The sequence below is a fragment of the Streptomyces sp. NPDC048461 genome, assembly GCF_055587105.1.
Genome location: NZ_JBVJGW010000001.1, coordinates 280,113 through 337,783, shown reverse-complemented (window position 1 = coordinate 337,783; position 57,671 = coordinate 280,113). Strand labels below are relative to the sequence as shown.

Annotated in this window: 45 protein-coding genes, 1 tRNA gene and 1 pseudogene (2 of these 47 cut by a window edge); 14 read left to right on the top strand and 33 right to left on the bottom strand. The window is 70.8% G+C overall.

Annotated features, from left to right (window positions below; genetic code table 11):
• From scy to ACZ6S8_RS01480, 6 genes are all read left to right on the top strand, one after another.
• Window positions 1-1,713 carry the 3' end of a polarized growth protein Scy gene (gene scy / locus ACZ6S8_RS01505; RefSeq protein WP_469451389.1) on the top strand. 2,757 nt of this gene lie to the left of the window's left edge, so 1,713 of the gene's 4,470 nt are visible here — the last part of the coding sequence; its start codon lies off the left edge, out of view; it ends in the stop codon at window positions 1,711-1,713.
• Window positions 1,714-1,908: 195 nt separating this feature from the next.
• Entirely contained in the window at window positions 1,909-2,847 is a 939-nt protein-coding gene (locus ACZ6S8_RS01500) for a cellulose-binding protein (protein WP_469451387.1), read from the top strand.
• Window positions 2,848-2,960: 113 nt separating this feature from the next.
• On the top strand, window positions 2,961-3,989 hold the full coding sequence (locus ACZ6S8_RS01495; RefSeq protein WP_469451385.1) for an ABC transporter ATP-binding protein: 1,029 nt from the start codon (window positions 2,961-2,963) through the stop codon (window positions 3,987-3,989).
• Window positions 3,990-3,991: 2 nt separating this feature from the next.
• A complete protein-coding gene (locus ACZ6S8_RS01490; RefSeq protein WP_469451878.1) occupies window positions 3,992-4,771 on the top strand; it encodes an ABC transporter permease in 780 nt (259 codons plus the stop codon).
• Window positions 4,772-4,923: 152 nt separating this feature from the next.
• A complete protein-coding gene (locus ACZ6S8_RS01485) occupies window positions 4,924-6,039 on the top strand; it encodes an ABC transporter ATP-binding protein (protein WP_469451383.1) in 1,116 nt (371 codons plus the stop codon).
• The gene (locus ACZ6S8_RS01480) at window positions 6,036-6,902 is read left to right on the top strand and encodes an ABC transporter permease (protein ID WP_469451381.1); all 867 of its coding nucleotides are present in this window, start codon (window positions 6,036-6,038) and stop codon (window positions 6,900-6,902) included. Before ACZ6S8_RS01485 ends, ACZ6S8_RS01480 begins: the two co-directional genes overlap by 4 nt.
• A 70-nt stretch (window positions 6,903-6,972) precedes the next feature.
• Here the strand turns inward: ACZ6S8_RS01480 and ACZ6S8_RS01475 are convergent, their stop codons facing one another.
• Entirely contained in the window at window positions 6,973-7,299 is a 327-nt protein-coding gene (locus tag ACZ6S8_RS01475) for an ATP/GTP-binding protein (protein ID WP_366101075.1), read from the bottom strand.
• A gap of 230 nt (window positions 7,300-7,529) precedes the next feature.
• Here ACZ6S8_RS01475 and ACZ6S8_RS01470 point away from each other — a divergent pair, with 230 nt between their 5' ends.
• Complete coding sequence (locus ACZ6S8_RS01470; protein WP_469451379.1) at window positions 7,530-8,561, top strand: LLM class flavin-dependent oxidoreductase; 1,032 nt, start codon at window positions 7,530-7,532, stop codon at window positions 8,559-8,561.
• Between the two features lie 30 nt (window positions 8,562-8,591).
• Here ACZ6S8_RS01470 and ACZ6S8_RS01465 read toward each other — a convergent pair whose 3' ends face one another.
• Window positions 8,592-8,984: an SCO5389 family protein gene (locus ACZ6S8_RS01465; RefSeq protein ID WP_243336246.1), complete on the bottom strand. Its 393-nt coding sequence runs from the start codon at window positions 8,982-8,984 to the stop codon at window positions 8,592-8,594.
• A 220-nt stretch (window positions 8,985-9,204) separates the two neighbouring features.
• On the opposite strand from ACZ6S8_RS01465, the gene nucS reads away from it, so the two are divergent.
• Window positions 9,205-9,876, top strand: a complete 672-nt coding sequence (gene nucS, locus ACZ6S8_RS01460) for an endonuclease NucS (RefSeq protein ID WP_469451378.1) — start codon at window positions 9,205-9,207, stop codon at window positions 9,874-9,876.
• A 93-nt stretch (window positions 9,877-9,969) separates the two neighbouring features.
• Here nucS and ACZ6S8_RS01455 read toward each other — a convergent pair whose 3' ends face one another.
• The 3 genes from ACZ6S8_RS01455 to ACZ6S8_RS01445 form a co-directional block, all read right to left on the bottom strand.
• Window positions 9,970-12,690 (bottom strand): ATP-binding protein, encoded by a 2,721-nt coding sequence (locus tag ACZ6S8_RS01455; RefSeq protein ID WP_469451376.1) that lies wholly within the window; start codon window positions 12,688-12,690, stop codon window positions 9,970-9,972.
• A gap of 184 nt (window positions 12,691-12,874) precedes the next feature.
• A complete protein-coding gene (locus ACZ6S8_RS01450) occupies window positions 12,875-13,198 on the bottom strand; it encodes an STAS domain-containing protein (protein ID WP_267717808.1) in 324 nt (107 codons plus the stop codon).
• A gap of 174 nt (window positions 13,199-13,372) precedes the next feature.
• Window positions 13,373-14,221, bottom strand: coding sequence for a 3-hydroxyacyl-CoA dehydrogenase family protein (locus ACZ6S8_RS01445; protein ID WP_383917328.1), 849 nt, complete (start codon window positions 14,219-14,221; stop codon window positions 13,373-13,375).
• Between the two features lie 247 nt (window positions 14,222-14,468).
• Between ACZ6S8_RS01445 and ACZ6S8_RS01440 the strand changes: the two genes are divergently transcribed.
• The gene (locus tag ACZ6S8_RS01440; protein ID WP_469451374.1) at window positions 14,469-15,041 is read left to right on the top strand and encodes a cob(I)yrinic acid a,c-diamide adenosyltransferase; all 573 of its coding nucleotides are present in this window, start codon (window positions 14,469-14,471) and stop codon (window positions 15,039-15,041) included.
• 24 nt (window positions 15,042-15,065) lie between these two features.
• Here ACZ6S8_RS01440 and ACZ6S8_RS01435 read toward each other — a convergent pair whose 3' ends face one another.
• Window positions 15,066-15,638, bottom strand: a complete 573-nt coding sequence (locus ACZ6S8_RS01435; RefSeq protein ID WP_469451373.1) for a hypothetical protein — start codon at window positions 15,636-15,638, stop codon at window positions 15,066-15,068.
• A gap of 165 nt (window positions 15,639-15,803) precedes the next feature.
• Here ACZ6S8_RS01435 and ACZ6S8_RS01430 point away from each other — a divergent pair, with 165 nt between their 5' ends.
• The 3 genes from ACZ6S8_RS01430 to ACZ6S8_RS01420 all read left to right on the top strand — a co-directional run bounded on the left by ACZ6S8_RS01430 (window position 15,804) and on the right by ACZ6S8_RS01420 (window position 19,656).
• Window positions 15,804-16,988 carry a sensor histidine kinase gene (locus ACZ6S8_RS01430; RefSeq protein ID WP_469451371.1) on the top strand — a complete coding sequence of 395 codons (1,185 nt, stop codon included), beginning with the start codon at window positions 15,804-15,806 and terminating at the stop codon, window positions 16,986-16,988.
• Window positions 16,985-17,638: a response regulator gene (locus ACZ6S8_RS01425; protein ID WP_469451370.1), complete on the top strand. Its 654-nt coding sequence runs from the start codon at window positions 16,985-16,987 to the stop codon at window positions 17,636-17,638. Before ACZ6S8_RS01430 ends, ACZ6S8_RS01425 begins: the two co-directional genes overlap by 4 nt.
• A 113-nt stretch (window positions 17,639-17,751) precedes the next feature.
• A complete protein-coding gene (locus ACZ6S8_RS01420; RefSeq protein ID WP_469451368.1) occupies window positions 17,752-19,656 on the top strand; it encodes a glycosyl hydrolase family 18 protein in 1,905 nt (634 codons plus the stop codon).
• A 162-nt stretch (window positions 19,657-19,818) separates the two neighbouring features.
• On the opposite strand, the gene ACZ6S8_RS01415 is transcribed toward ACZ6S8_RS01420, so the two are convergent.
• From ACZ6S8_RS01415 to ACZ6S8_RS01295, 25 genes are all read right to left on the bottom strand, one after another.
• Window positions 19,819-20,265, bottom strand: coding sequence for a DUF2550 domain-containing protein (locus ACZ6S8_RS01415; protein ID WP_469451367.1), 447 nt, complete (start codon window positions 20,263-20,265; stop codon window positions 19,819-19,821).
• 164 nt (window positions 20,266-20,429) lie between these two features.
• A complete protein-coding gene (locus ACZ6S8_RS01410; protein ID WP_351271292.1) occupies window positions 20,430-20,801 on the bottom strand; it encodes a F0F1 ATP synthase subunit epsilon in 372 nt (123 codons plus the stop codon).
• A gap of 163 nt (window positions 20,802-20,964) precedes the next feature.
• Window positions 20,965-22,407, bottom strand: coding sequence for a F0F1 ATP synthase subunit beta (gene atpD / locus ACZ6S8_RS01405; RefSeq protein WP_386522387.1), 1,443 nt, complete (start codon window positions 22,405-22,407; stop codon window positions 20,965-20,967).
• The gene (locus ACZ6S8_RS01400) at window positions 22,407-23,324 is read right to left on the bottom strand and encodes a F0F1 ATP synthase subunit gamma (RefSeq protein ID WP_469451366.1); all 918 of its coding nucleotides are present in this window, start codon (window positions 23,322-23,324) and stop codon (window positions 22,407-22,409) included. The genes atpD and ACZ6S8_RS01400 overlap by 1 nt, the downstream gene beginning before the upstream one ends.
• Window positions 23,325-23,344: 20 nt before the next feature.
• A complete protein-coding gene (gene atpA / locus ACZ6S8_RS01395) occupies window positions 23,345-24,940 on the bottom strand; it encodes a F0F1 ATP synthase subunit alpha (protein ID WP_267717820.1) in 1,596 nt (531 codons plus the stop codon).
• 129 nt (window positions 24,941-25,069) lie between these two features.
• On the bottom strand, window positions 25,070-25,885 hold the full coding sequence (locus ACZ6S8_RS01390) for a F0F1 ATP synthase subunit delta (RefSeq protein ID WP_469451364.1): 816 nt from the start codon (window positions 25,883-25,885) through the stop codon (window positions 25,070-25,072).
• Window positions 25,882-26,424 (bottom strand): F0F1 ATP synthase subunit B, encoded by a 543-nt coding sequence (locus ACZ6S8_RS01385; protein WP_469451875.1) that lies wholly within the window; start codon window positions 26,422-26,424, stop codon window positions 25,882-25,884. The genes ACZ6S8_RS01390 and ACZ6S8_RS01385 overlap by 4 nt, the downstream gene beginning before the upstream one ends.
• Before the next feature lie 51 nt (window positions 26,425-26,475).
• Window positions 26,476-26,706, bottom strand: coding sequence for an ATP synthase F0 subunit C (gene atpE / locus ACZ6S8_RS01380; RefSeq protein WP_355740449.1), 231 nt, complete (start codon window positions 26,704-26,706; stop codon window positions 26,476-26,478).
• Window positions 26,707-26,780: 74 nt separating this feature from the next.
• The gene (atpB, locus tag ACZ6S8_RS01375) at window positions 26,781-27,617 is read right to left on the bottom strand and encodes a F0F1 ATP synthase subunit A (RefSeq protein WP_469451873.1); all 837 of its coding nucleotides are present in this window, start codon (window positions 27,615-27,617) and stop codon (window positions 26,781-26,783) included.
• 210 nt (window positions 27,618-27,827) lie between these two features.
• Complete coding sequence (locus tag ACZ6S8_RS01370; protein WP_469451363.1) at window positions 27,828-28,265, bottom strand: hypothetical protein; 438 nt, start codon at window positions 28,263-28,265, stop codon at window positions 27,828-27,830.
• Window positions 28,266-28,540: 275 nt separating this feature from the next.
• Complete coding sequence (locus tag ACZ6S8_RS01365; protein ID WP_469451361.1) at window positions 28,541-29,875, bottom strand: MraY family glycosyltransferase; 1,335 nt, start codon at window positions 29,873-29,875, stop codon at window positions 28,541-28,543.
• Between the two features lie 116 nt (window positions 29,876-29,991).
• Window positions 29,992-31,224 (bottom strand): serine hydroxymethyltransferase, encoded by a 1,233-nt coding sequence (locus ACZ6S8_RS01360; protein WP_469451360.1) that lies wholly within the window; start codon window positions 31,222-31,224, stop codon window positions 29,992-29,994.
• Window positions 31,225-31,372: 148 nt separating this feature from the next.
• Window positions 31,373-32,056: an arsenate reductase/protein-tyrosine-phosphatase family protein gene (locus ACZ6S8_RS01355; protein ID WP_469451358.1), complete on the bottom strand. Its 684-nt coding sequence runs from the start codon at window positions 32,054-32,056 to the stop codon at window positions 31,373-31,375.
• Window positions 32,053-32,700 carry an L-threonylcarbamoyladenylate synthase gene (locus ACZ6S8_RS01350; RefSeq protein ID WP_351271317.1) on the bottom strand — a complete coding sequence of 216 codons (648 nt, stop codon included), beginning with the start codon at window positions 32,698-32,700 and terminating at the stop codon, window positions 32,053-32,055. The genes ACZ6S8_RS01355 and ACZ6S8_RS01350 overlap by 4 nt, the downstream gene beginning before the upstream one ends.
• Window positions 32,701-32,761: 61 nt before the next feature.
• The gene (gene prmC / locus ACZ6S8_RS01345; protein WP_469451357.1) at window positions 32,762-33,607 is read right to left on the bottom strand and encodes a peptide chain release factor N(5)-glutamine methyltransferase; all 846 of its coding nucleotides are present in this window, start codon (window positions 33,605-33,607) and stop codon (window positions 32,762-32,764) included.
• A gap of 53 nt (window positions 33,608-33,660) precedes the next feature.
• Entirely contained in the window at window positions 33,661-34,740 is a 1,080-nt protein-coding gene (gene prfA, locus ACZ6S8_RS01340; RefSeq protein WP_351271322.1) for a peptide chain release factor 1, read from the bottom strand.
• 132 nt (window positions 34,741-34,872) lie between these two features.
• On the bottom strand, window positions 34,873-35,094 hold the full coding sequence (gene rpmE, locus ACZ6S8_RS01335) for a 50S ribosomal protein L31 (protein WP_351271325.1): 222 nt from the start codon (window positions 35,092-35,094) through the stop codon (window positions 34,873-34,875).
• A 236-nt stretch (window positions 35,095-35,330) separates the two neighbouring features.
• Window positions 35,331-36,431: an LCP family protein gene (locus ACZ6S8_RS01330; protein ID WP_469451355.1), complete on the bottom strand. Its 1,101-nt coding sequence runs from the start codon at window positions 36,429-36,431 to the stop codon at window positions 35,331-35,333.
• A gap of 340 nt (window positions 36,432-36,771) precedes the next feature.
• The gene (gene rho, locus ACZ6S8_RS01325; protein ID WP_469451354.1) at window positions 36,772-38,898 is read right to left on the bottom strand and encodes a transcription termination factor Rho; all 2,127 of its coding nucleotides are present in this window, start codon (window positions 38,896-38,898) and stop codon (window positions 36,772-36,774) included.
• Between the two features lie 517 nt (window positions 38,899-39,415).
• A complete protein-coding gene (gene thrB / locus ACZ6S8_RS01320) occupies window positions 39,416-40,342 on the bottom strand; it encodes a homoserine kinase (RefSeq protein ID WP_383917380.1) in 927 nt (308 codons plus the stop codon).
• Between the two features lie 286 nt (window positions 40,343-40,628).
• Complete coding sequence (thrC, locus tag ACZ6S8_RS01315; RefSeq protein ID WP_469451353.1) at window positions 40,629-41,699, bottom strand: threonine synthase; 1,071 nt, start codon at window positions 41,697-41,699, stop codon at window positions 40,629-40,631.
• 6 nt (window positions 41,700-41,705) lie between these two features.
• Window positions 41,706-43,007 carry a homoserine dehydrogenase gene (locus ACZ6S8_RS01310; RefSeq protein ID WP_469451872.1) on the bottom strand — a complete coding sequence of 434 codons (1,302 nt, stop codon included), beginning with the start codon at window positions 43,005-43,007 and terminating at the stop codon, window positions 41,706-41,708.
• A 127-nt stretch (window positions 43,008-43,134) separates the two neighbouring features.
• Window positions 43,135-44,526, bottom strand: a complete 1,392-nt coding sequence (lysA, locus tag ACZ6S8_RS01305; RefSeq protein WP_469451351.1) for a diaminopimelate decarboxylase — start codon at window positions 44,524-44,526, stop codon at window positions 43,135-43,137.
• Window positions 44,527-44,545: 19 nt separating this feature from the next.
• Complete coding sequence (gene nrtL / locus ACZ6S8_RS01300; protein WP_469451350.1) at window positions 44,546-45,526, bottom strand: ArgS-related anticodon-binding protein NrtL; 981 nt, start codon at window positions 45,524-45,526, stop codon at window positions 44,546-44,548.
• A gap of 94 nt (window positions 45,527-45,620) precedes the next feature.
• Window positions 45,621-46,094, bottom strand: coding sequence for a response regulator (locus tag ACZ6S8_RS01295; RefSeq protein WP_469451349.1), 474 nt, complete (start codon window positions 46,092-46,094; stop codon window positions 45,621-45,623).
• Window positions 46,095-46,200: 106 nt separating this feature from the next.
• Here ACZ6S8_RS01295 and ACZ6S8_RS01290 point away from each other — a divergent pair.
• Window positions 46,201-46,272: transfer RNA gene (locus tag ACZ6S8_RS01290), tRNA-Arg, on the top strand.
• Window positions 46,273-47,124: 852 nt separating this feature from the next.
• Here the strand turns inward: ACZ6S8_RS01290 and ACZ6S8_RS01285 are convergent.
• Together ACZ6S8_RS01285 and ACZ6S8_RS01280 are read right to left on the bottom strand one after the other, a co-directional pair.
• Window positions 47,125-47,703: pseudogene (locus ACZ6S8_RS01285) on the bottom strand (tyrosine-type recombinase/integrase); the annotation flags it as partial.
• 1,330 nt (window positions 47,704-49,033) lie between these two features.
• Window positions 49,034-56,914 carry a ricin-type beta-trefoil lectin domain protein gene (locus ACZ6S8_RS01280; RefSeq protein ID WP_469451347.1) on the bottom strand — a complete coding sequence of 2,627 codons (7,881 nt, stop codon included), beginning with the start codon at window positions 56,912-56,914 and terminating at the stop codon, window positions 49,034-49,036.
• A 553-nt stretch (window positions 56,915-57,467) separates the two neighbouring features.
• Between ACZ6S8_RS01280 and ACZ6S8_RS01275 the strand changes: the two genes are divergently transcribed.
• A protein-coding gene (locus ACZ6S8_RS01275) for a DNRLRE domain-containing protein (protein WP_469451346.1) crosses the window boundary here: on the top strand, window positions 57,468-57,671 show its 5' end (the start). It continues 2,925 nt past the right edge of the window; 204 of the gene's 3,129 nt are visible here — the first part of the coding sequence; its start codon is at window positions 57,468-57,470; the stop codon falls past the right edge of the window.

Genomic DNA, 57,671 nt, shown 5'->3' with positions numbered 1-57,671 from the left:
ACCGAGGGCGCCCTGATCACCGCCGAGGCAGCGGCCGCGGCGGCGCTCGTCACCGAGGAGACCCGCGCGGCGAACGCCGCGACGGTCGGCGAGGCGACCGCGGAGGCCGAGCGGGTCACCGCCGCGGCCACGGCCGCGGCGGAGGCGCTGCGCACCGAGGCCGCCACGACCGTGGACGAGGCCCGCGCCGAGGCGAACCGGCTGCGCGGCGAGGCGGCCGAGCAGGCGGACCGGCTCATCGGCGAGGCGGCGTCGGAGGCGGAGAAGCTCACGGCGCAGGCGGCCGAGACCCTGGCCGGCGCCGAGCGCGACGCGACCCGGATCCTGGTGGAGTCCCGTACCGAGGGCGACCGGCTCGTGGAGGAGACCCGCGCGGCCAACGAACTCACCGTCGGCGAGGCCGCGGCGGAGGCCGAGCGGCTGCGGGCCGAGGCGGCCCGCGTCCTGGACGACGCCCGGGCGGACGGCGGCCGGATCATCGGCGAGGCCACCGCGGAGGCGGACCGCGTCACGGTCGCGGCCAGCGAGACCCTGGCGAGCGCCGAGCGGGAGTCCGAGCAGACCCGGGACGAGGCGCGCGCCGAGGCGAACCGGCTGCGCGGCGACGCCGCGGAGCAGGCGGACCGGCTCGTCGCGGAGGCCACGGCGGAGGCGGAGAAGCTCACCGAGCGGACCCGCAAGGACAACGAGCGCACGGTCGGCGAGGCCGCGAACGAGGCCGAGCGGCTGCGCACGGAGGCGGCGCAGGCGCTGTCGTCGGCGCAGGAGCACGCGACGCGCACCCGCTCGGAGGCCGAGCGGGTCAAGGCGGAGGCGGCGAACGAGGCCGAGCGCATCCGGTCGCAGGCCCGTACGGACTCCGAGCGCGTGCTGGACGAGGCCCGCGAGGAGGCCAACAAGCGCCGCAGCGAGGCCGCGGAGCAGGTCGACCGGCTGGTCACCGAGGCCCTCGCGGAGGCCGAGAAGCTCACGGCCGACGCGCAGAAGCAGGCGCTCGCCGCCACCACGGGGGCCGAGGAGCAGGCCGACGCGATGGTCGACGCCGCCCGCAAGGAGGCGGCGCGCATCACCTCGGAGTCGACCGTCGAGGGCAACTCCCTGGTGGAGAAGGCCCGTACGGACGCGGACGAACTGCTGGTCGGGGCGCGTACGGACGCGTCGGCCATAAGGGAGCGGGCGGAGGAGCTGCGCGGCCGGGTCGAGGCGGAGGTCGAGGAGCTGCACGAGCGGGCCCGCCGGGAGTCGGCCGAGCAGATGAAGTCGGCCGGCGAGCGCGTGGACAAGCTGGTGCGGGCGGCGACCGAGCAGAGCGTCGAGGCCGAGGCGAAGGCCAAGGAGCTGGTGTCGGACGCGAGCAGCGAGGCGAGCAAGGTCCGCATCGCCGCGGTGCGCAAGGCCGAGGCGCTCCTGAAGGAGGCCGAGCAGAAGAAGGCCGAGGTGTCCCGCGAGGCCGACAAGACGCTCGCGCAGGCGAAGGCGGAGGCCGAACGGCTCGTCGACGAGGGCCGCCGCGAGCTGGAGGTCCTGGTGCGCCGGCGCGAGGACATTCAGGCGGAGATCTCCCGTGTCCAGGACGTTCTTGAGGCGTTGGAATCATTCGAGGCGCCTTCGGGCGGCGGGAAGCCCGCGATCGGCAGCCAGGGTGCGGGGGGCGTGAAGGCCGGAGCGGCAGCGGGGTCGACTCGTTCGGGTGGCAAGACGTCAGAGAGCTAGCCAAGGCGCTGTGATGTGTGCTCCTGATGGAGGTTCAGGCGAACGAGGGACAAGCATTCTGTCGCCTTGCCACTCAAAAGGGGTGTCATTGTCCGGATCAAACGCGGATTGACTCGATGACACGCCGTCCGGGCGCCTAGGATTCCCCTTAACACCTCACGTAGCACCTCATCGGTCTCATTCGACAGGAACCCCATGAGCGACACTTCCTCCCCCTTCGGCTTCGAGCTCGTGCGGCGTGGTTACGACCGCGGTCAGGTGGACGACCGCATTACCAAGCTGGTCTCCGACCGCGACAGCGCCCTTGGACGTATCAACTCTCTGGAAAAGCGGATCGAGGAACTACACCTCGAGACGCAGAACGCCCAGGCCCAGGTGAACGACGCCGAGCCGTCGTACGCCGGCCTCGGCGCCCGGGTCGAGAAGATCCTGCGGCTGGCCGAGGAGGAGGCGAAGGACCTGCGCGAGGAGGCCCGTCGCGCGGCCGAGCAGCACCGCGAGCTGGCCGAGTCGGCCGCTCAGCAGGTGCGCAACGACGCCGAGTCGTTCGCCGCCGACCGCAAGTCGACGGCCGAGGACGAGGGTGTCCGGATCGTCGAGAAGGCGAAGGGCGATGCCTCCGCCCTGCGCACCGAGGCGCAGAAGGACGCGGCCTCCAAGCGCGAGGAGGCCGACGCCCTCTTCGAGGAGACCCGCGCCAAGGCCGCCCAGGCCGCCGCGGACTTCGAGACCAACCTGGCCAAGCGCCGCGAGCAGTCGGAGCGCGACCTGGCCGGCCGTCAGGCCAAGGCCGAGAAGCGCCTCGCGGAGATCGAGCACCGCGCGGAGCAGCTGCGCCTGGAGGCCGAGAAGCTCCGTACGGACGCCGAGCGCCGCGCCCGCCAGACGGTGGAGACCGCGCAGCGCCAGGCCGAGGACATCGTCGCCGACGCCAACGCCAAGGCCGACCGCATCCGCAGCGAGTCCGAGCGCGAGCTGGCGGCGCTCACCAACCGCCGCGACTCGATCAACGCGCAGCTGACCAACGTCCGCGAGATGCTGGCGACGCTGACCGGTGCGGCCGTCGCGGCTGCCAACCCGATCGTCGACGACGAGCCGGTCTCGCGCGGGGTTCCGGCGCAGCAGAGCCGCTAGAACGCCGCCGTCCACGCGCCGACAGCACGCACGATGCGGCATTGTGACGCTTGAGGGCCGTATGTCCCCTGTGAGAGGTGGCGTACGGCCCTTCGGCGTTCTAGCGTGGCGGCATGATCGAGCTTGAGGGCCTTACGAAACGATTCGGCGCGAAAACCGCCGTGGACCACCTCAGCTTCCAGGTCAGACCGGGGGTGGTGACCGGCTTCCTCGGCCCCAACGGGGCGGGGAAGTCCACGACCATGCGCATGATGCTCGACCTCGACAACCCGACCAGCGGAACGGTCCGGATCGACGGCAAGCACTACCGGGAACTGCCGGAACCGCTGAAGTACATCGGAGCGCTGCTGGACGCCAAGTCCATGAACGGCGGCCGTACCGCGTACAACAACCTGCTGTGCCTGGCACAGTCGAACCGGATCCCGGAGCGGCGGGTCGCCGAGGTCCTGGACATGGTCGGCCTGACGGCCGTGGCCAAGAAGAAGTCGAAAGGATTTTCGCTGGGCATGGGGCAGCGGCTGGGAATCGCCTCCGCCCTGCTCGGTGATCCGGAAATCCTGATGTTCGACGAACCCGTCAATGGTCTGGACCCCGAGGGAATTCTCTGGATCCGCAATCTGATGAAGGGTCTGGCCTCGGAGGGAAGGACGATCTTCGTCTCTTCCCACCTGATGAGCGAAATGGCGCTGACCGCGGACCATTTGGTGGTCATCGGTCAGGGCAGGCTGCTGGCGGACCTGTCCATGGCCGATTTCATCCGGCAGAACTCCCGCAGTTACGTCCGGCTGCGCTCGCCGCAGCAGGAGCGGCTCAAGGACGTCCTGCACGAGGCCGGCATCAGCGCCGTCAGCGTCCCGGCGACCGGCGCGCTGGAGATCGACGGCGTGGAGTCGGAGCGGCTCGGCGAGCTGGCCGCCCAGCACCAGATCGTGCTGCACGAACTCAGCCCGCAACGGGCTTCACTGGAGGAAGCGTTCATGCGCATGACGGCGGACTCCGTCGAGTACCACGCCCACGCCCCGGGAGCCGGCCTCCCCGGCGGACCCGCGGCACCCGGCGCGGCTTCCGACAACCCGGCCCGGCCCGCCGGCGTCCCCGCCTGGGGCGCCGGGTTCGACGCGACGCGCAAGGGCGGCGAGTGACCGTGTCCTCCTTCCCCGCCGTCCTCAAGTCCGAGTGGACCAAGATCCGCACCGTCGCCTCCACGGTCTGGACCCTGGTCGCCGCACTGGTGGTCACCGTCGGCCTCAGCGCCGCGCTGTGCTCGTTCATCAACGCGTCCTTCAAGGACATGCCCCCGGAGCAGCAGCTCACCTTCGACCCGACGGTCGCGAGCTTCGCCGGAATGACCCTCGGCCAGCTGGCGATGATCGTCTTCGGCGTGCTGGTGGTCGGCAGCGAGTACAGCTCGGGCATGATCCGCACCTCGCTGGCCGCCGTGCCGCGCCGCGCGAGCTTCTTCTTCGGCAAGCTCGCCGTCGCCACCACCCTGGCGCTGATCGTGGGTCTCGCGACCAGCTTCCTGTCGTTCTTCCTCGGGCAGGCCATCCTGGGCGAGCGGTCCATCGGCCTCGGCGAGGACAACGTGCTGCGCGCGGTCATCGGCGCCGGCCTCTACATGGCGATGATCGCGCTGTTCTCCATGGGCACGGCCGCGCTGCTGCGCAGCTCGGTCCTGGCGATCTGCATCCTGATCCCGTTCTTCCTCCTGATCTCCAACATCCTCGGCGGGGTCGAGGCCACCCGGAAGGTGGCCCAGTTCTTCCCGGACCAGGCGGGCGCCAAGATCATGCAGGTGGTCCCGGGCGCCATGGACAGCGGCACGACCCCGTACGGCCCCTGGGGCGGCTTCGGGATCATGGCCCTGTGGACCGCAGCCGTCGTCCTCGGGGGCTACCTGGTCCTCAAGAAGAGGGACGCCTGAGCACCGGGTCCTCCTGACGTACTACGGGTGATCCCCGAGCCGCTCTCAGGGGCGGCTCAGGGATCACGCCCGGGACGGAACCACACGGGACTCGTTATCCTCTTAATCCTTACGCGGGCGAAATCCGTCCCGGCCTGGTAAGGGGCAGCACGATGATCGAGGCAGTCGGACTCACCAAGCGCTTCGGCGCGAAGACCGCCGTCGACCAGTTGTCGTTCCAGGTCAAGCCGGGGTACGTCACCGGATTCCTCGGGCCCAACGGCTCGGGGAAGTCCACCACCATGCGCATGATCGTCGGCCTGGACCGGCCCACGTCCGGTCACGTCACGATCAACGGCCTCCCCTTCCGGGACCTGCCGAACGCCCAGCGCCACGTCGGAGCCCTGCTCGACGCCAAGGCGGTGCACGGCGGCCGCCGGGCGCGCACCCACCTGCTCGCCGTCGCCCAGCTCTCCGGGATCCCGGAGAAGCGGGTGGACGAGGTGCTGGCCGTGGTCGGCCTCCAGGACACGGCCCGGCAGCGCACGAAGGGCTTCTCGCTCGGCATGGGCCAGCGGCTCGGCATCGCCACCGCCCTGCTCGGCGACCCCCAGGTGCTGCTCTTCGACGAACCCGTCAACGGACTCGACCCCGAGGGCATCCTCTGGGTCCGCAACCTGATGCGGCAGCTGGCCGCCGAGGGCCGCACCGTCTTCGTCTCCTCGCACCTGATGAGCGAGATGGCCCTGACCGCCGACCACCTGATCGTGATCGGCCGGGGCCGGCTGCTGGCCGAAATGGGCACCCAGGAGTTCATCACCCACAACTCGGCCGGATTCGCTCGGGTCCGCGCGGCCGACACCCGCCCGGATGGCCGGGACACGTTGGCCGCCGCCCTCACCGCGGCGGGCGCCCGGGTCCTCAAGGAGCCCGACGGAGCACTGCGCGTGACCGGGCTGGAGCTGCCGCACATCGCCGACCTCGCGCACGGGGCCGGCGTACGGCTGTGGGAGCTGTCGCCGCACCGGGCCTCGCTGGAGGAGGCGTACATGCGGATGACCCGGTCCTCCGTCGAGTACGCCTCCACCGAGGACCCGCGCGCCGAGCTGTGGGAGCCCGACCCCCCGAGCGTCCCGGCGTGGGAGGACGAGGAGGAGGCCCCGCAGGCCCCCGCAGCGGCCTTCTACGCTCCCCCGCCGCCCGCGGCGGGCGGGCAGCCCTTCCTGATGCCCGGCAGCGCCGGCGAGCTCGCCGCGGCGGCGAAGAACAACCCCGAGGAATCCCGATGACCGGCCCCACCCCCAGCTCCCCCGGGCCCGTCGGCGCGACGCGCACCGCGGCCCCGCCGGCGGGCTACAGCTCCCCGCTGCCCACGCCCCGCCCGCACCTGGGGCACGCCCTGGCCTCGGAGTGGACCAAGATGGTGTCCGTCCGCTCCACCCTGTGGACGCTGGGCTCCCTCGTGCTGGTGGTCGTCGGCATCGGGATGATCTTCGTGGTGCAGAGCGCCGACCAGGACTACACCGGGATCACCTTCGCCACCCCCGCCCTCTTCGGGCTGCTCGTCGGGCAGATCGCGGTCATGGTGCTCGGCGTCCTGACGATCACCTCCGAGCATGCCACCGGTCTGGTCCGCACGACCTTCACCGCCGCCCCGGAGCGCCACCGCGTGCTCACCGCGAAGTACCTCGTCTTCAGCGCCACGGCCTTCACCGTCATCGCCTGCGCCGTGTTCGTCGTCGGGCTGGTCGGGCAGATCGTGCGCGGCGGGAGCGCCGCGGGCACCCACCCCGCGAGCGAGTGGTCCGGCGCCCTGCTGGGGAGCGTCTACGTCACCCTGCTCGGCGTGCTCGCGCTCTCCGTCGGCGCGCTGATCCGGCACTCGGCCGGAGCGATCGCCGTGATGCTCGGGGTCATCACCCTGCCGCCGGTGATAGGGGGCATGCTCAACATCTGGGAGGGTGCGGCGCCCGTCGGGCGGGTGATCCTCGAACACAACGCCCCGGTGGCCCTGATGACGCTGTTCGGCATGCAGGAGGGCGACGTCTCGCTGGACATGCCGGGGCCGGCCGTCCACATGCTGGTCATCGTGATCGTCACCGGCGCCGCCGTGACCGCCTCGTACCTGACGGTCGGCCGCCGGGACGTGTGACACCGGGCGCCGGGACTCCGGTGCTCGGGCCTCGCGGCCCGGCTCCGCAGCTCGGCTCCGCGGCCCGGAGTCAGTGTCGGGGAGCGTTGCGGGACCGCTGCACCCGCGAGGTGCGGCGGTCCTTCGCGTTCCAGCACGCCTTGTGCCAGTGCCGCCGGTCGTCCACGCCGCCGTACTCCGGCCAGGCCACCAGGTGCGGGGTTCCGGAGGGGATCTCCTGGTCGCAGCCGGGGCAGCGGTAGCGCTTGCCCGCGGCGCTCGCGCCGGCGACGTGCCGGATCTTCCACTCCTCGCCCTGGTATTCCTCCGTCCGCTCCAGGCCGTACCGGTCGAGGCCGGTGCTGGGTCGTTCGTCCGGAGTCTCGCCGCCCCTGGGGCGGTTGTGGCGCGGTGACACGTATACCTCACGGAAGGGCGGACGGCAGTGACTTTCTCCCAGACTACGCGCCGCGGGCCCGGGTACCCGCAGGGTGTCTACCGAGGGCGGATCGCGTACCGGCGACTGGCCTGACAATCCCAATAACTTTCCTGTCAGCCCGTGCCTTTGGCACGTGTCAGACGTTGTTGCCATAGGAAGAACCGGTCCACCTGGGGGAGGCCGCGTCAGCCGCGAGGAGGCTAAAGGCGATGCGCGTAGGAGCATTTGTACTGGCGGCCCAGTTCCCGGGCCAGGGAGCGGGCGAGGCACTGCACCGGGCGGTGCGGACCGCGGAGGTCGCCGAGGAGGCCGGGCTGGACTCGGTCTGGCTCGCCGAGCACCACTTCGTCCCGTACGGGGTCTGCCCCTCGGCGGTGACCCTGGCGGCGCTGCTGCTGGGCCGGACCCGGAGGCTGCGGGTGGGCACGGCGGTGAGCGTGCTGCCGAGCACGCACCCGGTGGCCCTCGGGGAGCAGACGGCGCTGCTGCACCTGACCTCGGGCGGCCGGTTCACCCTGGGGGTGGGGCGCGGCGGGCCGTGGGTCGACCTGGAGGTGTTCGGCGGCGGGCTGGACGCGTACGAGAACGGCTTCCCGGAGGCCCTGGACCTGCTGCGGGACTGGCTGACCCGGGCGCGGGTGGGCGCCGCCGGCGAGCGGTACGGCTTCCGCGAGGTGGCCGTCGTACCGAGGCCCTCGGAGGCCCTGGACGGGGACGGGCCGGGTCCGGAGGTGATCGTGGCCTGCACCTCGCCGGCGTCGGTGCGGGCGGCCGCGGAGCGCGGGCTGCCGATGCTGCTGGGCATGCACTGCGGGGACGAGGACAAGGCGGCGATGGTCGGCCTGTGGCGGCGTACGGCCCGGGCCGCGGGGCACGCGCCGGAGTACGTGGCGGCGGCGGGGCACGTCTCCGCGGGGGTGTGCCAGCTCGCGGACCGCACGGCGGACGCCCGCGAGACCCTGCTGAAGGCGATGCCCGGCTGGTTCAGGCAGGGTCTCGACGCGCACGTCACGGTGGACGGCCGCACGCGCGCGATGCGGGACCCGGTCGCCTATACGGAACTGCTGTGCGACCTGCACCCGGTGGGGACCCCGGCACTGGCGGCGGACCGGCTGGCGGCCACCGCGGAACGGACCGGCATCACCCGGTTCGCCCTCCTGACGGAGGGCTCCGGCGATCTCGCCGCGACGGAGGAGAACGTACGGCGCCTCGGCGCCGAAGTCCTGCCCCGCCTCGGCTGAGACCGACCGACGGGTGCCCGCAGGCAGGTGCTAGCAGTCCCGCATTTCCGGGGACTGGTTGAGCAGCTGACCGCGGATCGAAGTGAACTTGGCCAGCCGGTCGTCCACCGAGGAATCCAGCGGGAAGACCGCTACCCGGTGGCAGTTCTGGAACGCCAGGCGCACTCCGAAGTGCCGCTGCAGGGCACCGCGTATCGCGTCACTCGCAAGGGCGCGCAGCAGCTGGCCGCGGGCCTGCTCGTCGGGCGGCGGCGTCTGGTTGTCGGCGAACTGGCCGCCGTCCACCTTCAGCTGGGCCACGAGCGAGCTGATCATCTCCCATGCGTAGGGCAGGGAGGTCCGGACGCAGTCGACGAAGGCGGCTTCGTCGACCTCGCCTCGCTCGGCCTGTTCGAGTAGGGCCGGTGAGACGTCGAGCGACATGGGTTCTCCTCTCGCGACCCCGGCCGATTGGGTTGCCGGAGCCTTACGGGCAGGGAAGGAGATCGCGACGCAGCGTGCACGCTCCGCAACCTCCTGCTCACCACGGTAGGCGCCCCGTGGATGCCGCACCAGGAGAATGCGCATACAACGCGCCATCGGCGAACGGGGCTTTCAGGGGCGAATCGCGTGGAGGCCGTCCCGTCGAGTAGCGTTGCCGACCATGCGTCTCGTCATCGCCCGCTGCTCCGTCGACTACGCGGGCCGGCTCACCGCCCATCTGCCCTCGGCACCCCGTCTGATCCTCGTGAAGGCCGACGGCAGTGTCTCGATCCACGCGGACGACCGGGCGTACAAACCGCTCAACTGGATGTCGCCGCCCTGCACCCTCAAAGAGGGGACCGGGGACGAGGCCGGCGTGTGGACGGTCGTCAACAAGGCGGGCGAGAAGCTCATCATCACGATGGAAGAAGTCCTCCACGACTCCTCCCACGAGCTCGGCATCGACCCGGGGCTCATCAAGGACGGCGTCGAGGCCCACCTCCAGGAACTTCTCGCCGACCGCATCGACACGCTGGGCGAGGGCTACACCCTGATCCGGCGCGAATACATGACGGCCATCGGCCCCGTGGACATCCTGTGCCGGGACTCCTCCGGGGCGACGGTGGCGGTGGAGATCAAGCGGCGCGGCGAGATCGACGGCGTGGAGCAGCTGACCCGCTACCTGGAGCTGCTGAACCGCGACCCGCACCTGGCTCCGGTCCGCGGCGTGTTCGCGGCGCAGGAGATCAAGCCGCAGGCCAAGGTGCTGGCCACGGACCGCGGGATGGACTGCGTGGTGCTGGACTACAACGCCATGCGCGGCATCGAGGACGACAAGCTCCGCCTGTTCTGAGCCGGTTGCCCGCCCTCCCGGCGGGCCGGGACACCGTCCCGGGCCCCGCCGGGAGGGCGGTCGTGCACCGGGCGGGCGTGCACCGGGCGAGCGTCAGACCCCGCCGGGCGTCAGGGCCTGCGTCGGCGGCGGAACGGTCTCCGTCGGCGGGACGGTCTCCGTGGGCGGCGGCGTCGTGACCGTCGGCTCCGGTGAGGTCGTGGGCGGAGTCGTGGACGGGGTCGGCGCGGTCTTCGTCGGCGTCGGGGACGGCCGCTGGGACGGGGTCCGCACCGGCGTCCGGCCCGGGACCGGTGCGAGCGTCTGCCCGGGTACGACGGTCTCCCCGGGTCCGGTGGACTCCACGGGAGCGGCCGGTTCGGCGGGCGCGGTCGGCGCGGGATCGTTGCCGCTCGTCCCCGGCAGGACCGTCGGGGGCGGCGTAGGGGACGTGGAGACGGCCGGCCCGTCGTCGGCCGGCGACGGCGCGTCCGACGAACTCAGGGCCAGCGCCACCACCGTGCCCAGCGCCACCACAGCGAGCGCCCCCGACCCGGCGAGCAGCAGCACGCGCCGCCGGCCGCGACCGCCCCGCGGTGCGGGCGCGGGCGCCGGTGCGGCGGGGGCGGGCTGCTTCGGGGTGAGCGGGAAGGCCTCCTCGAACACCTCCGACAGCGTCGTGGGCGGCTCCGAGCGGCCGGTGACCGGTACCACCGGGGTCAGCCGCGTCACCGCCTCCGAGGCGTCGCGGGGGGCGCCGGCGAGCGGTCCGGCCGGCGTGCCGGGGTCCTTCGCGGGCGCCGCGGCCTGCGCGGCCGCCGTCGGGTCCTCCGGCGCGGCCGGCGTGCCGGCGGCTCCCGCAGGTCCGCCGGTGGCCGGGACGGCACTCGCGGCGGCTGCTGCGCCGGCGGCGGCCGGGCGCGCGGCCGCGCCCGCCGCTCCCGTACCCGAGGCCGTGCGCGCTGCCGCGGCGGCCACCGCGGCGGCGGCTGCGGAAGCGCCGGACACGCCGCCCGAGGCGGCGGCGCCCTTGCCCTTCTCGGTGCCCGCGCCGGTGCCTGTGCCTATGCCCGTGCCTATGCCCGTGCCCGCGGTGGTGCCCGCCGCGGGGGCGGCCGTGCCACCAGCCGTGCCGGTACCGCCCGGGAGGGCCGCCGGGAGGGCCGGGAGGGCCGCCGGCGCCTCCAGCCGCAGCGGCGGCGAGGCCGCCACCCCCGCCGACTCCCCGTCCACGACCAGCGCGAGCGCCCGCCGCCCCGCGACCGTGCCCCGCTTGTCGGCGAGCGCGCCCCGCAGCCCGATCGAGGTCTCCAGCTCGGCCCGCGCCCGGTCGAGGCGCCCCTCGCACAGCGCGAGCACGCCCAGTTCGTGGTGGAAGTACGCCTGCTCGGCGACCTCCCCCGCCTTCCGCGCGGCCTCGGCGCCCGAACGCAGCACCCGCTCCCAGGCCTCCCAGTGCAGTGAGGCCGCGAACGCCGGAGCGGCCGTGCGCGCCAGCAGCACCGCCGCCACCACGTCCGCGCCGGCCAGCGCGGCGAGCACCGCCTCCGCCTCGGCGCCGACGCGCTCCGGGGTCACCGAGGCGTGCCCGGTCCACCAGGCGTAGTGCCGGGCGGCCGTACGGGCCTCCTCCGCGGCGGTGTCCCCGTACCCGACCTCCTCCAGCTGCCGGGCGACCCCCGCGGCCAGCCGGTAGCGCGCCCCGACGGGCGTCAGCAGCCCGCAGGCCAGCAGTTCCGCGACGGCCGTGTCCGCATGGGTGTCCCCCACCAGCGCCGGCAGGTGCGCGTGGTGCGGCAGCTCCCCGCCCAGCGCGCAGGCGATCCGCAGGGCGGCGCGCGCCGACTCGCTGACCCGCGAGGCCAGCAGCTCGGCGGGGGCCGCGCCCTCGGCGAGCGTGGGCAGGGGCACCTCGACGGTGTCGCGCGGGCGCCCCTCGAAGACGCCGGGCTCCTCCTCGTCGTCGTCCTCGTCGGTGCGGTTGAGCTCGTCGCGCTGCCGCAGCAGGGCGGCGGCCTGGACGAAGCGCAGCGCCAGGCCCTCGGAGGCGAACCGCAGGTCGCCCGCCCAGGCGCTCTCCTCGTCCGTCAGCGGCCGGCCCGCGCGCGCCTCCAGCAGGTCCAGGCACTCGGCCTTGCCGAGGCCGGAGAGGAAGACCTCCTCCAGGTGCGAGTCGTCGGAGGGGGCACGGGTGTCGGGGGTCGCGGCGAGCAGGTAGGCGCACTCGGGGGTGGCGCGCAGCAGTTCGTCGAGGGCGACGCCGCCCATCTCCAGGTCGTCGAGGAGGACGACAGCGCCTATGTCCCGCACCCGGGAGAGGAGCTCGATGCGGTCGGGCCGGTCCTCCGGGGCCTCGTACACGGCCGCGTACAGCGCGTGCAGGAGTTCCGCGGGCTGCTGGTGGCCGTACCCGCTGAGCCGGACGACGCCGTCCGGCGCGAGGTCCGCGCACTCGGCGGCGACCGCGTCGAGCAGGGTGGTGCGGCCCGAACCGGCGGGGCCGGTCAGCCGTACGGACCGTCCCCGGCCCAGCAGCCGTACGAGGCGCTCCCGCTCCTCCGCGCGGGCCGGCAGCAGCCGTCCGGGGACGGGCTGGCCGGGCAGGGCGGGGGGACGGGCTCCCGCGTCGCGGGCGCGGCGGGCGGCCGAGCCCCGCTTGGCGGGCCGGCGGCCGGTGTCGGTACCGGGGCGGTGCGGTTCTATCTCGCTGCCGTCGACGGGGTTGACGGTGAGGGAGAAGTCCCCGGCGGTGAGGGTGACGATGCGTGCGGGCGCGGCCGGCGCGTCCGCGGACCGGTCCGCCGGCCGGGCCGTCTGCCCCTGTGTACGGTCCATGACCAAGTCCCCCGATCGCGGGCCGCGCGCCTCGCCGTCGTACCGCCCGGCCGTCGCACACTCCGCTGTCGCCACTGGTCCGGTTTCCGCCCGAACCCTAGACCGTGGCCGGTCGCGCCGGAACCGCCGGGGTGCCATCACCACCGGACCGTTACGTTTCCGCAGGAAACGGCGGCCGGGTGGATCACACCCTGGGCAGGGACTCCGCTTCCAGTCCGCCCTCGATCGCGAGGATGCGGTGGAGCCGGGTGGCGACGAGGAGCCGCTGCATCTGCGGCGGCACCCCGCGCAGGACGAGGCGCCGGCCGGTCCGGCCGGCCCGCCGGTGGGCGCCCATGATCACGCCGAGGCCGGTGGCGTCCCAGGAGTCGAGTCCGGTGAGGTCGAGCACGAGGTCGCCGTGGCCGTCGTCGAGGGCGGAGTGGAGGACCGTCCGGGCGTCCGCCGCGCTCCGCACGTCGAGGCGGCCCCCGACAGCGAGTTCGGCGTGGTCGCCCCTGATGTGCATGTGTACTCCCGGCAGTACTGCGTACGTATGGTCCGACTGGTCCGTTGGTCGGCAACTCTCACTGCAACTGACTGCCTCGCGGGCAGGTAAGTTGCCGACCGTGAGCGAACCGATACCTAATTCACTCCGTGGGGTGAAGGCATTCGAACGGTGGTGCTCAGTGGCCCGGCCGCGTCAGTGCTTGTAGAAGCCCTGACCGCTCTTGCGGCCGATGTCCCCGGCGTCCACCATCCGGCGCATCAGCTCCGGCGGCGCGAACTTCTCGTCCTGCGACTCGGTGTAGATGTTGCTCGTGGCGTGGAGCAGGATGTCGACGCCCGTGAGGTCGGCGGTGGCCAGCGGCCCCATCGCGTGCCCGAAGCCCAGCTTGCAGGCGATGTCGATGTCCTCGGCGGAGGCGACGCCCGATTCGTACAGCTTCGCGGCCTCGACGACCAGCGCGGAGATCAGACGGGTCGTCACGAAGCCGGCGACGTCGCGGTTGACGACGATGCAGGTCTTGCCGACGGACTCGGCGAACGCCCGGGTGGTGGCGAGGGTTTCGTCGCTCGTCTTGTAGCCGCGCACGAGCTCGCACAGCTGCATCATCGGGACGGGCGAGAAGAAGTGGGCGCCGACGACGCGCTCCGGACGCTCCGTCACGGCCGCGATCTTGGTGATCGGGATGGCGGAGGTGTTGGAGGCGAGGATCGCGTCCTCGCGGACGATCTTGTCGAGGGCACGGAAGATCTCGTGCTTGATCTCGATCTTCTCGAAGGCGGCCTCGACGACGATGTCCACGTCGGCGACCGCGTCCAGGTCGGTGGTGGTGGTGATGCGCGCGAGCGCGGCCTCCGCGTCCTCGGCCGACAGCTTGCCCTTGGAGACGAACTTGTCGTACGAGGCCTTGATCCCGTCCGTGCCGCGGGTCAGCGCGGCATCGGTGACGTCGCGCAGCACGACGTCCCAACCCGCCTGAGCGGAGACCTGAGCGATCCCGGAACCCATCAGTCCGGCACCGATGACGGCGAGCTTCCCAGCCACTGCACACCCCTCGTTCTCAAAACGGCTCAGTCTCGTAGCCCTCTCCGGCGGAGACTAGCGTTTGGGCGGTGCGGTGTGACCGCGAAGTAACACGCGTCACGTCTCAGCTGACGGACATCACACCGGTACGGCCCAGCGTCCCTGTGCAGCCGCCCAGTTCGCTCCGGCCCCTGCTCCGGGTGCCGGCGGTCGGCCGTCGGCGGGGCACCGCGTGCGGATTCCGGCGGGGCGTCACTACGCTGGCGGCATGGTGAACCTCACGCGCATCTACACCCGTACCGGCGACCAGGGCACGACCGCCCTCGGCGACATGAGCCGTACGGCCAAGACCGACCTGCGCATCTCCGCGTACGCCGACGCCAACGAGGCCAACGCGGCCCTGGGGACGGCGATCGCGCTGGGCGCGCTGCCCGAGGAGGTCGTGAAGGTCCTGGTCCGGGTGCAGAACGACCTCTTCGACGTCGGCGCGGACCTGTGCACGCCGGTGGTGGAGAACCCGGAGTACCCGCCGCTGCGCGTGGAGCAGTTCTACATCGACAAGCTGGAGGCGGACTGCGACCTCTTCCTGGAGCAGGTGGAGAAGCTGCGCAGCTTCATCCTGCCCGGCGGCGCCCCCGGCGCCGCCCTGCTGCACCAGGCGTGCACGGTCGTCCGGCGGGCCGAGCGCTCGACGTGGTCGGCGCTGGAGGCGCACGGCGAGACGATGAACCCGCTGACCGCCACCTACCTCAACCGGCTCTCCGACCTCCTGTTCATCCTGGCCCGGGTGGCCAACAAGGAGGTCGGGGACGTGCTGTGGGTGCCGGGCGGCGAGCGCTGACCCGACCGGGCCGCCGGCGGGGGCCTACCCGTCGGCCTTCGCCGGGGCCGGCCGCTCCGCGGTGCCGGCCGGGGCCTTTTTCGGCCAGATCGTGTACGCGACGGCGATGAGGGCGTGGATGCCGGCCACCCGCAGGGCGGCGTACTGCGTCGACTCCAGCGAGCTGACGTCGCCCGCGTCGCCGACGTACCAGATCGCGGCCTGGAGCAGGCCGAGCGCGACGGCGGCGGCGACGACGGTGCGGGCCCACAGCTTCCACTCGTGGACGGCCCGCGCCGCGCCGTACCCGGCGCCGGGCGGCTTCGGGCCGCCGGCGAACCGGTACGCGGCGTGGCCGTCGAGCCACTTCACGGTGTAGTGGCCGTAGGCCACGGTGTAGCCGATGTAGAGCGCGGCGAGACCGTGCTTCCAGTCCGGCTCCGCCCCGTTCCTGAGGTCGACGGCGGTGACGGCCAGCAGGACGAGTTCCAGCACCGGTTCGCACAGCAGGACGGCCGCCCCGAGCCGCGGCCGCTTCGCGAGGTAGCGCAGGGCCAGGCCGGCCGCCAGCAGGACCCAGAAGGCGACTTCACAGGCGATGATCAGGGCGACGACCACGGGGGTCTCCGTTCCGCTCGGTTCTCCGGTGTTCCCTTCCAGGCTCCCGCCGGATCGGCCGCGGTGCGTCGTCTGCGGTGACGAAAGGCCACTGCACCTTTCGGTGTAGCCGGCCTCCGCCCCGGCGCCGAGGCCGCGGGCCCTCCCACCGTGTTGGATGGACGGGTGACCCCGAGAAGCTTCCGCCCCCACCGCCACGACGTGCTCCTCGCCCTGGTCAGCGTGGTCACGGGCCTCGTGCTCTGGTCGCTCGGCGTGCACCAGGCCGACGGCCGCGACTTCCTCCCCGACTGGGCCGCCCTGATCCCCCTGGTGGTCCTGGGGTCGATGGAGCTGCTGCGGCGTTCCGCGCCCAGGGTGGGCCTGATCGTCGGCACCGTCGGCCTCGTGGCGGACCAGTTCACGGTGGGCAGCCTCGCCACCGTCCTGATCTTCACCGACCTGATGTACGCGGCCGTGGTCTACGGCACGCCCGCCATGGCCCGGCGGCTCCCCGTCTCCACCGGCCTGATCACCGTGGCCGTCACGATCGTCTCGGTGGCCTGGCTGCGCACCCCGCAGGCGCTGCTGATCGGCGTGGTCACCGGCCTCGTCAGCTTCGGCCCGGCCCTGACCGGGGCCACCCTGCGCAACCACCGGGAGGCCGCCGTGGCGGCCCGGCTGCGCGCCGAGCAGACGGCCCTGCTGGCCGAGATGGACCGCACCCAGGCCGTCACGGCCGAACGCGCCCGGATGGCACGGGAGCTGCACGACATGGTCGCCAACCACCTCTCCGCCATCGCCATCCACTCCACCGCCGCCCTGTCCATCGACCGGCACGACACCAGCCGCGAGGCCCTGGGCGTGATCCGGGAGAACAGCGTCCAGGGTCTGGCCGAAATGCGCCGTCTGATCGGACTGCTGCGGGACGCCGGGGCGGGCCGGGAGCCGCTCGCCACTCCGTCGCTGGACGGCCTGGACGCCCTGCTCGACCAGGCCCGCACCAACGGGTCGGGAAGCGGGCTGGAATTCGTCCTCCGGGACGACCGGCCGCCCGGGGCCGCCGTTCCGGCGCCGGTGGAGCTGGCGGCGTACCGCATCCTGCAGGAGTCGCTGACCAACGCGCTCAAGCACGCGGCGCCGGGCACGGTCTCGGTGCGCGTGGCCCGCGAGGACGGGCGGCTGAGCGTGGCGGTGGACTCCCCGTACGGGGACCGGCCCGGCCCCCGCGCCCCCGGCTCGGGGGCCGGGCTGATCGGCATGCGGGAGCGGGCGGAGCTGCTGGGCGGACGGTTCACGGCGGGCCGGTCGGGCCCGGTGTGGCGGGTGCGGGCGGTCCTGCCCGCGGAGGAGAGGGCGGTGGAGGCATGACCATCCGGGTGGTGGTGGCGGAGGACCAGAGCGCGGTACGGGCCGGGCTGGTGCTGATCCTGCGCAGCGCGGGCGACATCGAGGTGGCGGGCGAGGCCGCCGACGGGGAGGAGGCGGTGCGCCTCGCCCGGGAACTGCGTCCGGATCTCGTCCTCATGGACGTGCAGATGCCCCGCCTCGACGGGGTGTCCGCGACGCGCCAGGTGGTCGCGGAGGGCCTGGCGGACGTCCTCGTCCTGACCACCTTCGACCTGGACGAGTACGTCTTCGGGGCCCTGCGGGCGGGCGCGGCCGGCTTCCTCCTGAAGAACGCGGACGCCGCGGAGCTGATCGCGGCGGTGCGCACCGTGGCGCGCGGGGAGGGGCTGATCGCCCCGGCGGTGACCCGGCGGCTGATCGCCGAGTTCGCGTCGCCTCGGGTGCGCCGGCCGCAGACCCCGCCGGAGACGGCCGCGGCGGTGGCCTCGCTGACGCGCCGGGAGCGGGAGGTGCTCGGCTGCCTGGGCGAGGGGCTGTCCAACGCGGAGATCGCGGTGCGGCTGGAGATGGCCGAGGCCACGGTGAAGACGCACGTCAGCAGGCTGCTGGGGAAGCTGGACCTGCGCAGCAGGGTCCAAGCCGCAGTGCTCGCCGGGGAGTTGGGCATTTAGGAGCACCGGTCTGGACCTCTTGACGGTTGGTCCAGACCTTTCTACGCTCGCCGGAACACTGTGGTGAGCGTGCATGACAAAGCGTGCTCACGGGCGGCGCAGGTCCCACCCCCATGTCGGAGCCGGCCCCACGGCTCCGACGGACCTACGGAGGAACACCCTTGAGCACAGCATCCCCACCCCGCAGCCGGCGCACCCGGTTCTTCACGCGGGTCGCGGCGGTCGTGGCCGCGCTCGCCGTACCGATCAGCGGGCTCGTCGCGCTGGCCGGCCCGGCGCAGGCCGCCGCCGCCGCGACCGCGACGTACACCAAGGCCTCCGACTGGGGCTCCGGCTTCGAGGGCAAGTGGACGGTGAAGAACACCGGCACCACCACCCTCACCAGCTGGACCGTGGAGTGGGACTACCCGGCCGGCACCTCGGTCACCTCGGCCTGGGACGCGACCGTCACCAGCTCGGGCACCCACTGGACGGGCAAGAACCTCGGCTGGAACGGCACCCTCTCCCCCGGCGCCAGCATCAGCTTCGGCTTCAACGGCGCCGGCACCGGCGCCCCCACCGGCTGCAAGATCAACGGCGGCCCCTGTGACGGCACCACCCAGCCCGGCGACAACGCGCCCTCGGCTCCCGGCACCCCCACCGCCGCGAACGTCACCGAGACCTCGCTGACCCTGAACTGGGCGGCCGCCACCGACGACAAGGGCGTCAAGAACTACGACGTCTACCGCGGCGGCACCAAGGTCGCCACCGTCACCGGCACCAGCTACGCGGACACCGGCCTGACCAAGGGCACGTCGTACGCCTACACGGTGATCGCCCGCGACACCATCGACCAGACCGGTCCCTCCTCCGGCGCGCTGTCCGTCACCACGCCCGGCGGCGGCGGCACCGACCCCGGCGCCGGCACCAAGGTCAAGCTCGGCTACTTCACCAACTGGGGCGTCTACGGGCGCAACTACCACGTGAAGAACCTGGTCACCTCGGGCTCCGCCGCCAAGATCACGCACATCAACTACGCCTTCGGCAACGTCCAGGGCGGCAAGTGCACGATCGGTGACGCCTACGCCGACTACGACAAGGCCTACACCGCCGACCAGAGCGTCGACGGCAAGGCCGACACCTGGGACCAGCCGCTGCGCGGCAACTTCAACCAGCTGCGCAAGCTGAAGGCCCAGTACCCCCACATCAAGATCCTGTGGTCCTTCGGCGGCTGGACCTGGTCCGGCGGCTTCGGCCAGGCAGCGGCCAACCCGACCGCCTTCGCCCAGTCCTGCTACGACCTGGTGGAGGACCCGCGCTGGGCCGACGTCTTCGACGGCATCGACCTCGACTGGGAGTACCCGAACTCCTGCGGCCTGACCTGCGACACCAGCGGCGCCGCCTCCCTGAAGAACCTGATGCAGGCCACCCGCGCCAAGTTCGGCACGAACAACCTGGTCACCGCCGCGATCTCCGCCGACGGTTCCAACGGCGGCAAGCTGGACGTGGCCGACTACGGCGGCGCGGCCCAGTACGTCGACTTCTACAACGTCATGACGTACGACTTCTTCGGCGCCTGGGCGGCGCAGGGCCCGACGGCCCCGCACTCCCCGCTCACCGCCTACCCGGGCATCCCGCAGGACGGCTTCAACTCCGAGGCCGCGATCACCAAGCTCAAGGGCAAGGGCATCCCGGGCTCCAAGCTCAACCTCGGCATCGGCTTCTACGGCCGCGGCTGGACCGGAGTCACCCAGGCCACCCCCGGCGGCACCGCCACCGGCCCGGCCCCGGGCACGTACGAGCCGGGCATCGAGGACTACAAGGTCCTCAAGGCCACCTGCCCCTCCACCGGCACCATCGCCGGCACGGCCTACGCCAAGTGCGGCAGCAACTGGTGGAGCTACGACACCCCCGCCACGGTCGCCTCGAAGATGAGCTGGACCAAGCAGCAGGGCCTCAGGGGAGCCTTCTTCTGGGAGTTCAGCGGCGACACCACCAACGGTGAGCTCGCCAACGCGATCCACACCGGGCTCCAGTAACCGCCGCTGAGCGCATCCGGTGACAGACGAAGCCGGGGAGACGGGTCCGCCCCCGTCTCCCCGGCTTCTTTACGTCGTACGCGCGGTCCTGACGTCGTACGCACAGTCCTGACGTCGTAGGCGCAGTCCTGACGACGTACCCGCCGTCGTACGCGGACCCGCTCAGGCCACGTTCACCCGTTGCCCGGGCGGCGCCGCCTCCAGCCAGGCGAGGAAGCCGGTCAGCGCGTCGTCGCTCATCGCCAGCTCCAGGCGCGTCCCCCGGTGGAGGGCGCCGAGCACCACGGCGTCGGAGAGCAGGGCCAGCTCCTCCTCGCCCTCGGGCGCGCGCCGGGCGAGCACCTCGATGGACGAGCGCTCCAGCACGCGGCGCGGCCGCGGCGAGTAGCTGAACACGCGGAACCACTCGATCCGGTCGCCGCTGTAGCGGGCGACCCCGTACACCCAGCCCTTGCCCGAGACGTCCGGCTCCTCGGACACGCCCCAGCGCATGCTGCAGTCGAAGGTGCCGCCGGACCGCTGGATGAGTCTGCGGCGCAGGCCGAAGACAAACAGCCCGATCACCACCAGGGCTACGACCAGGCCGCTCACAAGCAGAGCGAGGAGCATCTTCACCGACCTCCTCGCTCATCGAAATACCGCGTGCGAAAAAACGACCTGCATCGCCTCAGCCGCGACCCGGTCTGGAAAGCTCCAGAACGGACCGCGGCTGAGGTCTGCCGAGCTCCGGAAGTCGCCCTCCGGGGCTCAGCCTTTCAAACTCCGACGGACGTTCAGCCCGTTACGGCGCGCAGTCGGACATCCGCGCGACGCTCGGCGGCCGCGTCGGCCTCCGACTTCGCGCGCTCCAGTGCCCGCTCCGCACGCTGGACGTCGATCTCGTCAGCGAGCTCGGCGATCTCGGCCAGCAGGGACAACTTGTTGTCCGCGAACGAGATGAAACCGCCGTGCACCGCGGCGACGACGGTGGCGCCGTCACTGGTGCGGATGGTCACAGGGCCCGATTCCAGCACACCGAGAAGCGGCTGGTGACCGGGCATGACGCCGATGTCGCCGGACGTGGTGCGGGCGACAACAAGGGTGGCCTCGCCGGACCAGACATTGCGGTCCGCCGCGACCAGCTCGACGTGCAGCTCAGCAGCCAAGGTGGCTCCTCGGGTCACCACCCGGCGGGTAGGCCGGGTGTTGGGTCAAATTCTAATGGGCGTGGGGAGAGGGACGGGACACACCCGCCCCTCTCCGCCGAGACACCTGCCGGCGAGCCGGCGGGCCTTCGGATCCGGTGCGCTCCTCGCGGAGCGCGCCGGATCAGGAGACGCCCAGCTCCTTGGCGTTCGCCTTCAGGTCCTCGATGCCACCGCACAGGAAGAACGCCTGCTCGGGGAAGTGGTCGTAGTCGCCGTCGCAGATCGCGTTGAACGCCACGATCGACTCCTCCAGCGGAACGTCCGAACCGTCGACACCGGTGAACTGCTTGGCGACGTGGGTGTTCTGCGACAGGAAGCGCTCGACGCGACGGGCACGGTGGACAACGAGCTTGTCCTCCTCGCCCAGCTCGTCGATGCCGAGGATCGCGATGATGTCCTGGAGGTCCTTGTACTTCTGCAGGATCCCCTTGACGCGCATCGCCGTGGCGTAGTGGTCCGCCGCGATGTACCGCGGGTCGAGGATGCGGGACGTCGAGTCCAGCGGGTCCACGGCCGGGTAGATGCCCTTCTCGGAGATCGGACGGGAGAGAACCGTCGTCGCGTCGAGGTGGGCGAAGGTGGTCGCCGGCGCCGGGTCGGTCAGGTCGTCCGCGGGGACGTAGATCGCCTGCATCGAGGTGATCGAGTGACCGCGGGTCGACGTGATGCGCTCCTGCAGCAGACCCATCTCGTCAGCCAGGTTCGGCTGGTAACCCACGGCGGACGGCATGCGGCCCAGAAGGGTCGACACCTCCGAACCGGCCTGGGTGTAACGGAAGATGTTGTCGATGAAGAAGAGCACGTCCTGCTTCTGCACATCGCGGAAGTACTCCGCCATGGTCAGACCGGCCAGGGCGACGCGCAGACGCGTGCCCGGCGGCTCGTCCATCTGGCCGAAGACGAGGGCCGTCTTGTCGATGACGCCGGACTCGGCCATCTCCTCGATGAGGTCGTTGCCCTCACGGGTACGCTCACCGACGCCCGCGAAGACCGACACACCGTCGTGGTTGTTGGCGACGCGGTAGATCATTTCCTGGATCAGAACGGTCTTGCCGACACCGGCACCACCGAACAGACCGATCTTTCCACCCTTGACGTACGGGGTGAGGAGGTCGATGACCTTGACGCCGGTCTCGAACATCTCGGTCTTCGACTCGAGCTCGTCGAAGCGGGGCGCCTTGCGGTGGATCGGCCAGCGCTCGGTGACGTTGGCGTTCTCCTCCGGGTAGTTCAGCACCTCACCGAGGGTGTTGAACACCTTGCCCTTGGTGAAGTCACCGACGGGGACGGTGATGCCCTCGCCCGTGTCGGTCACCGGGGCCTGGCGGACCAGACCGTCGGTGGGCTGCATGGAGATCGTGCGGACCACGCCGTCACCCAGGTGCTGGGCGACCTCGAGGGTCAGCGTCTTCAGCTTGCCGTCCTCGGCCGGGTCGGCGACCTGGACCTTCAGCGCGTTGTAGATCTCGGGCATGGCGTCGACGGGGAACTCCACGTCGACGACCGGGCCGATGACCCGGGCGACGCGGCCCGTGGCGGCGGCCGTCTCAACAGTGGTCGTCATTACTTGTCACTCCCCGCGGTCGCGTCAGCCATGGCGCTCGCGCCACCGACGATCTCGCTGATTTCCTGGGTGATTTCGGCCTGGCGGGCCGCGTTGGCAAGCCGGGAGAGGCTCTTGATGAGGTCTCCGGCGTTGTCGGTCGCCGACTTCATCGCGCGGCGGCGGGCGGCGTGCTCGGAAGCGGCCGACTGCAGCAGTGCGTTGTAGATGCGGCTCTCGACGTAGCGCGGCAGAAGGGCGTCGAGGACGTCCTCCGCCGACGGCTCGAAGTCGAACAGCGGAAGGATCTCGCCCTTCGCGCCGGTCTCCTCCACAGCCTTGTCGAGGCTGAGCGGCAGCATCCGGCCGTCGACCGCGTTCTGCGTCATCATCGACACGAATTCCGTGTAGATGATGTGCAGCTCGTCGACGCCGCCCTCGGCCGTCTCCGTCTGGATGGCCTCGATCAGCGGGCCCGCGACGCGCTTGGCGTCGGAGTAGGCCGGGCTGTCCGTGAAGCCGGTCCACGACTCCGCGACCTTGCGCTCGCGGAAGCCGAAGTAGGCCAGACCCTTGCGGCCGACGACGTACGTGTCGACCTCCTTGCCCTCGCCGCGGAGCCGCTCGGTGAGCCGCTCCGCCTGCTTGATGGCGTTCGAGGAGTAGCCGCCGGCCAGACCGCGGTCGCTCGTGATGAGCAGGACCGCGGCACGCACCGGCGCCTCGACCTCGGTGGTCAGGGCGTGCTTGGTGTTCGAGCCGGTGGCCACCGCGGTCACCGCACGGGTGAGCTCGGTCGCGTAGGGCATCGATGCCGCCACCTTGCGCTGCGCCTTGACGATGCGCGAGGCGGCGATCATTTCCATCGCCTTGGTGATCTTCTTGGTCGCCGTGACGGCACGGATGCGACGCTTGTAGACCCGGAGCTGCGCTCCCATGAGTCAGGTCCCTTCCGTCGTCACTTGGAGACGTTGACGGCCGGCGCGTCCTCGCCCAGAAGCTTGCCGTCCGAGGTCTCGAACTGCTGCTTGAAGGCGGCGATGGCGTCGGCGATCGACGTCAGGGTGTCGTCCGACATCTTGCCGCCGTCGGCGATGGAGGTGAGGAGGTCCTTGCGCTCGCGGCGCAGGTGCTCCAGCAGCTCCGACTCGAAGCGACGGATGTCGTTGACCGGGACGTCGTCCATCTTGCCGGTGGTGCCGGCCCAGACGGAGACGACCTGCTCCTCGACGGGCATGGGCTGGTACTGACCCTGCTTGAGCAGCTCGACCAGGCGCTTGCCGCGCTCCAGCGAAGCCTTCGAAGCGGCGTCCAGGTCGGAACCGAAGGCGGCGAACGCCTCCAGCTCGCGGTACTGGGCGAGGTCCAGGCGCAGACGGCCGGACACCTGCTTCATCGCCTTGTGCTGGGCGGAGCCACCGACGCGGGAGACCGAGATGCCGACGTTCAGCGCCGGGCGCTGGCCCGCGTTGAACAGGTCGGACTCCAGGAAGCACTGGCCGTCGGTGATGGAGATGACGTTGGTCGGGATGAACGCCGACACGTCGTTCGCCTTGGTCTCGACGATCGGCAGACCGGTCATCGAACCGGCACCCATGTCGTCGGAGAGCTTCGCGCAGCGCTCCAGCAGACGGGAGTGCAGGTAGAAGACGTCGCCCGGGTAGGCCTCGCGGCCCGGCGGACGGCGCAGCAGCAGCGACACGGCGCGGTAGGCGTCGGCCTGCTTCGACAGGTCGTCGAAGATGATCAGGACGTGCTTGCCGGCGTACATCCAGTGCTGGCCGATGGCGGAACCGGTGTACGGCGCCAGGTACTTGAAGCCGGCCGGGTCGGACGCCGGGGCGGCGACGATCGTCGTGTACTCGAGCGCGCCGGCGTCTTCCAGGGCGCCGCGAACGGACGCGATGGTCGAGCCCTTCTGGCCGATGGCGACGTAGATGCAGCGAACCTGCTTGTTCACGTCGCCCGAGCGCCAGTTGTCGCGCTGGTTGATGATCGTGTCGACGGCAAGAGCGGTCTTGCCGGTCTGACGGTCACCGATGATCAGCTGACGCTGGCCACGGCCGACGGGCACCATGGCGTCGATGGCCTTGTAGCCGGTCTGCATGGGCTCGTGAACCGACTTGCGGATCATGACGCCCGGGGCCTGCAGCTCGAGGGCGCGACGGCCTTCGGTCGCGATCTCGCCGAGACCGTCGATCGGGTTGCCGAGCGGGTCGACGACGCGGCCGAGGTAACCCTCGCCGACGCCGACGGAGAGCACCTCACCGGTGCGCTGCACCGGCTGGCCCTCCTCGATTCCGCTGAACTCGCCGAGGACGACCGCACCGATCTCGCGCTCGTCGAGGTTGAGGGCGAGACCGAGGGTGCCGTCCTCGAACTTCAGCAGCTCGTTCGCCATGGCGGAGGGCAGGCCCTCCACCTTTGCGATGCCGTCGCCGGCAACGCTGACCGTTCCGACCTCCTCGCGCGAGGCCGCGTCCGGCTGGTACGACTGGACAAAGTTCTCCAGTGCGTCCCGGATCTCCTCCGGCCGGATCGTGAGCTCCGCCATCTGGGTTCCCTGCTCTCCTTGTTGGGCCTGAAGCTTCTTAGGGGTCTGGGGGCGACCCCCAGGAATCTTCTGCAAGTTCTGCACGGCCCAACCGGGCCGCTAGGAATGCGTTGTTCTATTGGTGAATGGTCAGCCGGCCATGCGGCGGGTCGCCTCGGAGAGGCGGTCCGCGATGGTGCCGTCGATGACCTCGTCGCCGACCCGCACCACGATCCCGCCGAGGACCTCGGGGTCCACTTCGAGGTTCAGGTGCATCTGGCGGCCGTACAGCTTGGCCAGAACCGCGCCGAGACGCTGCTTCTGCACGTCGCTGAGCGGAACCGCGGTGGTCACCGTGGCGACCATGCGGTTGCGGCGCTCGGCGGCGAGCGTGGAGAGGGACTCGAGTCCCGCTTCCAGGCTACGTCCACGCGGCTGCGTGACAAGCCGGATCACCAGGCGCTCGGTGACCGGGTTCGCCTTGCCGCCGAGCAGGCTGCGGAGCAGCTGGCTCTTGGCGGAGGCGGTGGCCGCACGGTCGGTCAGTGCCGCACGCAGCTCGGTGCTCGAGGCGACGATCCGGCCGAAGCGGAAGACCTCGTCCTCGACGTCGTCGAGCGCGCCGCCCTGCTGGGCCGCGGTGAGGTCGGCGGTGTTCGCCAGCTCCTCCAGCGCGTCCACCAGGTCGCGGGACTGCGACCAGCGGGACCGGACCATGCCGGACACCAGGTCGAGGGTTTCCCCGCCGATCTGGCCGCTCAGCAGGCGCCCGGCCAGCTCGGCCTTGGCCTCGCCGGACTGCGCCGGGTCCGTGATGACCCGACGCAGCGAGACCTCACGGTCGAGCAGCGTGGTGACGGCAGCCAGCTCACCGGCGAGCTTCGGCGCGTCGACGGACGTGTTGTCCGTCAGCGCGTCGAGACGCTCGCGCGCGGAGGCCAGTGCCTCGCGGCTCGCTCCGTTCATCGGGCAGCCCCGTTCGACGCTGCCTTCTCCTCGAGCTCGCTCAGGAAGCGGTCGATGGTGCGGCTCTGCCGGGCGTGGTCCTCGAGGGACTCGCCGACGAGCTTGCCGGCCAGGTCGGTGGCGAGCTTGCCCACGTCCTGACGCAGCGCGTGAGAGGCGGCCTTGCGGTCGGCCTCGATCTGCGTGTGGCCGGCAGCGATGATCTCCTCACGCTGCCGCTGGCCCTCTGCGCGCAGTTCTTCCTTGAGCGCAGTGCCCTGCTCCAGCGCGTCCTGGCGCAGGCGCGCCGCCTCGTGCCGGGCCTCGGCGAGCTGGGCCTTGTACTGCTCCAGCACGCTCTGGGCCTCGGTCTGAGCAGCTTCCGCCTTCTCGATACCGCCCTCGATGGCCTCGCGGCGCTCGTCCAGAACCTTGTTGATGTTCGGGAGGAGCTTCTTCGCGAGGAAACCGAGAACGATGACGAAGGCGATCAGACCGATGACGAGCTCGGGGAGCGGCGGGATCAGAGGACTCTGAACTTCCTCGGCCGCGAGAACCATGAGGTTCACATCAGTGCCTTTCGTCTAGTGGACTGGTCGTGAGTCCGACGATCAGATGCCGTAGACGAACGGCATGACCAGACCGATGAGGGCGAGTGCCTCACAGAAGGCGAAGCCGAGGATCTGGTTGGCGCGGATCAGGCCGGCAGCCTCGGGCTGACGGGCGAGAGCCTGGGTGCCGTTACCGAAGATGATGCCGACGCCGACACCGGGGCCGATGGCCGCGAGGCCGTAACCGATGGAGCCGAGGGAACCGGAGACGGCAGCAAGGGTCTGGGACATGCCAGTTCTTCCTTCTCTTTCACGGACCGGTGGGGGTTGGCCACCGGACGACTAAGGGATTCAGGGAGCGAGGATCAGTGGTGCTCTGCGAGCGCGCCCTGAATGAAGCTGCAGGCCAGGAGTACGAAGACGTACGCCTGGACGGCCTGGATGAAGAGCTCGAAAGCCGTCATCACGAGGACCATGACGAACGAGACGCCGGCGTAGGCGATCCCGATGCCGTTCAGCAGGTACCAGCTGGCGATCGTGAACAGCAGCAGCAGGGTGTGGCCGGCGAACATGTTCGCGAACAGTCGGACCGCGTGGGTGAACGGGCGGACCAGGACGTTCGAGAAGAACTCGATGACCATGACGAGCGGCAGGACCGGGCCGAGCGACTTGTCGTAGCCCGTCAGGTTCTTGAAGCCGCCGGCGAAGCCGTGACGCTTGAACGTCACGCTCATCCAGATCACGTACACGATGGCCGCGAGGCCGGCGGGGTACGCGATGATCGCGGTCACCGGGAACTGGGCCAGCGGAATGATGGACCAGAGGTTCAGGATCCAGACGAAGAAGAACAGCGAGACCATCAGGGGGACGTACTTCTCGCCCTCCTTCTTGCCCAGCGTCTCGTACACGATGCCGCGGCGCACGAAGTCGTAGCCGGCCTCGGCCACCATCTGGAGCTTGCCCGGGACGACCTTCGGCTTGCGGAAGGCCAGCCAGAAGAAGCCGACGATGACGACCGTGCCGAGCAGGGCCAGCAGCATCGTCTTGTTGAAGTAGATGTTGCTGTCCGCGTCGCCGAAGATCGGCTCGAACAGGAACGAGTGCAGGCCGGGAGCCGGGAATCCACAACCGTCGAAGATGTGGCAGTCGGTCTCGAAGGCGAGCACCGTCGTCGGGTCAGCACTCACCGCGGGCTCCTTCAGCGTGGCGCATAGGTACGGCAACCTCGTTGTGTCGGCGCGGCGCACAGCCGCTGTTCGGCACTGGACTGGTGTTACGGATGTGGGGGCGACGTTCAGGCAGTGAGCCTCGCGATGGAACAGGCGTCAGCTCAGATGCCCGCGCCCGCAGTGCCGCAGATGGCACTGGACGATAGCAGGATCCCGACCACGCGCTTATGCCACCCCTACCCCTCACGTCTTCGGTCCGGAATTGTCGGGCTTTTCGCCCTTCACCGAATCCGGTTCGACGTAGAGGATCTTGGCCTTCATATGAGCACGCGCCTGCGCCGCGATCCACACCAGGGTGGTGACGACGAGCGTGAGGGCGAAGGCCTTCGGATTGAACAGCGTCGTGTTCTTGAACGTGGCGACGAAAACGAAGAGCAGCAGGATCTGGGCCGTGTAGAGCATCAGCCCCATGGCCTGGAACAGGTGCGGCAACGATTTCGCAGTGCGTTGGAGAACGACGAACCCGATGCCCATGAACAGGATCACGACCAGCGTCGCGACGACGGCTCCGACAGCGCCCTTGCCGCCCGCGACCAACGCACTGATACCGGCGGCAACAGCGCCGGCGACAGCCGTGGGCACGACGGCTTGAAGGAGAAGTCGGGTGTCATCTGACCGCATGGCGGTTTGCTCCGCGTGATGATGGGGGGCAAGGGACTCGTACGGGACGAGCGTAAGCCCGGTCCGAGAGAAGGCCTCGGGCCAATGGACCGTCGCACTACGGTCCTTCGGCTCTGTCGCCGGGTTTAGTGAACGGTATCACAAAGTATTTGATGAGAGCTTTACCCGCAGGGTGTGCTCACTGTCACACATGAGAGTGACCCTGCGCGTGTGTGCAGGACAGCATGGCGGCTTGCGTGATAAAGGGGGTTCATGTCCGACATGCCCCCAGAGCCTTACCGAGCGGATTCGGCCTTGCGCCGGTCGGGGAAGCGCGAACGGGGGCCTACGGCCGTCGCCCCGTTGACGCCGGAGACGCCCGCCGCGATCGGCCTGGCGAGCTCCGGTTCCCGGCCCGAGGTGTCCCGCGCGGCCGCTTCCGCCGCGGCTTCCGCGGCCCGCCCCGCGTGCCGGTAGCGCGGCGGAACCAGGCCCTCCGCCCAGCGCGGTGCCCGCGGGGTGAAGCGCGGCAGCAGGAGCAGGAGCAGACCGAGCGCACTCAGCGCGGCGATCGCCAGCACGATCCACATCGAGGCGGAGTGCACGGAGTACGCGACGGCGCCGAAGGCGATCAGCCCCGACCAGAAGTACATGATCAGGACCGCGCGGCTGTGCGAGTGTCCGAGTTCCAGCAGCCGGTGGTGCAGGTGGCCGCGGTCGGCCGCGAACGGCGACTGCCCCTTCCACGTCCGCCGCACGATCGCGAGGATCAGGTCCGCCATCGGGATCGCGATGATCGTCAGCGGCAGCAGCAGCGGGATGAAGACCGGCAGCATCGCGTGGGTGGCGTTGCGCTCGCCGCCCGCGAAGAGCGCCATCGCGTCGGGGTCGACCTGGCCCGTGATCGAGATCGCGGAGGCGGCCAGCACCAGGCCGATCAGCATCGAGCCGGAGTCGCCCATGAAGATGCGGGCCGGGTGCATGTTGTGCGGCAGGAAGCCGAGGCACATGCCCATCAGGATCGCGGCGAAGAGGGTGGCGGGCGCGGCCGCCTCGATGCCGTAGCCGAACCAGATCCGGTACGCGTAGAGGAAGAGCGCGGCGGCGGCGATGCAGACCATGCCCGCGGCCAGGCCGTCGAGGCCGTCGACGAAGTTCACCGCGTTGATGGTGATCACCACGAGGGCCACGGTCAGCAGGTTGCCCTGCCACTGCGTGAGCGGCACCGTCCCGATGCCGGGGACCGGGATCCACAGGATGGTCAGACCCTGCATCACCATCACGCCGGCGGAGATCATCTGCGCGCCCAGCTTGATCAGGGCGTCGAGCTCGAATTTGTCGTCCAGCACGCCGACCAGCCAGATCAGGGCCGCCCCGGAGAGCAGGGCCCGTGGCTCGTTCGACAGCTCGAAGACGCTGTTCAGGTTCTGCAGGTGGTCCGCGACCAGGAGTCCCGCGCACAGTCCGCCGAACATGGCGATGCCGCCGAGCCGCGGTGTGGGCTCCCGGTGCACGTCGCGGGCACGGATCTCCGGCATGGCCCCGGCCGCGATCGCGAACTTCCGCACGGGCCCGGTCAGCAGGTAGGTCACCGCGACCGTGACGCATAGCGTCAGCAGATATTCACGCACGGGCTGCCCCAGATGTATCGCCGGCCATCTCAGCCCCACACATTAGCTGCGATGTCACCAGTGCCGAGGACGCGAGGGGGAGGTATCCCGGTTGCAGTACACCCCTCTTGTCCGCATTACACCCCGTACGGGGGAAATGCTGATGCCAGCTCGTTGACCTCGGTACGCGTTCGCGCGGCTTCCCCGCGCAGCGCGGCGGCAAACAGCGCGGCGATCCGGACCATCTCCGCCTCCCCCATCCCCTGGGTGGTCACGGCCGCCGTCCCGAGCCGCACCCCGCGCTGGTCCCCGTACGGAAGCGCGCAGGTGTCGAGCACGATGCCCGCGGCCGCGAGCCGGGCGCGGGCGGCCGGACCGTCGAGTCCCAGCGGCGCGGGGTCGGCCGAGAGCAGGTGGGTGTCGGTCCCGCCGGTGGTGACCGCCAGCCCGTGCTCGGCGAGCTCCCGGGCCAGCGACCGGGCGTTCGCCACGACCCGGTGGGCGTACGTGGCGAAGGCCGGGCCGGCCGCCTCCCCGAACGCGACCGCCTTCGCGGCGATGGTGTGCATCTGGGCGCCGCCCTGGGTGAAGGGGAACACCGCCCGGTCGATCCGCTCGGCGAACTCGGCGCCGCACAGGATCATGCCGCCGCGCGGCCCCCGCAGCACCTTGTGCGTGGTCGCGCACACCACGTCGGCGTACGGGACGGGGCTCGGGGCGGCCCCGCCGGCCACCAGCCCGATCGGATGGGCGGCGTCCGCGATCAGGAAGGCCCCGACCTCGTCGGCGATCTCGCGGAAGGCGGAGTACTCGGGGTGGCGGGGGTAGCAGATCGACCCGCAGACGATGGCCTTGGGCCGGTGCGCGCGGGCCAGCTGCTGCACCTGCTCGTAGTCGATGAGCCCGGTCTCGGCGTCGACCCCGTAGCCGACGAAGTCGAACCAGCGGCCGGAGAAGTTGGCGGGCGACCCGTGCGTGAGGTGCCCCCCGTACGGGAGCCCCATGGCCAGCACCGTGTCCCCGGGCCGCAGCAGCGCGGCGTACGCGGCGAGCACCGCGGAGGAGCCGGAGTGCGCCTGCACGTTGGCGTGCTCGGCGCCGAACAGCGCCGTCGCCCGCTCCACGGCGGCCCGCTCGGCCAGGTCGGCGTACTCGCAGCCGCCGTGGTGGCGGGCGCCGGGATAGCCCTCGGCGTACTTGTTGGCGAGCGGTGACCCGAGTGCGGCGAGCACGGCGGCGGAGGTGAAGTTCTCGGCGGCGCTCAGCTGGAGGGTGGTGGCCTGCCGCAGCCGCTCCCCGTCGAGGATGTCGGCCAGCTGCGGGTCCTGCCGGCGCAGGAGCTCCGCCGACTGCTCGGTGATGACGGTCATGGCACGACTCCCGCGCGCTGGGTGTACCGGGTACGGCCACGATATTCCCGCCACCCGTTTCCCGCCGCCCGAGCCGGCCGGCGGCACGGGTTCACACCCGCCGGCGCGGGGTGTGCCGCCGCCCGCCGGGACGCGCGGGGCGCGCCCGTCAGCGGGAGGCCGTGACGCCCGTCAGGGCCGTCACGACCGGGTCCAGCGCCTGGTTGATCTCGTCGCCGATCGAGCGGAAGAAGGTGATCGGCGCCCCGTACGGGTCGTACACCTCGTCCGCGTCGGGCGTCGGTGCCAGCAGCCAGCCGCGCAGCGCCGCGGCCGCGCGGACGAGCGCGCGGGCCCGCTCCACCATGCCGTCGTCCAGCGGCGGCAGGGTGGCCGGATCTATCGCACGGACCAGCCGGGTGAACTCCTTCAGCGTGAAGGTGCGCAGTCCCGCGGAGTGGCCCATCGAGATGACCTGCGCCCGGTGGTCACGAGTGGCGGTCAGCACCAGGTCGGCGCGTATGACGTGCTCGTCCAGCAGCTCCCGCCCGGTGAAGCCGGAGGCGTCGGCGCCGAAGTCGGCCAGGACCGCGGCCGCGTTCGCCTCCATGGGGGCTCCCTCGTGCCCCCACGTGCCGGCGCTCTCCACGATGAGGTCCCCGGTGACGAATCCCCCGAGGCGGTGCGAGAGGGCGTGCCGCGTCAGCCGCTCGGTGATGGGCGAACGGCACACGTTCCCGGTGCTGACGTGGAGGATGCGGAAGGTGTTCCCCCCGGTCACCTCCCCCGGATTCCATCCGAGGGGGCGCGCCTGGAGGTGTTCCCCCGCTATGCCACGCCCCTCAGGGCTCACGGGGCGACCTCGAGGTCGGGTACGACCTCCCGCAGCTGGTCGGCGGTCAGGGCGCCTTCCCGCAGGAGCACCGGGACCTTGCCGGTGACGTCGACGATCGAGGACGGCTGGATCCCGGGGGTCGGGCCGCCGTCGAGGTACACGGAGACGGAGTCCCCGAGCATCTCGCGGGCGGCGTCGCAGTCCTCGGGCGCCGGGTGCCCGGTGAGGTTCGCCGAGGAGACGGCCATCGGGCCGACCTCGGTCAGCAGCTCGATCGCGACGGGGTGCAGCGGCATCCGTACGGCCACGGTGCCCTGGGTGTCCCCCAGGTCCCACGCCAGCGACGGCTGGTGCTTGGCGACCAGCGTCAGCGCTCCCGGCCAGAAGGCGTCGACGAGCTCCCAGGCCTGCTCGGAGAAGTCCGTGACGAGGCCGTGCAGGGTGTTCGGGGAGCCGATGAGCACCGGAGTGGGCATGCCGCGGCCGCGGCCCTTGGCGGCGAGGAGCTCGTGGACGGCCTCGGGGCTGAAGGCGTCCGCGCCGATCCCGTACAGGGTGTCGGTGGGCAGCACGACGAGCTCGCCGCGGCGCACGGCGGATGCGGCTTCGCGCAGGCCCGTCTTGCGGTCCGTCGCGTCGTTGCAGTCGTATCGCCGGGCCATCAGCGGGACTCCTCGTGCAGCAGGGGGGTGGTGGCGGTGTCACTGGGGAAGGCGGCCCGGATCACGGCATGGCCTTGCGGGCGGTCGCGAAGCGCGGGCGGTTGTTCAGGTCCGGGTGGTCGGCCGCATCGGCCCAGCCCCGCTCCTCGGCGAAGATCCACGGCACCTGGCCGCCCTGGGTGTCGGCGTGCTCGATGACGACGATGCCACCGGGCCGCAGCAGGCGGTGCGCGGTGCGCTCGATGCCGCGGATGGTGTCGAGGCCGTCCTCGCCGGAGAACAGCGCCATCTCCGGGTCGTGGTCGCGGGCCTCGGGGGCGACGTACTCCCACTCGGTCAGCGGGATGTACGGCGGGTTGGAGATGACGAGGTCGACCTGGCCGTCCAGCTCGGGCAGGGCGCTCAGCGCGTCGCCCTGGTGGACGGTGACCCGGGAGTCCTCGGCGTTCTTGCGGGTCCACCGCAGCGCGTCCTCGGACAGCTCGACCGCGTGCACGCGCGAGCGCGGCACCTCCTGCGCCATGGCCAGCGCGATGGCGCCGGAGCCCGTGCACAGGTCGACGATCAGCGGCTCGACGACGTCCATCGCCCGGACGGCCTGTATGGCCCAGTCGACGACCGACTCGGTCTCGGGCCGGGGCACGAAGACCCCGGGCCCGACCTGGAGCTCCAGGTACCGGAAGAAGGCGCGGCCGGTGATGTGCTGGAGCGGCTCGCGCGCCTCGCGGCGGGCGACGGCCTCCCAGTAGCGGGCGTCGAAGTCCGCGTCCTTGACGTGGTGCAGTTCCCCCCGCTTGACGTCGTGCACGAAGGCCGCGAGCTCCTCCGCGTCGAAGCGCGGTGAGGGCACGCCGGCGGCGGCCAGCCGCTGGGTGGCCTGGGCCACCTCGGCAAGCAGCAAGTTCACGCTGGTCCTCCGGGCTGCTGTCGTACGGGGGGTGGTGCGGGGTTCGGTGGGGCTCAGTGCGCGGCCGCGAGCTTCGCGGCCGAGTCCGTGTCGACGCAGGCCTGGATGACCGAGTCGAGGTCGCCGTCGAGCACCTGGTCCAAGTTGTACGCCTTGAAACCGGTCCGGTGGTCCGAGATCCGGTTTTCCGGGTAGTTGTACGTACGGATCTTCTCGGAGCGGTCGACGCTGCGCACCTGGCTGCGGCGCACGTCGGAGGCCTCCTGCTCGGCGGCCTCCTGGGCCGCGGCCAGCAGCCGCGAGCGCAGGATGCGCATGGCCTGCTCCTTGTTCTGGAGCTGGCTCTTCTCGTTCTGGCAGGAGGCGACCACGCCGGTCGGCAGGTGCGTGATGCGCACGGCCGAGTCGGTGGTGTTGACGGACTGGCCGCCGGGGCCGGAGGAGCGGTACACGTCGATGCGCAGGTCGCTCATGTTGACCTCGACCTCGACCTCCTCGGCCTCCGGGGTCACGAGCACGCCGGCGGCGGAGGTGTGGATGCGGCCCTGGGACTCGGTGGCCGGCACGCGCTGGACGCGGTGCACTCCGCCCTCGTACTTCAGGCGGGCCCACACGCCCTGGCCGGGCTCGGTGGCGCCGTTGCCGCCCTTGGTGCGGACGGAGACCTGGACGTCCTTGTAGCCGCCGAGCTCGGACTCGGTGGCGTCGATGATCTCGGTCTTCCAGCCCACGCGCTCGGCGTACCGCAGGTACATGCGCAGCAGGTCGCCGGCGAACAGGGCCGACTCGTCGCCGCCCGCGCCCGCCTTGACCTCGAGGAGCACGTCCTTGTCGTCACTGGGGTCGCGCGGGACCAGCAGCAGGCGGAGCTTCTCGGTGAGCTCCTCGCGCTGCACGGCCAGCTCCTTGGCCTCGGCCGCGAAGTCGGGGTCGACGGCCGCGAACTCCTTGGCCGTCTCGATGTCCTCGGCCGACTGCTTCCACGCCCGGAAGGTCGCGACGATCGGGGTCAGTTCCGCGTAGCGCTTGTTCAGCTTGCGCGCGTTGGCCTGATCCGAGTGCACCGAAGGGTCGGCGAGCTTCTTCTCAAGATCGGCGTGCTCGCCGATCAGTTCCTCGACCGCCTCGAACATCGGGGGACTCCTGGGGTGAAAGTGCGAAGGGACTGCGGGGTGACTGCGAGTGGCCCGGAACGACGACAAAGGCGCCGGTCCGGCCGCCCCCGCGTGGACAGGGGGCGGCCGGAGACCGGCGCCTGGGTCGCGCTACTTCTTGGCCGCACCCTTGTTGCCGAAGCGGGCCTCGAAGCGGGCCACGCGGCCACCGGTGTCGAGGATCTTCTGCTTGCCCGTGTAGAACGGGTGGCACTCGGAGCAGACCTCGGCTCGGATGGAGCCTTCGGTGAGGGTGCTACGGGTGGTGAACGCGGCGCCACAGGTGCAGCTGACCTGGGTCTCGACGTACTGGGGGTGGATCTCGCTCTTCAAGGTGTCTCCTAGATTGGGAGGGCGCCGGGTCGCAGGAGCCGAATTGCGCGCTGCGTGAACCGGGGCCGACAGACCAGTCTGCCAGGACCGGGCTGCCTGTCAAAATTCTGAGGACGCCTGCTTCAACGGGCGGGGGCCGGCATCTATTCCGCGCGCTGCGCGGACCCCCGCCGGCGCCGTGCGGAGCAGGCGCACGCGCCGGGCGCGACCCTGCGGAACCCGTGTGGCCAGGGGCTCTACTGCACGATCTTGCCGGCGGAGCCCTTGTCGCCCATCGAGTTCTCGGTGGCCTCGGCCGGGATCGGCTGGTCGGCCAGCAGGGCGTCCCAGACCAGCTTGGACTCCTTGGCGAGCGGGACGACGCGGTCGTCGTCGCGCGGGTCCGGGACGACCGGCAGGGTGATCATCTGCATGTCCTGGGCGTCGATGCCCTGCAGGCCCTGGGCGAAGCCCAGGAGGGACTTCACGTCACCGAGCGCCTTGTCGGTGGTGATCGCCTTGGTGCCGGAGTCGGCGAGGCCGAGCAGCTTCTTGGGGTTGTCGAACAGCCCGATGCCCTTGACCTGCTTGATCAAGGCCTTGATGAAGGCCTGCTGGAGCTGTATTCGGCCCAGGTCGCCGCCGTCGCCGACGCTCTTGCGGGTACGGACGAGGCCGAGGGCCTGCTCGCCGTCGAGCTTGTTCGTGCCGGCCGGGAGGTCGAGGTGGCTCGCGCCGTCCTTGATGGGCTTGGTGGTGGTCACCTCGACGCCGCCGAGGTCGTCGATGATCTTCTTGAAGCCGGTGAAGTCGACCTCGAGGTAGTGGTCCATGCGGATGCCGGACATCTTCTCGACGGTCTTGACCGCGCAGGCGGCGCCGCCGGTGGTGTACGCCTCGTTGAACTGCCGGCGCTGGCCGCCCGGGTCGGTCTTGCCGTTCGAGGCGGCGCAGGCCGGGCGGGGGGCCATGGTGTCGCGGGGTATCGATATGACGCTGGCCTTCTGGTGGCCCTCGTACAGGTGGACGATCATCGCGGTGTCGGAGCGGGCGGAGCCGCCGTCGTCCTTGCCGTACTCGCCGTTGGCGCCGTCGCGGGAGTCCGAGCCCAGCACGAGGATGTCCATCGAGCCGTTGTCGACGTTGTCGGGGCGGTCCTTGCCCAGGGCGGCGTCGATGTCGACGGTCTTCAGATTGCCGTTGAACTTGAAGTAGAAGTAGCCGAGGCCCGCCCCGCCCAGCAGCACCACGACCGCGGCGGTCCACGCGGCGATGGCCAGGGCCTTGCGGCGCCTCGGCGGTTTGCGGCGGCGCCGGCCTGCGGCACGCCGTCCGCGTCCCGTGCTGTCCTCGCTCATGCTCTCCTCGGTCCTGAGTCCGGTCACCGGTCCCCTGTGGTCCGTCTCCGGCCTGCGGTCTCCTGACACAGACGGACGAACGCCGCCCAGGGTTCCACGGCCGCGGGGCCGTCCCGGTCCGCGGCGTGCGGGGCGCCGTGGCACTCGCGCGGTCCGCCCTGCCGCACTCACCTGGGCTTTTACCCGTGTACGTGGCCCACAAGCCCCGGGTTCAAGCGGATGCACGATGTGGCGAAGGTCGCAATGCGGACGGGACGACGCACAGCCGCCCCCGCCGCGGGTGCGGCGGGGGCGGCTGTGGTGACGCGGGACGGACTCCTCCGGCCGTGGCCGGGGAGGATCAGTCGTCGTTCTTGCCCGACGGGGTCGTCTTCGCGATCTGCATCAGGAACTCGGCGTTCGACTTCGTCTGCTTCATCTTGTCGAGCAGCAGCTCGATCGCCTGCTGCGAGTCGAGCGCGTGCAGCACCCGGCGCAGCTTCCAGACGATGGCGAGCTCCTCCGCGTTGAGGAGGATCTCCTCCTTGCGGGTGCCCGACGGGTCGACGTCGACAGCCGGGAAGATGCGCTTGTCGGCGAGCTTCCGGTCGAGCTTGAGCTCCATGTTGCCGGTGCCCTTGAACTCCTCGAAGATCACCTCGTCCATGCGCGAGCCGGTGTCGACCAGCGCGGTGGCCAGGATGGTCAGCGAGCCGCCGTCCTCGATGTTGCGCGCGGCACCGAAGAAGCGCTTCGGCGGGTACAGCGCGGTCGAGTCGACACCACCGGACAGGATGCGGCCGGAGGCGGGCGCCGCGAGGTTGTACGCGCGGCCCAGACGGGTGATGGAGTCCAGCAGGACGACCACGTCGTGACCCAGCTCGACGAGGCGCTTGGCGCGCTCGATGGCCAGCTCGGCGACGGTGGTGTGGTCCTCGGCCGGGCGGTCGAAGGTCGAGGAGATGACCTCGCCCTTGACCGACCGCTGCATGTCGGTGACCTCTTCCGGACGCTCGTCGACCAGGACGACCATCAGGTGGCACTCGGGGTTGTTGACGGTGATCGCGTTGGCGATCGCCTGCATGATCATGGTCTTGCCGGTCTTCGGCGGGGCCACGATCAGGCCTCGCTGGCCCTTTCCGATCGGCGACACGAGGTCGATGATGCGGGTCGTCAGCACGCCCGGGTCGGTCTCCAGACGGAGCCGGTCCTGGGGGTACAGCGGGGTCAGCTTCTGGAACTCCGGGCGACCGCGGCCGGATTCGGGCGCCATGCCGTTCACCGAGTCCAGACGCACGAGGGCGTTGAACTTCTCGCGGCGCTCGCCGTCCTTGGGCTGGCGCACGGCACCGGTGGTGTGGTCGCCCTTGCGGAGCCCGGCCTTGCGGACCTGCGCGAGGGAGACGTACACGTCGTTGGGGCCGGGCAGGTAGCCCGAGGTCCGGATGAACGCGTAGTTGTCGAGGATGTCGAGGATGCCCGCGACGGGGATCAGGACGTCGTCGTCGGCGACCTGCGGCTCGCTCGGGGCGAACTCGTCGCGGCCGCGACGGCCACGGCGGTCGCGGTAGCGGCCGCGCCGGCCGCGACGGCCGTCCTCACCGTCGAAGTCGTCCTGGGGGCCGTTGTCCTGACGGTCCTGACGGCCGCTCTGCTGGCCCTGGTTCTGGCCCTGCCCCTGACCCTGGCCCCGGCCGCCCTGCTGCTGGCGGTCGGCGCGCTCGGCACGGTCCTGACGGCCGCCCTGGGCACCCTGGCCCTGGCCGCCCTGCTGGCCGCCCTGACCCTGGCCGCCCTGGCCCTGGTCGTCGGCCTTGGCACCGCGGTCGCGGCGGTCGCGCTGGCGCTCGGCACGGTCACCGCGGTCGCTGCCGCGGTCACGGCGCTCGCGCCGGCCGCGGCCCTCGCCGTCCTGACCCTGCGCGGACACGGCGGTGGCCGCCTCCGCCTTGGCCTCGGCCTGCGGAGCGGCCTCGACCGCGGGGGCCTCGGTCTTCTGCTCGACCTGTACGGCGGAGGCGGCCGAGGACTCCGGGCTGCCGGAGGGGGCCGTGGCCCGGCGGCGGCGTCGCTCGCCGGCCGGGGCGTCGTCGCTCGCGGGCTGGCCCGGGATCTCGATCTGGGCCTGCGCGGCGGCGGGCTTCTCGGCGGGCGCCTCGGCGGCGGCCTCACCCGTACGGGCCTTGCTGGTGGCGCGGCGCTTCGGCTTGGCCTCGGCGGTGTCGGCGGCGCCGGCCGCCGGGGAGGACGCGGCCTTGGGGGCACTGCCTCCCGCCTGCGCCTCCTTGATGACCTCGATCAGCTGGCTCTTGCGCATCCGCGCGGTGCCCCTGATGCCGAGGCCCGACGCGACCTGCTGCAGCTCGGCCAGAACCATGCCGTCCAGGCCGGTGCCGGTGCGGCGGCGCTTGGTAGCGGCGCCCGCGGCGGGGGCACTGGCGTCGACAGAGGTGTCGGCAGCGCCCATCAGATCGGTGGTGTCGCTCACGAAGGGTCCTTCCCTGGAGCGGACGTCGGCCTGTCTGGCTCGGCGACCGGTTGTGCTGTCCGACAGCAGTCCTAGGTGTGGACCGTGCCGGGGCGGTGGTCCGCCGATAGAGATACGGCGGAGAGAAACGTGCAAGTGCGTGGGTGTTCCGGCGAGAAGCCCCCGAGCTGGAAGCGTGGGAATGTCACGCCGATTCCGGAGCGTGCTCGAAACTGCTGGAAGTGATCAAAGCAGTCGGGGAGGCTCCCGGAGAAAAGGTGGTCCCGAATGGGGACACTGAGCACCGAGCCATGGCGGCTTCGGATGCTCACTTGAGACTAACACTACCGGATCCAACAGACATTCCCCCTCTCAATCACCGGCAACAGCGCCCTTCGGCGCGGGCGGCCTGCCCCGGCCGCCCGCCCCTGACCGGCCGCGTCTCCGCGGTCGCGGCCTAGGCCGTGTCTTTCGGATCATGGCGGGCCCGGGCTGCCCGGCACCGCGGGCCGATCCGCCCTGATCCGAAAGACAAGGCCTAGCCCCCCTGGGTGCCCAGGGGCAGCACGCTGGCGCCCGCGGCGTCGAGGGCGAGCCGGTTCGCGGCCCACCCCTCGCCCGCGAGCTGCGCGACCTTGTCGGCCGCACCGTTGTCGACCAGCGCGAGGACCGTGGGCCCCGCGCCGGAGATCACCGCGGGGATGCCGTCCGCCCGCAGCCGGGCGACGAGTGCCACGCTCTCGGGCATCGCCGGGGACCGGTAGTCCTGGTGGAGACGGTCCTCGGTGGCCGGCAGCAGGAACTCGGGACGCCTGGTCAGGGCCTCCACGAGCAGCGCCGCGCGACCCGCGTTGGCGGCCGCGTCCACGTGCGGGACGGTGCGCGGCAGCAGGCCGCGCGCGGTCTCGGTCAGCACCGGCTTGGACGGGACGAAGACCACCGGAACGATGGAATCGGCGGGCTCCATACGGATCGCCTTGGCGCTGCCCCCGTCCATCCACGCCAGGGTGAAGCCGCCGAGCAGACAGGCGGCGACGTTGTCGGGGTGGCCCTCGATCTCGGTCGCGAGCTCCAGCAGGGCCGCGTCGTCGAGCTTGGCCTCGCCGCCTATGGTCACGGCGCGGGCGGCGACGATGCCGGCGCAGATCGCGGCGGAGGAGGAGCCGAGGCCGCGCCCGTGCGGGATGCGGTTGGCGCAGACGACCTCGAGGCCGCGCGGCTGCCCGCCCAGCAGGTCGAAGGCGGTGCGCATGGAGCGTACGAGCAGGTGGCGCTCGTCCCGCGGGAGGGTGTCCGCCCCCTCGCCCGCGATGTCGATGTTCAGGCCGGAATCGGCCACCCGGACGACGACGTCGTCGTAGAGCCCGAGGGCGAGGCCCAGGGCGTCGAAGCCCGGGCCGAGGTTGGCACTGCTGGCGGGAACGCGCACCCGTACGGCGGCGGCGCGGAACGCTGGACCGGCCATCGTCCGATGACACTCCTTGTGACTGTGCGAGATCTACGCTGGCTCGCTGCGAATGTACTGCAGAACGTACGACACCCGAAGGCCCCCGGGGCAGCACCGCACGTCATATGCGCGGCGGCGGGTGTGGGGACAGCGTATCGAAGGAAGGTTCCCCCGCGACATAGGGCGCACAGGAGGCGCACGATGCGTGTCGCGGACTCCGGTGGCGGTTATGTCGTCGTACGGGGTGAGTTGCCGGGTTCCGGGGGTCGCGGGGACCCCCGGAACCCGGCTCTCGGGCCGGACCTCAGACGAGACCGAGGCGGACGGCCGCGGCCTCGGCGTCCACCGGAATGGTGACGGGCTGCGGGGCGCCCGCGACCGCCCAGTCGGGGTCCTTCAGACCGTTGCCGGTGACGGTGCACACGATCTTCTGGCCGGGGTCGACCAGTCCCAGCTCGGCGGCCTTGATCAGGCCGGCCACGGAAGCGGCCGAGGCGGGCTCGACGAACACGCCCTCCTGAGAGGCCAACAGCCGGTAGGCGGCCAGGATCTGACGGTCCGTCACCTCGTCGATGAAGCCGCCCGACTCGTCGCGCGCGGCGAGCGCGTAGTCCCAGGAGGCCGGGTTGCCGATGCGGATCGCCGTGGCGATGGTGTGCGGCTCCTTGACGACCTCCCCGCGCACGATGGGCGCGGAGCCGGAGGCCTGGAAACCCCACACGCGGGGGGTGCGGGAGGCGAGGCCGTCGGCCTTGTACTCCTTGAAGCCCTTCCAGTACGCCGTGATGTTGCCGGCGTTCCCGACGGGCAGGACGTGGATGTCGGGGGCGTCGCCGAGCGCGTCCACGATCTCGAACGCGGCCGTCTTCTGGCCCTCGATGCGGACCGGGTTGACCGAATTGACCAGCGCCACCGGGTAGTTGTCGGACAGCGCGCGGGCCAGGTCGAGGCAGTCGTCGAAGTTGCCGTCCACCTGGAGGATCTTGGCGCCGTGGACCAGGGCCTGGCCCATCTTGCCCAGCGCGATCTTGCCGCGGGGCACGAGCACCGCGCAGACCATTCCGGCGCGCACCGCGTAGGCGGCGGCGGAGGCCGAGGTGTTGCCGGTGGAGGCGCAGATGACCGCCTTCGCGCCTTCCTCCTTGGCCCGGGTGATCGCCATGGTCATGCCGCGGTCCTTGAAGGACCCGGTGGGGTTCGCCCCTTCGACCTTGAGGTGCACCTCGCAGCCGGTGCGCTCGGAAAGAACCTGCGCGGGGACCAGGGGCGTGCCGCCTTCGCGGAGGGTGACCACGGGAGTCTTGTCCGTCACCGGCAGGCGGTCCCGGTACTCCTCGATGATGCCGCGCCACTGGTGGGTGGGATTGCTGCTCATGGGTCCTTACTCCCCTTCAACACGCATGATGCTGGCGACACCGCGGACGGTGTCCAGCTTCCGCAGCGCCTCGACGGTCCCGGAGAGGGCGGCGTCGGGCGCACGGTGGGTGACGACGACGAGGGAGGCCTCATTGCCGACCCCGTCCGGACGTCCTTGCTGTCGTACCGTGTCGATCGACACGCCGTGCTCGGCGAAGGTGGTCGCCACCTGGGCGAGGACGCCCGGCTTGTCCGCCACGTCGAGGCTGATGTGGTAGCGGGTGACGACCTCGCCCATGGCACTGACCGGCAGCTGGGTGTACGCCGACTCGCCCGGCCCCGTCGCCTCGGCGAGCTTGTTGCGGCAGACGGCCACGAGGTCGCCGAGGACCGCGGACGCGGTGGGCGAGCCGCCCGCGCCGGGGCCGTAGAACATGAGCCGCCCGGCGGCCTCCGCCTCGACGAACACCGCGTTGTACGCCTCGCGGACGGAGGCCAGCGGGTGCGTGAGCGGGATCATCGCGGGGTGGACGCGCGCGGTGACGGACGCGCCGTCGGCGGCCCGCTCCAGGATCGCCAGGAGCTTGATGGTGCAGCCCATCCGCTTGGCGGAGGCGAAGTCGGAGGCGCTGACCTCGGTCATGCCCTCGCGGTACACGTCGTCGAGGCGGACCCGGGTGTGGAACGCGATGCCGGCGAGGATCGCGGCCTTGGCGGCGGCGTCGTAGCCCTCGACGTCGGCGGTCGGGTCGGCCTCGGCGTAGCCCAGGGCGGTGGCCTCGTCGAGGGCCTCCTGATAGCCGGCGCCGGTGGAGTCCATCTTGTCGAGGATGAAGTTCGTCGTGCCGTTGACGATGCCCATCACGCGGTTGATCTTGTCGCCGGCGAGGGACTCGCGCATCGGGCGGACCAGCGGGATGGCGCCGGCGACGGCGGCCTCGTAGTAGAGGTCCCGGCCGTGCTGCTCGGCGGCGGCGTGCAGCGCGGCGCCGTCCTGGGCCAGCAGCGCCTTGTTCGCGGAGACGACGGACGCGCCGTTCTCGAAGGCGGTCGTGATGAGGGTGCGGGCCGGCTCGATCCCGCCGATGACCTCGATGACCACGTCGATGTCACCGCGTTTGAGCAGGGCGGTCGCGTCCGTGGTGATCAGCGCGGGGTCGATGCCCTCGCGCACCTTCGAGGGACGGCGTACGGCCACGCCGACGAGTTCGACGGGTGCGCCGATCCTCTGCGTGAGGTCGTCGGCGTGCGTCGTCATGATGCGCGCCACCTCTGAGCCGACCACTCCACAGCCCAGCAGCGCCACCTTCAGCGGACGCGTACGCATCATTCGACCTACGCCTTTCGATCTTCCAGCATGAAACCGCGCGCGGATTGCACGGCGGTCGTGAACCAGTCTCACTCAATGGACAGCACTTTCCATCCTCGGTCCATTGAGTGAGACACCGATTTCATCATCCGAGGTCGAGTCGCAGGAGATCTTCCTCCGTCTCCCGGCGGACGATCACCCGCGCCGCTCCGTCACGCACGGCGACGACCGGCGGACGCAGCGCGTGGTTGTAGTTGCTGGCCATCGAGCGGCAGTACGCGCCGGTCGCGGGGACGGCGAGAAGGTCGCCGGGGGCCAGGTCGGCCGGCAGGAACGCGTCCTTGACGACGATGTCCCCGCTCTCGCAGTGCTTGCCGACGACGCGGACGAGCATGGGCTCGGCGTCGGAGGTGCGGGAGACGAGCGCGATGGAGTATTCGGCGTCGTACAGGGCCGTCCGGATGTTGTCGGACATGCCGCCGTCGACGGAGACGTACGTCCGCAGGCCCTCCAGCGGCTTGATCGTGCCGACCTCGTAGAGGGTGAAGGCGGTCGGGCCGACGATGGCCCGGCCGGGCTCGACGGAGATCCGCGGAGCGCGCAGGCCGGCGCTCTCGCACTCGCGCGCCACGATCTCGTGGAGGGCCTTGGCGATGTCGTGCGGCTCGGCGGGGTCGTCCGCGGAGGTGTACGCGATGCCGAGCCCGCCGCCGAGGTCGATCTCGGGGAGCTCGACGCCGTGCTCGTCGCGCACGGCGGCCAGCAGCCGCACGACGCGCTTGGCGGAGACCTCGAAGCCGGCCATGTCGAAGATCTGCGAGCCGATGTGGGAGTGCAGGCCGAGCAGCTCCAGGCTGTCGTGGCCCAGCGTGCGCCGGACGGCCTCGGCGGCGGACCCGTCGCCCACGGCGATGCCGAACTTCTGGTCCTCGTGCGCGGTCGCGATGAACTCGTGGGTGTGCGCCTCGACGCCGACGGTGACGCGGATCTGCACGGGCTGGCGCACGCCGAGCTCGCGGGCGATGTGCGCGACGCGGGCGATCTCCTGGAAGGAGTCGAGGACGATGCGGCCCACGCCGGCCTCGATGGCGCGGGTGATCTCGGCGACGGACTTGTTGTTGCCGTGGAGGGCGATGCGCGCGGCGGGCATGCCGGCGGCGAGGGCGGTGGCCAGCTCGCCGCCCGAGCAGACGTCGAGGTTGAGCCCCTCTTCGGTGAGCCACTTCACGACGGCCTTGGAGAGGAAGGCCTTGCCCGCGTAGAAGACGTCGGCGTCCTTGCCGAACGCGAGGGCCCACGCGCGGCAGCGGGCGCGGAAGTCCTCCTCGTCGAGGAAATAGGCGGGGGTCCCGAACTCCTCGGCCAGCCTGGTCACTTCGATCCCGCCGACGACGGCGACCCCGTCCGCGTTGCGGTGGACGGTGCGGGCCCAGACCTTCTCGTCGAGGACGTTGAGGTCGGCGGCGGGCGGGGAGTAGTGCCCTTCGGGCATGACGTCGGCGTGGCGGGGCCCGGCGGGGTGCGCGGAACGGCTCATCGGTATCTCTCTTCGCGGGTCACAGGCGTTCGGGTGCGTCCATGCCGAGCAGGGCCAGGCCACCGGCCAGCACCGTCCCGGCGGCTTCGGCGAGGGCCAGCCGGGCGCGGTGGGCGGCCGAGGGTTTCTCGTCGCCCCGGGGCAGGACGCGGTACTGGAAGTCGAGGAGCGCGTCGGCCAGCTCGACGAGGTGCCGCACGAGGCGCTCGGGCGCCCGGTGGTGCGCGGCGGCTTCGAGGACCAGCGGATGGTCGGCGAGCACGCGCAGCAGCGCGGGGGCGTCGTCCACCTCCCCGACGGCGGGCTCGAAGCCCAGGTCACGGGCGTTGCGCAGGAGGGCGCGGCTGCGGGAGTGGGCGTAGCGCACCCGGAAGAACTCGTTGTCCTCGCCCTGGACGAGGAGCCGGTCGCAGAACGCGGGCGTCTCGCGGGCCGGGACGGCGAGCATGGCCCAGAGCGCGGCGTCGGCCCCGTACCGGGCGACGGCGTCACCGTCCCGCTGCGCGAGGGGTGCGGCGGGGGTGCCGGGTACGTCGTACGGCGGCGGGCCCTGGGTGCGCAGGATCCGTACGACGGCCGCGCGCACGGCGCGCTCCCGCAGCCCGGGGGCCTGGGGGTCGGCGGGGCCGGGGTCGGATGGCGCGTGCCCGGGCGGTGGCCCGGCCAGGGACCGGATGACACGGGGGGCGGAGAGGGCCGGCAGGACGAAGTTCACGAACCCGGGGCCGGTGACCTCGACGCGCTCGATCCCCGGGACGCCGCTCAGCCGGCGGGCCAGTACGGCCGCGACGTCGGCGGGGCGCATCCGGGCGGCCTTGGCGAGCTGGAAGGCGACGGGCGAGGCGTACTCCCCCACTCCCCCGGGCCGCGTCCGCTCGACGACTACCCGCTCGGGCGGGACGCCGCCCGGTTCCCCGTCCAGTTCCCCGCCCAGCTCCCCGTCCTCGACGGCGCAGCGCACGGCGTGCGCGACGGTACGGGGGAGGTCGGCGGGATTCACGGGACCCAGCCTAGGGGAGACACCCCCGCGTCACGCCAAGGGTTTCGCCATGTGAACAGCTACCGCCTGCGGGCGGCCGGGCCGTCAGGGGGAACTACCCCCGGCCCCTCCCGGCGGGGGCCCCTTTCCGGCCGTCGCGGCGGTCCTTGCGCTCGACCAGCCGCCGCACGACGCGCACCAGCTCGGCGGGCTCGAAGGGCTTGGCGACGAAGGCGTCGACCCCGGCGGCGATGCCGGCCTCGACCTCGTACTGCGTACAGGCACTGACGATGGCGACGGGCAGGTGCCGGGTCCGCGGATCGGCGCGCAGCTGCGCGGCGGCCCCGAACCCGTCGAGCCGGGGCATGACCACGTCGAGGGTGATGGCGTCGGGACACACGTGGTGCACGACGTCCAGGCACTCGACACCATCGTTCGCGGTCACGACCTCGAAGCCCTCCAGCTCGAGATTGACCTTGATCAGCTGCCGGATGACCTTGTTGTCGTCGACAACAAGCACCCGGCCCGAGACGCCTGGCACAACTCGAGAGTAGGTCCGCCGGGGCCCCCGCGTCCGGGCTTTCGCCACTTCCACCCCTCCGGGCGACGCACCCCTCCTCCCACCTCCGAATAGGTTCCTGATCACCCCGGGGGAGCTGGTAGTGTTCAACCCGTCGCCGCAAGTCGGCGGACGCGCCCCCGTAGCTCAGGGGATAGAGCAACGGCCTCCGGAGCCGTGTGCGCAGGTTCGAATCCTGCCGGGGGCACTCCAGCCAGACAGTGTGTAAGTGTCGCTGACCAGCTGAAGTGCCAAGCATGAAGGCCCGAACTCAGTCCCACTGAGTCCGGGCCTTTGTCGTTGTTACGTACCGGTCCCGTGTGGGGAGCGTGTGGGTACCAAGCTGCCCAATCAACCAACTCGCACAGCCGCCCCCTGCCTGGATCGAGCCATGCTCCTCTCGGCATCAGATGCCTTCCATGAGTCTGGGGACGTTCTGGGCTGCCGCCGCTGTGGTCACTGCCGTCCCAATTGGAGCCGGCGCCATGTGGGCGACCCTCCGCGCCTCGAACCCGAAGCGGCGCATCGAGTTCCCGATGAAGGACACAGCGCTCCTCCGGAGCCATGACACCTTGAACGGAGCCTTGAGGTACGCCGCAACGGTGGCATCCTCGCCGACCCGCGTCTCGTTCGGGTGCAGTTACGCAACCTCGGCCGACGCGACGTGCGAGCACGGCCTTCGATCAGGGTGCGCCACTCCGAATAAACCTCGGTGTACCCATCCTTGAAATCCTAGGCACCGAAATCAAATCGCCGACGGCCCAGGCTCCATCACCAACGGTCCAAGGCCCCGAGCTGCACATCGGTCCTGGCAGGATTGGACGCGGCAACCAGGCAACCCACCTCGCGCTTATAGACGGCACGCCCTCATATTCGTGCCAGCACTCACTAATTGACGTGAAGGTGACTGAATCCGAGAGCGTAACCGGAACTTTTTCCACAAGCCAGCTATTCGCTAGCATGCTGGCGACAGCCGCTACGCTTGGCATCATCAACCTTTTGCAATGAAAGTAGCGAGCTGAGGTCGTCGGCCGCTATGCGACGCATGCTGGCCCCCTGTTTAGATCCGGCCCATCGCTCTCTCGATCTTCGCATTGTGCAATTCCCCATGGCCATCGATACGACCTTCGTAGCGCCGATGGATCACCTCCGGCGAGTTGCCGGCCCGCCGGACGGCCTCGGCCACGGGCACCCCGGCGTTCAGCCAGTTGTGATGCAGGTGTGCCTGAGGTCGTAAGGCCGGCGCGCGAGCGGTGTGGCGGCCCGGTCCGGGGGAGCACCAAGGGTTTTCACCTCCTGCCAAACCCTCCCGTAGCTGGAGGTGCCGAGCACACCCCCGCGCTCGTTGGGGAAGAGCCAGCCGCTCTCAGCCGTGCCGAACTCCGCTACGTGGTCGCGGAGCAGCGCCACTAGGAGGGGTGGGATAGGCGCCGGACGGTCGGCTTTTGGCCTCGCGTAATTTGAGCCCCCGCCTGTCGTGGCGTTTCCCGGAGTCCGCCCACCTCTTGCCGGAGACCGGCAGCGTCTCCCGGAGCGTGAGCGTGCCCCACCCGGTGTTGGGCAGGCAGCAGTCTCGCTCGCGTAACCCCACCGCTTCCGCCGGCAGCATCGCCGCGTAGAGCTGGCAGCCGAAGAAGGCGCGCCTGGGCCCGGCGGGCGGGAGGTTTTGGATGCCGTCGCCGCGGGCAATGCCGGCGTGCCGCGAGACGACCGCGTTCGTGATGGGGAGGACGTCGGGTTGAACTGAAGCGGGCTGGCGGACGCATGCGCCGAGAAGGGACAACTCACATGCATCACACGGTCGTTCGTCTGATAAAACGCCGAACTAGCAGGTTCGCGACGTTAGACTCCCGTGCGAGGACGGCGAGCCACGGACAATACGGAGGAGGAAAAATGAGCGCGAGCGGGACCCGCACTTGCTCTTGGTGCGGCGAGGGAGGACACGACAGACGGTCGTGCGACGTCTCTCCCAACGCTGGGAAGTGCAGCGTGTGCGACTACCGCGGACATGACAAACGTAACTGCCCGCGCAAGTGAGGAAGCATCACCGCAGGTAAGGCTCAGAACGAGGAAGGCCCCAGACGACAGGTCTGGGGCCTCAGTGTCGGGGCGGGACGCCTCACTCAGTTATTCGGGGAGCAGGTCCTCGATGCGCCGGTTGGCTACGTCCTGTCGTCCGTCGAGGCACTTCGCGTAGCGGGTCAGCAGGACCGCCACGCGCTTCCCCGCCCAGGACACGTGCAGGCACTCGCGGGCCCGGGTGTGGGCGACGAAGAGCAGGCATCGTTCGGCGCGAGGTCGGCGGCGGGCACGGTGCGATCACCGTGCCAATGTCCCGCCCGGACGAGGTCTTGGGCAACGCCTCCGGCGCGGTGGACCGCTTCCCCCCGTTTTCGTCTTGGACGACCAGCCGGATCGGCGCCCGGGCGTCGGACGAGAACCTCGTCGTCAACCTAGACCACCAGACGCGGTGGTGACCCTGACCTCCGACCGCGACACCCGCTTCAGGCCGCGCGGTCAATTTCAGCGGGCCTTCAAGGCGGAAGCCCCGCCAGGCGACTCCTGGCGGGGCTCCGATTGATTCTGCTACGGCACGCTCGACATCCGCTACCGCACCCAGGCCACGGTTTGCGGCAGAACTCCGCGCTCCCAAAGCCGGTCGAGTTCGGTGAAGAGCTTGGGAAGGCTTGCGTCGAATCGCTCCCACGCTACGGGGTCACATTCGCGCCACGGATCAGAGATGCTCAGACCGGGAGGCAACGGCCCTGTCGAGCCGGACATCCTGCGACATGCGGCACACCATGTGTAGCTGATCACAGCAGGTCGGCCAGCGTGTTGCACCCTTCTCAGATAGGTGCGGATCGACGTGCGTCCACAGGAAGGGCAGAGCCACTCCGACTGGTCACGCAGGAAGTTCCGCTCTCGCCCAAGCGCCTCGAGTTCGGGCGGCGTGAAGCGCGTCAGCTGCTTCATGAACGTGCCCCCGTCCTTCGCCGGAAGACTCCGAGCATAGCTTGCCCGTACGCCTCCGCGGCGGACTCCGTTCCGCCCATGGAGCCCGGCCAAGTGGAGTACATCCGGTGGTGGTAGATCTCGTGGAAGATCGTGGCCACAGCCGTATCCATGTCGACCAGGCCCATGTTGGAGATCTGGATTACCGGGCGCCCGCGGGGCCCCAGGTTGGGATTGCCATTGCCGTCGTGCGGGCTATTTGCGTACGCAGGCAGGCCGTCCCCAGAGGTGTTGATCTCCGGCACGTGGACAATGTCGAACTGGGAGACACTCATGTCGACCCTGCCCAGCGCCATTTTCACCTGCTTGATACTGACGGCGGCGCCATTTTTCCCGCCCGGAGCACTCTGCGGGTCATCACAGTTGTGGACGAGGAGCGGGGTGGTGTCCGCCAGAGCGTAGTAGGTGTGGAGGTCCGAGACCGTCAGGTTGTGGACCGTGGCGACCTCGGTGGTCCGGCGTTCGATCGAGGCGATCTGGACGAAGGTGCCCGCGCTGGTGCGGAGCCACTGGCCCGGCTTCAGGTCGGTGGCACCGATCCACTCCCCCAGTTCGGGGACCCAGAAGGGGTGGCCGTCGGTTGCCGTGACCTCGGCCGTTTTGGTGCCGGCCGCGCCGTCCGTGTCGATCGTGACCGTGACCAGGTGCTTGAGGCCCTGGCCCTTGATCTCCGCGGTGACCGTCTCGGTCCGGGTCTCCCCGGTCTCCGGGTCGGTCGCGACGACCTTGTCGCCGGTCCTCACCTTCTCGATGGCCTTGGCGGTGCCGTCGGCCATGAGCACCTTCGTGCCGGGCACGAAGCTGTTACAGGTGTCGCCCTCCACCTTGCCGGAGCCGCCGCTGCCGCTGGTGCCGCCGTTGCTGCGGGTGGTGCTGCCGGTCTTGCCGCCGGTCTTGCCGCCTCCGGAGGCCTTTCCGCCGCCCGAGCTCTTGCCGCCGCCGCCCTTGCCCGCGCCGGCCTGGTGGGACGCCTTCGGGGCCGCCTTGGCCTGGGCCTGCTTCTGGACGGGGTTGCCCGTCTTCTTCTTTGCCGCGGCCGCCTCGTCGGCCTTTCTCTTGGCGGCCTCGGCCGCCTTCTTCTTGGCCCGTTGCGCGGCTTCCTTCTTGGCCTTCTCGATCGCCAGTTTCTTGGCCTTGAGCGCCGCCGCCTCCGCGGCCTTGGCTGCCTTCAGGACGATCTCCGCGGCCTTCTTGGCCGCCTTGAACGCCTGGATGGCGTTGATCGTGCGGTTGATCGCCTTCAGGATCGACGGGATCTTGCCCAGCTTCGTCCACGGAATCGCGTCGAGGATGATGCTGCCGCACGACCACATGTCACCGCCGAAGCAGGCCATGGCGTCGTTGATGCCGATGAAGTCCTTCAGCGTCTCCCACGCGATCGCGAGGATCACCGAGCTGAGGGACTTGCCCTGCATCGCCTCGGCCTGCGCCACCTGCGCCGCGGAGAGGCCCGCGCCCGCGAGGGCCGCGGCCCGCTCGGACGCGGTCAGGCTGATCGCCAGACCCGTCGGGTCGGAGTGGGTGACCGGGTTGTTGTGGGCGTAGGCGTAGCCGTTGGACTGGAGCGGGTCGTTCAGGTCGAGCAGCGGGTCGGCGGACAGGAAGCGTCCCACCACCGGGTCGTAGAGGCGGGCGCCGAGCGGCTGGAAGCCGGAGGCGTCGTCCCTGGTCTTGCCGAGGAAACCCTTGCTGTCCTGGAAGTTGGCGCCGGCCGTGTCGGCGCCGCGCTGGTTGCCGAACGGGTCCTGCTTGCGGACCCGGACGGGCATGCCCGTGCCGAGGCCGACCTCCGTGTAGGCGCTGCCCTGGTGGTCCGTGGTCTCGGCGACCAGGGCCTCCCCGCCCGTGCCGTTGGCGTAGCGCAGGACCGCGCCGCCCGGGGCCGCGTAGGTCCGCTCGCTGCGGACCAGAACGCCGCCCTGCTGGACGGTGACCTGGGCCTCGCCGAGGTTCAGCGTGGCCTGCTTGCCCTGGATGGTCAGCAGGCGCTCGCCGGTGGGGCCGTAGATGTGACGGGTGTCGTTCTGCGGGAGCCACTGCTGTGCGGCCTGGGCCGCGTCACAGGTGGCGAGGACGAGGGCGGTACCGCTCACGTTCGCCGCGCCCTGGACCGCGACGCACAGGCCGGAGGCGACGTGCGTGAGCTGGCCGGACGCGGCCCGCTTGAGGTGCTGTGCGGCGGAGCCGTTGCACTTCTGCAGCTGGACCGCGGAACCCGCCGTGTTGGCCGCCGGCTGGAGGCACCAGGTGTCGTAGGACTCCAGTGTCCCGACGTTGGCGTCCGTCTGGCCCGGGACCGGCTCGAAGTGCCAGCTCTGCGCCACGGTGGCATTGCAGCTGTAGAGCTGGACCGGCTGGCCGGCCGCCACGACACCGGACCGCAGGTCGATGCACTTCTGGCCCAGACCCACGTACGGGGTCTTGCCGCCCGTGCCCTGGCCGGTGATCCGCTCGACCTTGCCGTCGGGCGTCCAGGTCAGTTCCTGCTTGTCACCGTTCTGGACCGAGGTGATCGTCTTCGTCTCGCCGGTCAGCTCGTACAGCCGCTGGGCCTCGGACGTCACCTGGGCGCCGGCCGGGGTCGTGAACTTCTTGGTGACCTTGGTCAGGGTGCGCGGCTGGGCGCCGTCGGCCTTGCCGTAGGCGTAGTCCGTGACGGCGTCCTTGGCGGTGGTGCCCGCCAGGTCCTTCTCGGTCAGCTTCTTGCGGTTGCCGAGGAGGTCGTACTCGTACTCCTGCCAGTAGCCGGAACCGTCCTTGCCCGCCGCCACGTTGACCGTGCCGTCGGTGCTCTTCGGGGTGGTGCAGGCGGTCTGGTCCTTGGCGGTCCAGGCCGTCTTCAGCTGGCCCAGCGGGTCGTAGGAGAAGCACTGGCGCTCCTCGATCCCGGCGGACTTCTCCTGGATGGAGGTGACGTTGCCGGACGGGTCGTAGGTGTAGGCCCGGTTCGAGACCAGGGTGCCGCCGACGAGGCCGGGCGTGCTCTGCTCGCGGAAGACCGCCTGTTCCTTGAGCTCGCCGCTGCTCTCGTCGTACGAGTCCTGCGTCCACACCCGGTAGGGCTGGGCGCCCAGGGTGGAACGGAGCACCTGGCCGTACGGCGAGTAGACCGTCTCGGCCCCGTACCAGTCCTTGCCGGAGATCGAGAGCGGCTTGCCGTCCTTGTTGTAGCGGACGATCAGCTTCTCGGCCGCCAGCTTGCCGACCGCGGGGACGGTGGTGTCCTCCAGTGCGCCCGTGTCCGAGTAGGTGTAGCCGTAGGTGTAGTCCTTCGCCAGGCCCCACGAGTCGGCGATCGACTGCGGCAGGCTCAGCGTCGTCGAGGTCGGCTGGTAGTCCTTGGTGTAGCCGTTGACCTTCTGGGTGTACGCCAGGCCGTCGGTGTACCGGGTGGCGGTGGCGGGCATGCCCTTGCCGCCGGCGACGGTGTCGTAGGCGAGATCGGCGATCAGGGTGCCGTTGGCGTCGTTCAGCCGCTGCTGCTTGGGCCGCGACAGCTCGTCATAGCCGTTCCAGACCTTGATGCCGCGGGCGTTGGTGGTCGTGAGGACGCGGCCCCGGGAGTCGTACTCGGTACGGGTCGTGCCCGAGTCCGGATCGGTGGCCGTCTCCATGCGGCCGAGGCGGTCGTAGGTCCAGCTCCACGGGTGCGTGGGATCGGTGGAGCTGGTGGCCTTCACCGGCAGGCCGCGCGTGTCGTACTGGTAGCTCGTCGACGTGAAGCCGCCCGGCGCTGCCGGGTTGAACGTGTCGGTGCGCGAGGTGCGGCCGAGCGCGTCGGTGTAGACCCGGTAGGACGAGTCGCCCGCCGGGTGGACGACCTTCGACCAGTCCTGGCCGTACTCGTACTTGGTGGCCCGCTCGGGGTACGCCTTGGACGAGGACTCCTTGGTGACGGGGTCCTCGTACTTCATGTACGGGGTCTCCTGCACCACGCGGCCCAGGCCGTCGTAGGTGTAGCGGGTGAAGTTCGGGATGACCGTGTCGGAGAGCGGGGTGAAGAGCTCGCCGGGCTTGGCCTCCTTGGTCAGGTAGGCGTTGTTCGTCTGCCAGACCTCGCCCGAGCTGTTGTACAGGGTGTCCGTGACGAGGTGGCCGGCGCCGCCGTCCGCCTCTTCGAGCGACTGGCGCTCGCGGCCCAGGCCGTCGTAGAGGGTGACCGAGGTCTCGATCCGGTTCTCGTGGCCACGGGAGTACGTCGTGACGTACGGGGGCCTGCGGATCTTGAGGCTCGGGTTCTCCGCGTCGGTCTCCTCCGCGGGGATGGTGTAGACGGCCCGGAAGTCCGGGACGGCTCCGGCGCCGGGGGTGCGGCCGGGGGCCCACGCCTCGGCGAGGCGACCCAGCGGGTCGAACCTGGCCTCGCTGACGTGCCCGTTGGCGTCGGTCGTCTTGAGGGCGACCGCGCGGCCCGGCTCCAGCTCCTGGATCTGGGAGTGCCCCAGCGAGTTGGTCTCGGTGACCTTGAAGACCTGGCCGGTGGGCGGGTCGAAGGTGAGCGTGCCGGACTTGCCGTCCGGGTCGGTCACGCGGGTCACGCGGCCGACGGCGTCGAAGCCGGTGGTCCCGTTGCTCTGGAAGCCGGTGCCGTCGCCCTTCAGGGACCAGGTCTCGGTGGCCAGGCCGCGGGTGGTGCCGGCGGCGAGTGCCGTGCCGTAGGCGGTGCTGTCGTAGGCCGTGCGGGTCGCGCCGCTCAGCTTGGACAGGTCGCTCCAGTTGGCGGCGGCGCAGGCCGTCGGCGAGACGAGGACCTGCTTGGACAGGCCGATCAGGTTCTTGCCGGTCTCGTGCAGGTACTCCAGCTTCGTGCAGCTCTCGTCACCGGTCTTGCCGGTGTCGCCGAAGGACTCGACCAGGGTCGGCAGGCCGTGCGTCGCGTCGTAGGTGGTCTTCGTCCGGACGTCGCGCTGGGGCCGCGGGTCGTCCGTGTTGGTGCCGGAGGACTTGGTGTAGGCGATTTCCTCGGGCTCGGTGACGCGCCAGGCCCGCAGGGGGTCCAGGCCGTCGTCGCGGTTGCGCTTGGCCAGCTCGGTGGCCTCGGGGACCGTGACGGAGCGGCTGAGCCAGTTGGTGTCGGGGTCGGTGGCGTTGGTGTAGGTGAGCTCTTCGGCGACGCGGCCGGCGAAGGGCTCCCTGTCCTTGGCTATCTCGGCGCCGGTGATGTCCTTCACCGGCACGGTGTCGCCCATGCCGCGGAAGTAGCGGGTGACGGCCTTGGTGCGGGGGGAGTCGACGCCGGCGATGCCCTCGCCCTCGTTGCCGCTGTCCGCGCCGGCCTTGTCCGCTCCGGTGAGCACGGTGGTCTGCTCGAAGCCCGCGAACTGCGAGTAGGTGCGGGTCGACTTCTTGGTGAACTCGGCGTCGGCCAGCTTCCAGCCGGGGTTCTTGTACTCGTAGGCCGTCTTGGTGCCGAACGAGCCGTCGATGTTCGGGAGTTCCTCGATGGACTCCACGACGTACTTGTGGAACCAGTCGATGTCCTCGACGTCGGGGTCCGGGTTCCAGAACGACGGGTAGCACAGCTGCGTGTTGGCCTTCAGGCCGGCCGTGTCCGTCTTCGGGGGGAGCCCGGCACCGGAGAGGCACTTGCCCGTGATCGGCTTGTACCGGACGACGGTCTCGCCGCCGTACTCGTTGATGACGCGCCCGATGCGCAACCGGGAGAAGCCCGGGCGCTGCGGGTTGACCGCGGTGACGCGGTTGGGCATGTCGTCCGCGTTGTGCTCGAAGCGGACGGTGTTGAGCTTGACGGACGCGTCCGTCGAGCCGTTGCGGGCGTAACCGGTCCGCTGGACCGACTCCAGCCACAGCGCCGTGTTCGGGCCGGTCTTCAGCTCGGCGAAGCTCTGGTTCAGCTGGTACTCGTCCACGACCTGCCGGGCGGTCGTGTCCGTACGGCGCTGCGCGGAGGTGGTGATCTTGTCCAGGCGCTTGCGCGTCCAGAAGGTCGGGCCGGCGTTCCAGCACTTCTTGCCGGATTCGCACCGCAGGTCGGCGGGGGTGTCGAACCAGATGCGGTACTTGCCCGGGTCCTTCGACTTGAAGTTGTCCTCGCTGCACGTGTGCGTCGTGGACGCGTCGTAGCAGCGCTCCTTGACCTCGAAGCCGATGCGGGCCGGGGCCGGGGCGGAGAAGATGCTCTCCTTGCGCTGCCCGTAGTCGATGCGGGACAGGTAGCCGTCGCGGTCGTAGACGACCGGGGCCTTGAAGTTGAAGTTGCGCGCGTAGTAGTTCTGGTCCTTCTTCCACCACAGCGACATGGCGTTGCCGTGGATGTCCTCGACGTAGTCGAGGCTCCAGCGCCAGCCCTGCGTGCAGGAGGAGTGGGCCCAGTCGCCCGCCTGGTAGCACGGCTCGCCCGCATGGTTGCCGTAGACCGGGACGGTCAGGACCGAGTCGGTGGTCGGGTCGTCCGCGGCGGAGCCGTTGTCGGACCACTTCGGCAGCTTGTTCAGGCCGAAGTGGTAACGGATTCCGTCCTTGGTGGTGACGACCCAGTACTCGCCGTCCTTGGCGCCGTTGCCGGTGGCCTGGCCGGTGATGCGCTCGACCTTCGAGCCGTCGCCGTTCGCCGTGGTCCACGTGTCCTTGGACGCGTCCCACACCAGTTCGGTGGTCATGCCGCCCAGCGAGAGGGTGGCGTTGTCCGAGCCGTAGCAGAGGTCCGCGGTGCGGTGCGTGGCGTTGTTGGAGCCGGCCTTCTTGGAGTCCTGGCGGCAGTTGACGTACGTACGGGTGATGGAGCCCGCGTTGTAGTCCCAGCCGTCGCCGATCCAGGAGGCCTGGTTGTTCGTCGACGAGGTGCGGCCGTCCACGGACTGCGAGGAGTACGACAGCGCGACCTTCGGCATCAGGCCGCCGGCCGTCTGCGGCGTCTGCACCTGGTAGCCGTACGTGAACGCGCCCGACGAGGAACCCGCCGACCAGGAGCCCGACGACAGCAGCGGGGATGCGGTGAAGTCGCCCTGGACGGAGGAGCCGGTGTCGAGGAGGCCGACGGCGTTGCCGCCGGGGGCGTCGGCGGCCTGGAGGGCGGCGGTGCGCGCGGAGGCACCGTCGGCCTTGGCCTGCGTGCCCTCCAGCAGTTTGGCGACGGGGACCGTGCCGGAGAGGATCTTGCGGGCCGTGGCGTTCTTCGCCGCGGTGGTCCTGGTGGGGGCGTCCTTGGGAGCCACCACCGTGACCGAGCTGCTCAGCCGTTCGAAGGAGCCGGTGTCCTTCTTGACGGTCATGGTCGAGAGCCCGGCGTCGTCCGCGCACTCGCCCGTGGTCGGGGCGGAGTAGACGCATTCGGGGAGCAGCACCAGGCCGAAGCGGTCGGCGGCCTGCGGTCCGTAGAGGTCGGCGAAGCCGGTGGTGTCGACGCTCAGGGCCACCTGTGCGGCCGGGTCGACGGTGGCCGGCGGGGTGACCTTCATGATCAGGCCGGAGACGCCCGCGTTCTGCGAGGCCTCGGGGGCCGCCAGGCCCACGGTCCACTCACCCGCGAGGGAGGCCGGGTCGGCGCCGGCGGGCACGCCGATGGCGATCGGCAGGTTGCGGTCCAGCGGCACGGTGGTGCCGGGCGCGGTGGACGCCGACAGTGTGGCCTTGCCGGTGTCGGCGACCCACGGCGTGGTGGCCTTGGCGTCGTACGGGTCGACCGGGACCTCGGGAGCCAGCGTCAGCGTCTTGTCGGCGGTGTCGTCGCCGGCGGCTTCGGTGGCCTTCGGCAGGTCGGGCAGGTCGACCTTGGCGTTCTCCTGCTCGCGGCTCATGCCCGCGCCGGGAATGGCCAGCGCCTCGCCGCCCAGGCTCGTCACGGTCAAGGTCGAGGACAGCAATAGGACGGTCGCCATGCGGCTTCGCCGCCGGCGCCGTCGTTGTGACTCCGTCAGGGTGAGGCGACCGCGCCCCAACCATGACAGCGGACCTGAAGCAGGCATATGCGTCGACTCCCACACGGGCTGACAGACATCGGAAGAGGTGCGGAAACACCAAAGGGCACACACCTGTTCGGGCGCGTGCGTGCGCACTCTCCGTCATGACCAGCACACAAATCAATGGCATATACCAAGCCCTCGTCGGGCCCAAGTGAACTGCCTCACGCCGCAGTTCGCCCCAGACGTCCGCACAGACGATCTTCCGGACACGGCCGTCATCGCGGGGCATCAAACTCATTGGGGCGCGCGAAATGCCATAAGCAAAGGCAAACTTGACCTTGCGTCAAAGATGCGCCGTCTCCACGTAACGAATTCATAAAATTCTCATTCGTGGACGCCCTGTGCCCAGTGTGTGATCGTGTGCGCGCCCCACGGCATGCCGTAGGGGCCATCTGCGTTGTCCCCCATCCCCTGGTCCACACGGGAGTAGACCGCCGTGTCCGCGCCGCCCCGCCTTCTCGCCCCGTTCGTGCGCACGCGCACACGGCTGTCCCTGACCATCGGCCTCGTCCTGGCCGCCCTCACCGCCGCCCTCTTGCCCTGGTGGCACCACGACGCCCCGCCCACCGCCCGCGGCGGCCCCTCGGCCGACGCGAAGGCGGTGTCCACCGGCCCGCACGACGAGGCCGGCGCCGTGGCCGAAGCCCTGCGCACCGGTCAGCAGGTGCTGATC

Excerpts from the sequence above, each read along its gene's own strand:
- ACZ6S8_RS01500 (WP_469451387.1), top strand. The coding sequence starts at position 1,909 with ATGAGCGACACTTCCTCCCCCTTCGGCTTCGAGCTCGTGCGGCGTGGT.
- ACZ6S8_RS01495 (WP_469451385.1), top strand. The coding sequence starts at position 2,961 with ATGATCGAGCTTGAGGGCCTTACGAAACGATTCGGCGCGAAAACCGCC.
- ACZ6S8_RS01485 (WP_469451383.1), top strand. The coding sequence starts at position 4,924 with ATGATCGAGGCAGTCGGACTCACCAAGCGCTTCGGCGCGAAGACCGCC.
- ACZ6S8_RS01480 (WP_469451381.1), top strand. The coding sequence starts at position 6,036 with ATGACCGGCCCCACCCCCAGCTCCCCCGGGCCCGTCGGCGCGACGCGC.
- ACZ6S8_RS01470 (WP_469451379.1), top strand. The coding sequence starts at position 7,530 with ATGCGCGTAGGAGCATTTGTACTGGCGGCCCAGTTCCCGGGCCAGGGA.
- ACZ6S8_RS01465 (WP_243336246.1), bottom strand. The coding sequence starts at position 8,984 with ATGTCGCTCGACGTCTCACCGGCCCTACTCGAACAGGCCGAGCGAGGC.
- nucS (WP_469451378.1), top strand. The coding sequence starts at position 9,205 with ATGCGTCTCGTCATCGCCCGCTGCTCCGTCGACTACGCGGGCCGGCTC.
- ACZ6S8_RS01455 (WP_469451376.1), bottom strand. The coding sequence starts at position 12,690 with ATGGACCGTACACAGGGGCAGACGGCCCGGCCGGCGGACCGGTCCGCG.
- ACZ6S8_RS01450 (WP_267717808.1), bottom strand. The coding sequence starts at position 13,198 with ATGCACATCAGGGGCGACCACGCCGAACTCGCTGTCGGGGGCCGCCTC.
- ACZ6S8_RS01440 (WP_469451374.1), top strand. The coding sequence starts at position 14,469 with ATGGTGAACCTCACGCGCATCTACACCCGTACCGGCGACCAGGGCACG.
- ACZ6S8_RS01425 (WP_469451370.1), top strand. The coding sequence starts at position 16,985 with ATGACCATCCGGGTGGTGGTGGCGGAGGACCAGAGCGCGGTACGGGCC.
- ACZ6S8_RS01420 (WP_469451368.1), top strand. The coding sequence starts at position 17,752 with ATGTCGGAGCCGGCCCCACGGCTCCGACGGACCTACGGAGGAACACCC.
- ACZ6S8_RS01415 (WP_469451367.1), bottom strand. The coding sequence starts at position 20,265 with ATGCTCCTCGCTCTGCTTGTGAGCGGCCTGGTCGTAGCCCTGGTGGTG.
- atpD (WP_386522387.1), bottom strand. The coding sequence starts at position 22,407 with ATGACGACCACTGTTGAGACGGCCGCCGCCACGGGCCGCGTCGCCCGG.
- ACZ6S8_RS01400 (WP_469451366.1), bottom strand. The coding sequence starts at position 23,324 with ATGGGAGCGCAGCTCCGGGTCTACAAGCGTCGCATCCGTGCCGTCACG.
- atpA (WP_267717820.1), bottom strand. The coding sequence starts at position 24,940 with ATGGCGGAGCTCACGATCCGGCCGGAGGAGATCCGGGACGCACTGGAG.
- ACZ6S8_RS01390 (WP_469451364.1), bottom strand. The coding sequence starts at position 25,885 with ATGAACGGAGCGAGCCGCGAGGCACTGGCCTCCGCGCGCGAGCGTCTC.
- ACZ6S8_RS01385 (WP_469451875.1), bottom strand. The coding sequence starts at position 26,424 with ATGGTTCTCGCGGCCGAGGAAGTTCAGAGTCCTCTGATCCCGCCGCTC.
- atpE (WP_355740449.1), bottom strand. The coding sequence starts at position 26,706 with ATGTCCCAGACCCTTGCTGCCGTCTCCGGTTCCCTCGGCTCCATCGGT.
- ACZ6S8_RS01370 (WP_469451363.1), bottom strand. The coding sequence starts at position 28,265 with ATGCGGTCAGATGACACCCGACTTCTCCTTCAAGCCGTCGTGCCCACG.
- ACZ6S8_RS01360 (WP_469451360.1), bottom strand. The coding sequence starts at position 31,224 with ATGACCGTCATCACCGAGCAGTCGGCGGAGCTCCTGCGCCGGCAGGAC.
- ACZ6S8_RS01350 (WP_351271317.1), bottom strand. The coding sequence starts at position 32,700 with ATGGCCCGGCGATACGACTGCAACGACGCGACGGACCGCAAGACGGGC.
- prfA (WP_351271322.1), bottom strand. The coding sequence starts at position 34,740 with ATGTTCGAGGCGGTCGAGGAACTGATCGGCGAGCACGCCGATCTTGAG.
- ACZ6S8_RS01330 (WP_469451355.1), bottom strand. The coding sequence starts at position 36,431 with ATGAGCGAGGACAGCACGGGACGCGGACGGCGTGCCGCAGGCCGGCGC.
- thrB (WP_383917380.1), bottom strand. The coding sequence starts at position 40,342 with ATGGCCGGTCCAGCGTTCCGCGCCGCCGCCGTACGGGTGCGCGTTCCC.
- thrC (WP_469451353.1), bottom strand. The coding sequence starts at position 41,699 with ATGAGCAGCAATCCCACCCACCAGTGGCGCGGCATCATCGAGGAGTAC.
- ACZ6S8_RS01310 (WP_469451872.1), bottom strand. The coding sequence starts at position 43,007 with ATGCGTACGCGTCCGCTGAAGGTGGCGCTGCTGGGCTGTGGAGTGGTC.
- lysA (WP_469451351.1), bottom strand. The coding sequence starts at position 44,526 with ATGAGCCGTTCCGCGCACCCCGCCGGGCCCCGCCACGCCGACGTCATG.
- ACZ6S8_RS01280 (WP_469451347.1), bottom strand. The coding sequence starts at position 56,914 with ATGGCGACCGTCCTATTGCTGTCCTCGACCTTGACCGTGACGAGCCTG.